At 37.1% G+C, this 57,671-nt stretch carries 40 protein-coding genes, 1 other RNA gene and 2 CRISPR repeat arrays (1 of these 43 running past the window's edge); of the genes, 31 read left to right on the forward strand and 10 right to left on the reverse strand.

Features of this window, described 5'->3' with window-relative positions:
* Positions 1-425: 425 nt before the first annotated feature.
* From QV06_RS09970 to QV06_RS10010, 9 genes are all read left to right on the forward strand, one after another.
* Positions 426-1,298 (forward strand): ABC transporter permease, encoded by an 873-nt coding sequence (locus QV06_RS09970; protein ID WP_280641934.1) that lies wholly within the window; start codon positions 426-428, stop codon positions 1,296-1,298.
* Between the two features lie 62 nt (positions 1,299-1,360).
* Positions 1,361-2,326: an iron chelate uptake ABC transporter family permease subunit gene (locus QV06_RS09975; RefSeq protein WP_065238002.1), complete on the forward strand. Its 966-nt coding sequence runs from the start codon at positions 1,361-1,363 to the stop codon at positions 2,324-2,326.
* Positions 2,317-3,078 carry an iron ABC transporter ATP-binding protein gene (locus tag QV06_RS09980; RefSeq protein ID WP_065238003.1) on the forward strand — a complete coding sequence of 254 codons (762 nt, stop codon included), beginning with the start codon at positions 2,317-2,319 and terminating at the stop codon, positions 3,076-3,078. The genes QV06_RS09975 and QV06_RS09980 overlap by 10 nt, the downstream gene beginning before the upstream one ends.
* 34 nt (positions 3,079-3,112) lie before the next feature.
* Positions 3,113-4,030: a siderophore ABC transporter substrate-binding protein gene (locus QV06_RS09985; protein WP_065238004.1), complete on the forward strand. Its 918-nt coding sequence runs from the start codon at positions 3,113-3,115 to the stop codon at positions 4,028-4,030.
* Between the two features lie 420 nt (positions 4,031-4,450).
* Positions 4,451-5,227 carry a hypothetical protein gene (locus QV06_RS09990; protein WP_065238005.1) on the forward strand — a complete coding sequence of 259 codons (777 nt, stop codon included), beginning with the start codon at positions 4,451-4,453 and terminating at the stop codon, positions 5,225-5,227.
* A 160-nt stretch (positions 5,228-5,387) separates the two neighbouring features.
* Positions 5,388-6,722, forward strand: a complete 1,335-nt coding sequence (locus tag QV06_RS09995) for a surface lipoprotein assembly modifier (RefSeq protein WP_167348606.1) — start codon at positions 5,388-5,390, stop codon at positions 6,720-6,722.
* Between the two features lie 140 nt (positions 6,723-6,862).
* On the forward strand, positions 6,863-8,788 hold the full coding sequence (locus QV06_RS10000; protein WP_065238007.1) for an ABC transporter ATP-binding protein: 1,926 nt from the start codon (positions 6,863-6,865) through the stop codon (positions 8,786-8,788).
* 123 nt (positions 8,789-8,911) lie between these two features.
* Positions 8,912-9,009: signal recognition particle sRNA small type (gene ffs, locus QV06_RS10005), an RNA gene on the forward strand.
* Positions 9,010-9,344: 335 nt separating this feature from the next.
* Positions 9,345-9,914 carry a hypothetical protein gene (locus QV06_RS10010; protein ID WP_065238008.1) on the forward strand — a complete coding sequence of 190 codons (570 nt, stop codon included), beginning with the start codon at positions 9,345-9,347 and terminating at the stop codon, positions 9,912-9,914.
* A 524-nt stretch (positions 9,915-10,438) separates the two neighbouring features.
* Here QV06_RS10010 and yedF read toward each other — a convergent pair.
* The 4 genes from yedF to QV06_RS10030 form a co-directional block, all read right to left on the reverse strand.
* Positions 10,439-10,681, reverse strand: coding sequence for a sulfurtransferase-like selenium metabolism protein YedF (gene yedF, locus QV06_RS10015; RefSeq protein ID WP_065238009.1), 243 nt, complete (start codon positions 10,679-10,681; stop codon positions 10,439-10,441).
* Positions 10,682-10,690: 9 nt separating this feature from the next.
* Positions 10,691-11,878 carry a selenium metabolism membrane protein YedE/FdhT gene (gene yedE, locus QV06_RS10020; RefSeq protein ID WP_065238010.1) on the reverse strand — a complete coding sequence of 396 codons (1,188 nt, stop codon included), beginning with the start codon at positions 11,876-11,878 and terminating at the stop codon, positions 10,691-10,693.
* 308 nt (positions 11,879-12,186) lie between these two features.
* The gene (locus QV06_RS10025) at positions 12,187-14,838 is read right to left on the reverse strand and encodes a PqiB family protein (protein ID WP_065238011.1); all 2,652 of its coding nucleotides are present in this window, start codon (positions 14,836-14,838) and stop codon (positions 12,187-12,189) included.
* Positions 14,822-16,054 (reverse strand): paraquat-inducible protein A, encoded by a 1,233-nt coding sequence (locus tag QV06_RS10030; protein ID WP_065238012.1) that lies wholly within the window; start codon positions 16,052-16,054, stop codon positions 14,822-14,824. The genes QV06_RS10025 and QV06_RS10030 overlap by 17 nt, the downstream gene beginning before the upstream one ends.
* Before the next feature lie 212 nt (positions 16,055-16,266).
* On the opposite strand from QV06_RS10030, the gene proQ reads away from it, so the two are divergent.
* The 12 genes from proQ to ruvC all read left to right on the forward strand — a co-directional run bounded on the left by proQ (position 16,267) and on the right by ruvC (position 31,171).
* A complete protein-coding gene (proQ, locus tag QV06_RS10035) occupies positions 16,267-16,923 on the forward strand; it encodes an RNA chaperone ProQ (protein ID WP_065238013.1) in 657 nt (218 codons plus the stop codon).
* A 108-nt stretch (positions 16,924-17,031) separates the two neighbouring features.
* Positions 17,032-19,035 (forward strand): carboxy terminal-processing peptidase, encoded by a 2,004-nt coding sequence (gene prc / locus QV06_RS10040; RefSeq protein WP_065238014.1) that lies wholly within the window; start codon positions 17,032-17,034, stop codon positions 19,033-19,035.
* A gap of 510 nt (positions 19,036-19,545) precedes the next feature.
* Positions 19,546-19,935: a CRISPR direct-repeat array (repeat unit 28 nt; unit sequence TTTCTAAGCTGCCTATGCGGCAGAAAAC).
* Between the two features lie 278 nt (positions 19,936-20,213).
* Complete coding sequence (locus QV06_RS10045; protein ID WP_065238015.1) at positions 20,214-21,614, forward strand: L,D-transpeptidase family protein; 1,401 nt, start codon at positions 20,214-20,216, stop codon at positions 21,612-21,614.
* A gap of 99 nt (positions 21,615-21,713) precedes the next feature.
* Positions 21,714-22,274, forward strand: coding sequence for a YcbK family protein (locus QV06_RS10050; RefSeq protein WP_065238016.1), 561 nt, complete (start codon positions 21,714-21,716; stop codon positions 22,272-22,274).
* A gap of 17 nt (positions 22,275-22,291) precedes the next feature.
* Positions 22,292-22,933 (forward strand): MBL fold metallo-hydrolase, encoded by a 642-nt coding sequence (locus QV06_RS10055; protein ID WP_065238017.1) that lies wholly within the window; start codon positions 22,292-22,294, stop codon positions 22,931-22,933.
* 102 nt (positions 22,934-23,035) lie between these two features.
* Entirely contained in the window at positions 23,036-24,970 is a 1,935-nt protein-coding gene (locus tag QV06_RS10060) for an LTA synthase family protein (protein WP_156542052.1), read from the forward strand.
* Between the two features lie 410 nt (positions 24,971-25,380).
* Positions 25,381-26,109 carry a carboxy-S-adenosyl-L-methionine synthase CmoA gene (gene cmoA / locus QV06_RS10065; protein ID WP_065238019.1) on the forward strand — a complete coding sequence of 243 codons (729 nt, stop codon included), beginning with the start codon at positions 25,381-25,383 and terminating at the stop codon, positions 26,107-26,109.
* A gap of 142 nt (positions 26,110-26,251) precedes the next feature.
* Positions 26,252-28,021, forward strand: coding sequence for an aspartate--tRNA ligase (gene aspS / locus QV06_RS10070; protein ID WP_065238020.1), 1,770 nt, complete (start codon positions 26,252-26,254; stop codon positions 28,019-28,021).
* A 13-nt stretch (positions 28,022-28,034) separates the two neighbouring features.
* Positions 28,035-28,922, forward strand: a complete 888-nt coding sequence (locus QV06_RS10075; protein ID WP_065238021.1) for an RsiV family protein — start codon at positions 28,035-28,037, stop codon at positions 28,920-28,922.
* Between the two features lie 3 nt (positions 28,923-28,925).
* On the forward strand, positions 28,926-29,378 hold the full coding sequence (gene nudB, locus QV06_RS10080; protein WP_065238022.1) for a dihydroneopterin triphosphate diphosphatase: 453 nt from the start codon (positions 28,926-28,928) through the stop codon (positions 29,376-29,378).
* A gap of 12 nt (positions 29,379-29,390) precedes the next feature.
* The gene (locus tag QV06_RS10085; RefSeq protein ID WP_065238023.1) at positions 29,391-30,131 is read left to right on the forward strand and encodes a YebC/PmpR family DNA-binding transcriptional regulator; all 741 of its coding nucleotides are present in this window, start codon (positions 29,391-29,393) and stop codon (positions 30,129-30,131) included.
* 470 nt (positions 30,132-30,601) lie between these two features.
* On the forward strand, positions 30,602-31,171 hold the full coding sequence (gene ruvC / locus QV06_RS10090) for a crossover junction endodeoxyribonuclease RuvC (protein WP_065238024.1): 570 nt from the start codon (positions 30,602-30,604) through the stop codon (positions 31,169-31,171).
* A gap of 423 nt (positions 31,172-31,594) precedes the next feature.
* On the opposite strand, the gene fabA is transcribed toward ruvC, so the two are convergent.
* Entirely contained in the window at positions 31,595-32,140 is a 546-nt protein-coding gene (fabA, locus tag QV06_RS10095; protein WP_065234534.1) for a 3-hydroxyacyl-[acyl-carrier-protein] dehydratase FabA, read from the reverse strand.
* 129 nt (positions 32,141-32,269) lie between these two features.
* Complete coding sequence (locus tag QV06_RS10100) at positions 32,270-34,045, reverse strand: AAA family ATPase (RefSeq protein WP_065238025.1); 1,776 nt, start codon at positions 34,043-34,045, stop codon at positions 32,270-32,272.
* A gap of 325 nt (positions 34,046-34,370) precedes the next feature.
* Here QV06_RS10100 and QV06_RS11590 point away from each other — a divergent pair, with 325 nt between their 5' ends.
* The 6 genes from QV06_RS11590 to cydC all read left to right on the forward strand — a co-directional run bounded on the left by QV06_RS11590 (position 34,371) and on the right by cydC (position 46,507).
* Positions 34,371-34,580, forward strand: coding sequence for an ESPR domain-containing protein (locus QV06_RS11590; RefSeq protein ID WP_082985090.1), 210 nt, complete (start codon positions 34,371-34,373; stop codon positions 34,578-34,580).
* Positions 34,498-40,896, forward strand: a complete 6,399-nt coding sequence (locus QV06_RS10105) for an autotransporter domain-containing protein (RefSeq protein WP_065238026.1) — start codon at positions 34,498-34,500, stop codon at positions 40,894-40,896. Before QV06_RS11590 ends, QV06_RS10105 begins: the two co-directional genes overlap by 83 nt.
* A 190-nt stretch (positions 40,897-41,086) precedes the next feature.
* Complete coding sequence (locus tag QV06_RS10110; RefSeq protein ID WP_065238027.1) at positions 41,087-41,935, forward strand: co-chaperone YbbN; 849 nt, start codon at positions 41,087-41,089, stop codon at positions 41,933-41,935.
* 41 nt (positions 41,936-41,976) lie between these two features.
* Positions 41,977-42,936, forward strand: a complete 960-nt coding sequence (gene trxB / locus QV06_RS10115) for a thioredoxin-disulfide reductase (RefSeq protein ID WP_065238028.1) — start codon at positions 41,977-41,979, stop codon at positions 42,934-42,936.
* A gap of 69 nt (positions 42,937-43,005) precedes the next feature.
* Positions 43,006-44,760 carry a heme ABC transporter permease/ATP-binding protein CydD gene (cydD, locus tag QV06_RS10120; protein ID WP_065238029.1) on the forward strand — a complete coding sequence of 585 codons (1,755 nt, stop codon included), beginning with the start codon at positions 43,006-43,008 and terminating at the stop codon, positions 44,758-44,760.
* Positions 44,761-44,770: 10 nt separating this feature from the next.
* The gene (cydC, locus tag QV06_RS10125; RefSeq protein ID WP_065238030.1) at positions 44,771-46,507 is read left to right on the forward strand and encodes a heme ABC transporter ATP-binding protein/permease CydC; all 1,737 of its coding nucleotides are present in this window, start codon (positions 44,771-44,773) and stop codon (positions 46,505-46,507) included.
* Positions 46,508-46,887: 380 nt separating this feature from the next.
* Here the strand turns inward: cydC and QV06_RS10130 are convergent, their stop codons facing one another.
* The gene (locus QV06_RS10130) at positions 46,888-48,888 is read right to left on the reverse strand and encodes a BCCT family transporter (protein WP_065238031.1); all 2,001 of its coding nucleotides are present in this window, start codon (positions 48,886-48,888) and stop codon (positions 46,888-46,890) included.
* A gap of 252 nt (positions 48,889-49,140) precedes the next feature.
* Entirely contained in the window at positions 49,141-49,608 is a 468-nt protein-coding gene (gene rnhA, locus QV06_RS10135; protein WP_065238032.1) for a ribonuclease HI, read from the reverse strand.
* Between the two features lie 81 nt (positions 49,609-49,689).
* Between rnhA and dnaQ the strand changes: the two genes are divergently transcribed.
* Together dnaQ and yegQ are read left to right on the forward strand one after the other, a co-directional pair.
* Positions 49,690-50,451, forward strand: coding sequence for a DNA polymerase III subunit epsilon (dnaQ, locus tag QV06_RS10140; RefSeq protein WP_065238033.1), 762 nt, complete (start codon positions 49,690-49,692; stop codon positions 50,449-50,451).
* Positions 50,452-50,573: 122 nt separating this feature from the next.
* Complete coding sequence (yegQ, locus tag QV06_RS10145) at positions 50,574-51,959, forward strand: tRNA 5-hydroxyuridine modification protein YegQ (RefSeq protein ID WP_065238034.1); 1,386 nt, start codon at positions 50,574-50,576, stop codon at positions 51,957-51,959.
* A 249-nt stretch (positions 51,960-52,208) separates the two neighbouring features.
* Here the strand turns inward: yegQ and nadS are convergent, their stop codons facing one another.
* The gene (gene nadS, locus QV06_RS10150) at positions 52,209-52,505 is read right to left on the reverse strand and encodes a NadS family protein (RefSeq protein ID WP_065238035.1); all 297 of its coding nucleotides are present in this window, start codon (positions 52,503-52,505) and stop codon (positions 52,209-52,211) included.
* Positions 52,506-52,507: 2 nt separating this feature from the next.
* Entirely contained in the window at positions 52,508-52,852 is a 345-nt protein-coding gene (locus QV06_RS10155) for a hypothetical protein (RefSeq protein ID WP_065238036.1), read from the reverse strand.
* Positions 52,853-53,173: 321 nt separating this feature from the next.
* Between QV06_RS10155 and cas1f the strand changes: the two genes are divergently transcribed.
* Both cas1f and cas3f read left to right on the forward strand, forming a co-directional pair.
* Positions 53,174-54,142: a type I-F CRISPR-associated endonuclease Cas1f gene (cas1f, locus tag QV06_RS10160; RefSeq protein ID WP_065238048.1), complete on the forward strand. Its 969-nt coding sequence runs from the start codon at positions 53,174-53,176 to the stop codon at positions 54,140-54,142.
* Complete coding sequence (gene cas3f / locus QV06_RS10165; protein WP_065238037.1) at positions 54,139-57,468, forward strand: type I-F CRISPR-associated helicase Cas3f; 3,330 nt, start codon at positions 54,139-54,141, stop codon at positions 57,466-57,468. The genes cas1f and cas3f overlap by 4 nt, the downstream gene beginning before the upstream one ends.
* 158 nt (positions 57,469-57,626) lie before the next feature.
* A CRISPR array of direct repeats spans positions 57,627-57,671; the repeat unit is 28 nt; it runs 572 nt beyond the window's last position.

Below are 57,671 nucleotides of genomic sequence, written 5' to 3' on the forward strand. Positions count from 1 at the left end.
CCGAATGCAAATAAGATTCAGGCAAAAAAAGTGATCATTTTTCGAACGGAGTGAGAAAAATCTCTGTTTTTTGCCGCCCGGAAAATCTTATTGAAATGAGGATTAGCAAGTGTGCGAGGGTGTGTTTCTTTTGCTTCGTTTTCTTTACACAAGTAAAGAAAATGAAGTCGCCCTTTAGGGCGAAACCTAAGTATGAATTAGAGTAAAAATATTTAAAAATATCAAATCGACTTTGTCATCAAACTGTTTTTTATTTGCCATCATCAATCACCCCTTATCAGTCCATTCCCTATTCTTACTGATTACCAAGCAGCCTACCCGACCTCCCCCGATTTTCTACTTGAAATTCATTTTTTATAGTGGCAATATTGACCGCCTAAAAAATAAAAACAATTCTCATTTTGTTTGTTGGGATAAAATAAATAATGATTCAGCGACGATATTTGTTGTTACTTCTAGTCGTGTTATCGCTCTTTTCCTTGCTCATTGGCGTCAGTTCGGTCACTTTAACCGGCTTATTATCGTTTGATACTGAACAATGGCAATTGTTGATGATTAGCCGAGTTCCACGTTTAATTAGTATTTTGATTGCAGGTGCTAGCCTTAGTATCTGTGGGTTAGTTATGCAGCAACTAAGCCGCAATCGTTTTGTGTCGCCTACTACTGCCGGCACAATGGATTGTGCAAGATTAGGCGTGTTATTAGCGATTTTATTTTTTCCAAATGCGTCAATGTTATTAAAATCCGCCGTGGCGATTATTGCTGCTTTTGCTGGGTCATTGCTGTTTATGACTTTACTCGCAAAACTAAAATTTACAGATACCATTTTTGTGCCATTAGTTGGCATTATGTTTGGCAATATTATTAGCTCAATTACTGCTTTTATCGCTTATCAACAAGATTTACTACAAAACCTCTCTGCGTGGTTACAAGGGGATTTTTCTCTGATTATGAGTGGGCGTTATGAAATGCTCTATATCAGTATTCCCACCTTACTATTAGCCTATATTTTTGCCCAACGCTTTTCTATTGTGGGAATGGGCGAGGAGTTTGCTACTAATCTGGGATTGAATTACAAACAAGTGTTGTATCTAGGTTTAGCAATAGTTTCGATTGTATCAGCGATTGTAATTGTAACAGTAGGTGTGATTCCATTCCTTGGCTTGATTGTACCAAATATTGTGACACTTTATTTAGGCGACAATCTACGTAAAACACTTTCGCATACCGCCATTCTTGGCGCTATCTTTGTTCTATGCTGCGATATTTTAGGTAGAGTGGTGATTTACTTCAATTAATGCAGTTATGGGCGTGTTTGGTAGTGCGATCTTCCTGTATTTGTTGTTGAAAAGGTATCGTAATGCGTAGTTTGGTGTCGGCTAAATTAAAAATGGTTTTATTGATATTACTTGTAGTGGTAGTGAGTGCTGGCTATTTGTTTTATCAGTTACCTTCTCGTTGGGAATATGCCTTAACCCATCGGAGTTTGTCATTGTTAGCGATTATCGCAACGGGGACGGCGATTGCCTTAGCTACTCTGTTGTTTCAGCCTTTAGTGAATAATCGCATTTTAACTCCAAGTGTGTTGGGATTAGATTCTTTATATCTATTTATTCAAACAGCAATTATTTTTGCTTCAGGTTCAGCCGCTTTATTGGCTATTGATTCAATAGGACTCTTTTTCTTCTCCACTGCGGTGATGATGATTTTTGCGTTATTGCTTTATCGTTTGTTATTCCAACAAGAACAGCAGAGTATGTTTTTCTTGCTCTTGGTGGGAATTGTATTTGGTACGCTTTTCCAAAGTATGACAACGTTTATGGAAGTGTTAATTGATCCTAATGAATTTCAAATTACGCAAGATATTGGTTTTGCAAGTTTTAATCGGATTAATACCAATATTTTATGGATAGCGACAGCAATTATTTTTATTACTGCGCTGGCAAGTATTCGTTATTTCCGAGTGCTTGATGTACTGGCATTAGGACGTGATCAGGCAATTAATTTAGGGGTGAATTATAAGCGAGTAACCAAACAATTATTGCTGATTATCACTATTTTGGTTTCGATTGCGACTGCGTTAGTTGGACCAATTACCTTTTTAGGCTTACTGGTGATGAATATTACGTTTGAATTTATGCCTCGTCATCAGCATAGATGGTTAATTCCGAGCGCAGTATTAATCACAATTATCACTTTGGTATTAGGACAATTTATTGTGGCGCAAATCCTTACCTTTAAAACAACATTAAGTATTTTGGTGAATTTTATTGGTGGGGTGTATTTCATTTATTTATTACTTAGGACAAATAAAGCATGGCAATAGAACTAAAGCATATTAGTAAAACTTTTGGCCAGCAGTTAGTGGTCGATGATGTTTCATTAACGATTCCACAAGGGAAAATAACCGCTTTTATCGGGCCAAATGGTGCAGGGAAAAGTACTTTATTGGCAATTGTGAGTCGTCTATTACAAGCAGATCAAGGCGAGGTGATTTTAAATGGCACGCCTTTACAACAACAAAGTAGCGAAGCTATTGCCCGCCAATTAGCGATTCTAAAGCAGAGTAACCATATTCATTTACGCTTAACTGTTGTAGAGTTAGTTGCATTTGGGCGTTTCCCTTATAGCAAAGGTCGCTTAACTAAGGCAGATCATCAAGCGATTGATCATGCAATTAATTATATGAATTTAGATGCGTTGCGCGATAAACAGATTCATCAATTAAGTGGTGGACAACGGCAACGAGCATATATTGCGATGACGCTAGCACAAGATACCGACTATATTTTATTAGATGAACCACTGAATAATTTAGATATGAAACACTCAGTACAAATTATGCAGGTATTACGTAAGTTAGTCGAAAATTTAGGTAAGACGGTGGTGATCGTGATTCATGATATTAATTTTGCCTCCTGCTATGCCGATCATATTATTGCGATGCAACAAGGTAGATTAGTAGCAGAAGGGTCGGTAGAAACCATTATGCAAACTGAAGTATTAGCCAATATTTATGATATGCATATTCCTATCCAACAGATTAATGGGCAACGTATTGCCACTTATTTTCGTTAGTTGTTATTCGTATTTAATTAAGGAGAAGTGAGAAATGAAAAAAACGATCAAATTTGCAGTAGGACTGTTAGGCTTGCTTAGCTTATTCACCAGTTTAGCGAGTCAAGCAAAAGAGATAACCGTCGCAACACCAGTTGGGGAACAACTGATCCCACAAGACGTAAAACGCATTGTGGTATTAGATTATGGTGTAGCGGATACATTACGTGAATTAGGTGCAACTGATCGCATTGTTGGGATTCCAAAATCAACTGCATTACCAGCTTATTTAGAATCATTCAAAGCGGACAGTTTTGCGAATGTAGGATCGTTACCAGAGCCTGCATTTGAAAAGATTAATGAATTAAAACCAGATTTAATTATTGCGTCAGGCCGTCAGCAAAAAATGTTAGATCGTTTTAAAGAAATTGCCCCTGTTTTTTATTATCAAAATGACTTTACTAACTTCTATCCATCATTAGTCAATAATATTGAAATTCTTGGCAAGATTGTGAATAAAGAAGCGTTGGCTAAAGAGAAAATTGCTAATTTAGAAAGCAGAGTGAATCAATTAGCAGCACTAACCAAAGGCAAAACAGCACTATTGGTATTAGTAAATGAAAATAGAATTAGTGCGTATGGCGATACTTCTCGTTATGGTTTGGTTTATCAAAAATTTGGATTCACACCAGCAGATAAAAATATCAAATCTTCTACTCACGGTATGAGTGTTAGTTTTGAGTATATATTAGAGAAAAATCCAGACTATTTATTAGTGGTTGATCGTACAGCAGCAATTACTGAGAAAAAAGATAATGCTAAAGTTGTTTTAGAAAATGATTTAATTAAGAAAACTAACGCATATCAACAAAAACATATTGTTTATTTAGATGCCGCTAATTGGTATTTGGCGTTTGGTGGACTAAAAGCATCCGAAATGATGGTTGATGAATTAGAACAAGCCGTAAAATAATTAAATTATTAAGAAATAAAATGACAGATATTTGGTAATAATGTCTGCCATTTTTTATATAAATAATTGTTGTTAGTCTAATTTAAGTTTTCTAGTCAAATTTCCCTTTCTAATTGTTGTTACATTTCAATGTAACACAAATCATAGTTTTACTTTTTATTAACAAATTCATTATTTTGTATTTATAAAAATAATTGTTAATCAATGTGTTATTTTTAATGTAATCGTTTTTTTAGTCAAATTTTATTTTTTAATATTTATTTAACTATTGAAATTAATTTCATAACAAAACAAAGTAATTTCATAATATTACGAAAAAATTAACAATATTTTATTGTGTTTTTCTGAATAATATATATAGTTAGCTCGCTTTTCTAAAGGTGAATAAATTTTATTATGATTATTAAAGGAAAGAGTTAAATGAAACTAGTGAAGTTAATAATGTTAGTTGTTGCTGTTATTCTTAATATTGTGGCTTGTTCTGGTGGTGGTTCATCATCTACATCAACTTCAGTTAATGAAGTTCAAAAAGAAATTAATGCAAATAGAATTGAAATAAATAAAACTAAAAATTATGAAAATAAAAATGAAGAAACTCAACAGGAAGCCAAAAATAATGCAATAATAGAGATGGTCAATGATGCAACAGCTGAAATTAACCGGCAAGTTTCTCAACAGAATCAAGAAAGCAAACATAGCTTAAAGATAGATGCAGTAGATCCTGATATCCGCAATTTTAGCTACGCAGATTATGGATATATTGATAAAACAATCAATAACAATAAAGTTCGAGAATATTTTTATCATGTAGATGAAGAATACAAGTTGAAAGAACTAAAGTTTAGATCATTAAGTGCTCATTATAATGGGCAAGTTCATATGACAAATGTAAAAACATGGGAACAAATTAATGGAAATTTAATTTTAAATATTCATGATAATGAAGTAACAGGAACAATTAGTCTTGAAAATGAAGAATTTACTAATTTAAATAAAGCTATTTTACAAGATAATGGATATCACGGGTCGTTAACGATGTCTGAGAATAAAACAATAGAAAACGATGACATTATAGGTACTTATGAAGGGGTATTAGCTGGTGGAGAGAGTAAAACCGATATGACCTTTGGTAAGTTTGAAGTAAATAAAGATGGTGAAAAAATAGCAAGTGGTGTTTTTTCAGGAAGTATTCAATAACTTATTTTTGCCCGCATAGCGGGCTTTTTCTTAAATATACAAAATGAACAAAAATTTATTTATAACGCTATTATTTCCTATTTATCTGTCTGCTTTATCAGTCAATGCGGAAAGGAACACTGTTTTAGAGCTACCTCGAGAGGTGGAAGAGATAACTAAAGTGGCTAAGCCAGAGGTTCCGCAGAAGTTACCTGAAACAGCGAATATCACTGTTAAAACAACAAAAATTTCGTTAGTGGAGATTGAAAAGAATCCACAATTAGCAGCACAAATATTAAATCAGGCTATTTTGCAACGAAATATTGCGGTCATTGCTAAGGTGTTGCCGATTTATCGTCATTTTCCAATTAAAGATGAAATTTTAGTTCTTTTTGCTGAAGGTACTTTAGCTGAAGCACAACAACACTATGAATTGGCTATTACGAAATTTCGTCAAATTTTAGCGATTGATCCAAGGTTAAATCCTGTTCGTATTGCGTTAGCGATTAGCTTGTTTAGAGATCAACAAAATAGTGCTGCTAAAGAACAATTTAATAAAGCAAAAGTAGAACAGAAAGTACCACAACCGATTCAATTATTGATTGAACATTATTTACAAGCGATTGAACAGCGATCGGAATGGAAGAGCAGTTTTGCAGTTAATTATTTACAAGAAGATAACGTCAATAATGCTTCTGCAACGAGAGAAATTGAACATACGGGATTCATTAAATCGGATCAAATGTTACCACAAACGGCACATGGTTTAGCTTATAGTGTTAATTTAGCACGTGATTTCAATTTATTTGCAGCACATTATCTTTCGTTTGAGAATACGCTAGTTGGTAAGTTCTATTGGGATAATCGAGATTATAATGATGTTTTAAATCGAACTTATTTAGGCTATACCCATAAAAGTGCCACACAAACATGGCGACTATTACCATTTTATGAACGTCGTTGGATTGGGGATAAACGTTATCGGTGGGCGAATGGTGTACGTGGGGAATGGAATCAATGGTTATCAGCAAATTGGCAAGTTTCTACTGCACTTGAATATGCTAAACAACGCTATTTTGCGACTCCCTCTTTGAATGGACATAGCCAATTAGCCTCTTTTACTTTATTGTGGCTACGTAATCCGCAGCAGTATTTTTATGGAGGAATGGATCTTCAGCGGGAGCATACCTCAGTAAAACAATATAGCTATACGGCTCAAACATTAAGACTTGGTTGGGGACAAGAGTGGTATCAAGGGATTTCATCTCGTTTAAACTTGTCATTAACCAGAAGAAACTACCAAGATGAAGCAGTATTAGGTAATGTACTTCCATTAGGAAAAATTCGATCTGATCGGGTATATCAAGCTCATCTTACTCTGTGGAAACGTGATTGGCATTTCTGGGGAATTACACCAAAACTTAAATTCTCTTGGAAAAAACAAGATAGTAATATTCCGTCAATGTATACTTATACAGATAAGAATATCAATTTAGTCTTTGAAAAGACCTTTTAAGTGTTTTTTATCATCTTCTGCAAAACTTAGAAAGTTTTTGTTATGGGGATAATTATCCTTTTACTTTTAATGGGAATCCCCTAAATTTTTGTTACAATATGCGCCCGAAAATAAGTGGTAAAACAAGTAATAGGTAAACTATGGCAATCTTAACCCTTTCTGGTGCATACCTCTCTTTTAGTGATCATCCATTATTAGATCATACCGATATGACAATCGAAGCTGGTGAGCGAGTTTGTTTAGTTGGACGTAATGGTGCGGGTAAATCAACACTTTTAAAAATTCTCGCAGGGCAAGCTGGGCTTGATGATGGACAATTAATTATTGAAAAAGATCGTATTATTGCCCGCTTAGAACAAGATCCACCTCGTCATATTGAAGGGACAGTATTTGATTATGTTGCAGAAGGGATTGAAGATTTAGCACAATTATTAAAAGAGTATCATCAATTATCTTTACAGCTAGCGCAAGACTATCAAGAGAAAACATTAGTGCGTTTATCTGAGATTCAGATGCAGCTTGAGCATTTAAATGGCTGGCGTTTTGAAAATCGAATTCAAGAGGTTTTAGCTCGCTTAGGTTTAAATCCAGATGTGGCGTTGGCTGAGCTTTCTGGCGGTTGGCAACGTAAAGCAGCGTTAGCTAGAGCATTAGTCAGAGAACCCGATTTACTTCTATTAGATGAGCCAACCAACCATCTAGATGTAGATACCATAACTTGGTTAGAAAATCTGTTACTTGAGTTTAAAGGTAGTATCGTTTTCATTTCGCATGACCGTGCGTTTATTCGCCGAATGGCAACGCGGATTATTGATTTAGATCGTGGCAAATTGGTTTCTTACCCAGGTAATTATGAACAATATTTGCAAGAGAAAGAGGAAAATCTACGTGTAGAAGCGTTGCAGAATGAATTATTTGATAAACGTTTAGCACAAGAAGAAGTCTGGATTCGTAAAGGAATTGAAGCAAGACGTACACGAAATGAAGGGCGAGTACGTGCGTTAAAAGCAATGCGTGAGGAACGCCGTCAACGTCGTGATGTAATGGGGAAAGCGAATATCCAAGTCGATAATGCGGTGCGTTCTGGCAAAATTGTATTTGAAATTGAAGATCTCAATTATCAAATTGGCGATAAGGTGTTATTAAAGGATTTTTCGACCACAATTTTGCGTGGTGATAAGATTGCTTTAATTGGTCCAAATGGGTGTGGAAAGACCACCTTTATTAAGTTGTTGTTAGGGGAATTACAACCTACTTCAGGGTGGGTGCATACTGGGACAAAACTTGAAGTTGCTTATTTTGATCAATATCGTTCGATGTTAGATCCAGAAAAAACAGTAATGGATAATGTTGCTGATGGTAAGCAAGATGTTGAAGTGAATGGCGTAAAACGTCATGTGCTTGGTTATTTGCAAGATTTCTTATTTCCACCGAAGCGGGCGATGACCCCTGTTAAGGCGTTATCAGGCGGTGAAAAAAATCGTCTGTTATTAGCCAAATTATTGTTAAAACCGAACAATTTATTAATTTTAGACGAACCAACCAATGATTTAGATGTAGAAACATTGGAGTTATTGGAAGAGTTACTCACAGAGTATGCGGGTACTGTGATTATTGTTAGCCACGATCGTCAGTTTATTGATAATACGGCAACAGAGTGCTTTATTTTTGAAGGAAATGGCATCTTAAATAAATATGTTGGTGGTTATCATGATGCGAAGCAGCAGCAAGCGAATGTATTAGCGCAAAAACAAACGGAAGCCAAAACAGTAAAAGTTGAAACTGAAGATAAAAAACAAGATAAAAAACAGGATTTTCGAGCCAATAAAGTACGTAAAGTAAAACTTTCGTATAAAGAACAGCAAGAATTAGCTCAAATGCCAACATTGTTAGAAACATTAGAACAACAGATTCAACAATTACAGGCAGAAATTAATAGCCCAGATTTCTTTACGCAGGCAAATGAGGTAACTAGCCAAAAATTACAGCAATTAGCAGAGCAAGAACAAGCCTTAGATGATGCATTAACACGTTGGGCTGAATTAGAAGAAATTGCTAATGGTTAAGTCGATTGCTAAGAAAATTTAGGAAAATGCTAAAAGAATAAGCAACAACGCCAGACTGGCTTGCATTTCCGCACTATTTATCAGATAATGCGAGCCGTCTTTTCGACATCTTCAATGGAGGCCTTTTCGGTTCCTCGCAACAAACTCTAGCTCAGCGGGTCAGGTTCGGAAGAAAGCAGCCCAAGTTAGAACTTTGTGTGCCGAGATTCAGCTGAAAAGGCCTCCGCCATTTTGTATAAATTATCCCTTAAAAATTTTCTAGAATGATCCTCTATTTTGAAAAGGTATTCGTAATAATGAATATGTTTTAGAGATCAAAATGATGAGAGTTTATGTTAACCGCTTGTGGACGATTATTTTATTATACTTATTAGCCAGATAAGAAATCTATTAATAATAGGATCATATTTATAGAACAACAACACTTTGCAGACAGCTCTATTTTTCTGCATTGTTCATTACAAAATTATATGTCTTAAATAAATATTCTTAATATCTTTGCTATCCATACCAATTTTTTTATAATGCTTAAATTTACTATGTAAGGGTAAGTATCATGAAAAGTCAAATCCTTGTTAATCTTAAAATCAACGCAAAATTACAACCTTTTCTCCGCCATGATATAGAAGACAATATTGAAAAATTGATCAATGAATATCAAATTCCTTGTGAAATTAACGGTGGTGGCACATATCAAAACGAAGATGGTACTATTGATTCTTGCGATATAAATTTTATTTGTTTAAAGGAAGATCTTGATCAAGTTATCCAATTCTTAAAAAGTTTACCTAATCCAAAAGGTTCTGAAATCAGCTATTATGAAAATGAAGCAGTCGAAAATAGTGAACCAATGCAAATAGCAATCGGTGATTTAGAATGCTTATGTTATCGCTTTAATGGACAGGATTTACCGAAGGAAGTTTATCAAGATAATAATATCAATGATGTTATTGATACAATGATGGAAGTTTTAACAGGTTATTTTGTTTTTTATAGCTACGAAGAATTAGAACATACCTATTTTTATTTTTACGGAAAATCTTATCAACAAATGAAAGATTTATTAAAAGATTTTGATAAGAAATTTGCTTTATGCCAACAATGTTTAATTGAGCAAATTGTTTAATTATTAGTTATATTATCAGTATTCTACCCTTTCTCTTACTTTTTCTCTGGCTAACTTCACCATTATTTTGAGCTGATTTGGTATTTCTGCCTAGATATTGGCTAGATGTGATGGCGAAGTGAAACTCTATGTTTTCTGCAATTTTCTTTATCAAAAAAAGAAAGTTTTTAAACTAATATTATATATGATTATTCAAGAGAAAGTCTGTATTCAGAAGAAGATAAATCTGAATTTATCAAAGGTATAATAGAGAAAAAATACTGATTATCTAATTTTTTAGTAGCTAAATTAGATAATAGAAGAAATTTTGTGCCACTTATTAATATAATTAGTGGATTAATAAAACTAAATATAATCTGAAAAGATAGAAAGAGAGAAAAATAATATTTTTAACAATATTATATAGATTTGAGTTAAGCAGAACTCCCTTTAATTAAATTTAGAGGAAGTGAATGAAATTTATTGAATTATTTAGAAGTGGCTTAAATACCCACAATAAAAGCATTAGGCCACTTAATTATTGACTATTTCTGAATTAAATAACGAATGGTTGGACCATCTTGCTCAATTAATAATACGTTATATCCGTGATTCTTTGCATCAACAGGAATATTATTAATTGATTGTGGGCAATCGCTGATAATTTCTAAAATTTCACCGCTATTTAATGTTGGCATTACTTCAAGCGTTGCAACCGCAGGATAAGGACAAGGTTCCCCTGTCATATCTAAGCGGTAAGTCGGAATAATTTCTTTAGGATTAAGCATAATTTTTCCTTATTTAGCTAAACGTTTTTGAAAGAATTTTTGTTCCCACCAAAGAACAGCAATTAACGATAAAATCAGTAAGGCATAATTTGCGATTAAACCACCCGCAGCGCCTAATGATTTTAATAAATTGATCTTCTCGTAATCTAAAACCAGATATGGGGCAAGATCATCCCACCAATAAGCCAGCAAGGTTGAACCGATAACATTACCAAAGCCAACCCACATAAAATGGACTTGCCCTTCCACCGCACGATACATCCAGCCAGTTTCACAGCCACCAGCCAGCACAATCCCAAAGCCAAACAGAAGTCCACCAAGAATAGCATTTGGCCCAGCCCACATAATTTTTGGAGTTAAACCAATTTGAATATAACTATACACACCAATAGTTCCAACCATTACCCCAAAGATAATAGCTTTAAGCATCGTAGTACGTCCTGTAATAAACAGATCGCGGAAAGCTGAGGTAAAGCAAATTTGTGCTCGTTCGATAAGTAATCCAAAACCTAAACCACACAGCATAGCAAAGCCAAGTTTTGGCGCCTGAAATAAGGTAAAGGTTGCCCAAGTCAAAAATGCGAAGAAAATTAACATTCCTAAACGAAAATGACGGCGGGCTTTAGCTTGATTTTGTTCAAGTGGTTTTTGGGCATTTACTTTGATAATTTTGACTGGAATTCTAAATATTGGGAGAAGTGAAAATTTCGCACCAAAATAACAGCCAATCGCAGTGGCTAAGGTGAATAACCAGGCATGAAATGAGAATTGTGGAATATCAGTAAAAAATGAAGCGAGATTACAGCCCATTGCTAATCTAGCGCCAAACCCAGCTAACATACCGCCAATGATTGCTTGTACAATCCGAATTTTATTTTGTGAACGGCGTAATTTTACATTATTCGCCCATAATGCAGCGGAAATACAGCCAGCGAACATTCCTAGGATCATAACCCCATCAACTCGGGTAAAAACGGTACCATCTAGTTTGATGATTTGATAATAGCCCCAGTTATCTACATTGACCCCAAGTACCTGTAAAATCTCACCACCCCAACGGGTAAATTCTCCAGTAACTGCCCAATAAGTGCCAGTTAAGCCAAAGTAATAAGCGGATAGAATACCAGCTGCAATTACTGCTGGGACAGGATTCCAGAATTTGATTAAAAAATCTTGTTTAAAACGTTGCCAAATCATACAAAGTCCTACAAAAAAATTGATGAAATAGAGCAAAGTTTAGAGAGGTAAATTAAGTGAGAATACGATAGAGAAGATAACGCATTGATCATCTCTTTACACACAAAACCTTGCGATATAATGAAATGGTTCAAAACCGCTGACATTCTAACAGTGGAATAAGATAAAAAGAAGTTGTAGTTCAAGTTAAATAGAGGAAAATTTGTATTGTTTAGTAGATTCGATTTTGAGGAAATCCAAATTTAGAATAGTTAATGATGAGATCTACACCTAAAACTAGGTGTAGATCAAAAGATTATTCAGTTACCTTATTCCTGTGTAGCACTGCCTTGATTCCAAGTTTGACTGTCAGCTGGTTTTTTAGTTTGGAGTAAGAAATGCTGATAAGGTTTTGCAACAGGTTGTACAACTTTGCCTGATGGCGTAGAGAATGCGATACCACCACGTAGAAGTTGTTGTGTGGTACCTGTTTCTAAATTAACACCACTCCAGCCTACATCTAACGAATAACCAGACGCAAGCCAGAATTCACTATTTTGGCGAACTAAATGGCGATATTGTTGATCAAGAATAATATCAACAAACACGCGATCAGCAGTGGTATTTAATTGAATATTGCGAATTTCACCAACTTGAATCCCCCGATATAACACAGGTGCGCCAATAGAAAGTGAGGCTGCATTTTCAGTTTCTACAACTAATGGGAAACCGTGACGATACTTATTACTGTCGGCACTTTGCGTTAATTTAAAACGTGTTTGGCTATTACCACTACCAAAACTGACATCAATATAAGGTTTAAACAAGGCATCTAGATTTTGCACGCCACCCGCAGAAATTTGCGGGGTAACTACGGAGAATTGGCTGCCTTGTTTGCTTAATTGGGAAAAGTAATTGCCCGTGATTAAAGCGTTAGCAATCACCTGTTGTTTTTTCTGATCAAGGGAAATTTTCTTAATTTCACCAATAGTAACGCCTAAATAGCGTAATGGCATACCTATGGCAAGATTACTCGCATCATTGGCAATTAATTGAATTTCTTGTCCTGCAGAAAGTGCAGTTGTTTTATCTGGGTAGAGCAGCGTTTGTTCTCCACCACTATTCACATTTTCAAAGCTAATTGCCCCTTTTAAAATACGAGATATTGGTGCTGCTTTAATATCTACACCTTGTAATGAAACATCAACTTGTACTGCACTTTCCGCCCAGAAACGACTTTGTTTAGTAAAGAGATGACGATATTGTTGATTAATAAATACACCAACATTAAAACCCTGTTTTGTTGGCGTAATAGTTAAAATTTTACCCACAGGTAAACGGCGGTAGAGGACAAGCGAATTTTCGCTAATATCAGGTAATTCAGCCGTTGTAAGGACAATCGTTGGTTTAATTTCATTAGAAGTAATGCCTGCGAGTGCATTACTACTGTTTTCATAGAGTGGATATTCGGAGAGCGGTTTACTCCGTTTATTAGATTGAAGTAAAACATTAATTCCGCCTTGTAACCATTTACGTGGCGAATCTACACTAACCTGCACACCATCACTGCTGAGATTTAAATTAAAGTTACTTGCTGCAACAAATAGGGTATCTGCATTAATTAAATGGCGGTAAGCTGACAAAATAACGACTTGAAAAGAAACATGGTTAATATCAACTTGGCGGGAAACAATTTCCCCGATTTTTAAGCCGTTATAAACAACAGGTTGCCCTTCTTCAATATTATATGTTTGTGGAGCAGTGAGGGTTAATAGCAAGATTCCCGGTTGTTGTAGTAATAATTCAGATTGTTTAATCACCTCAAAGGATAAAGCAGGTTTTCCAGAGCCTTCTACAATTTCAAAATATTTTCCTTGTAGGAATTGAGCAATATTTGTGACTTCCGCTAATGAAGGGCGATCGCGTAATACAATTTTAGATCCTGTTTTTAGATTATTTTTGATACTTGGATCAACAAGCAATTTAGCTTGTAAAGTTTTACTGCTATGTACAACAGTTTCATCGTCTTCATCATAACTAATTTCACTTAAGACCCCGACTTGGATGTCGTGAAAATAGACAGGAGTTTCATTTTCTCTTAAACCAGCCGTGTCGTGAGGTAAAGTGATATCAACATTTAGTCCACGTTTAGCAGCCTTGATTGAGGAGTAGAGGGAGAAGGTACTATCTGTTTTTGCCTCTGGGCTATCATCAGGCGAGTCAAAAGCAATGGCACCTTGTAAAATAGCTCGCACACTGTCCATATTAATAGAAATACCGCTTAAACTCGCATCAGCTTTGATCCCACTAATATTCCAGAAACGGCTATCCTGTTTCACAAATTTTGCATATTGTTTATAAATAATGATGTCAATCGCGACTTTTTTATCATCAGTAAAAGCGTAGTTATTTACTTTTCCAACAGGTACCTTACGGAAGAAAATACTTGATCCCATTTCTACTGAACCAAGATCATCAGCGACTAAATGGATCAATAAATCGCCTTCATTTAATTCCGCAATAGGACCTTCTTCTTCAGCTACAAAGGTATCAGCTTCTTCGCCTTTTCCTGGGGAAAGCGTGATGTAATTTCCTGAAACTAACGCATCTAAACCAGATACACCAGCTAAAGTCGCAGTAGGTTGAACAATCCAGAATTTTGTATCCTCTCTTAATACCGAAACGGCTTCAGGATAAATATTAGCGGTTACCTGCACAGATTTCATATCTGGGGTGAAATTTACTTTTTTCACTAAACCAATTTGTAAGCCTTGATAACGAATAGGTGTTTTTTCAGCCACTAAACCCGATCCCTCAGAGAAATAGATCGTGATTTGTTCGCCTTGTTCTTTATGTAATTGATAAAAAAGAACGATTCCAACACAAAAAGCAATAAACGGCAGTAGCCAGAATGGTGAGATCCGTTTTATGGTAGAAAGTTTTGCTGGTGTAGAAGTGGAGGCATTATTGATGTGCTTCATAATTTTTCCATAATAATCGTGTATCAAAAACTTCAGCAGAAATCATAGTTAAGAACACAGCCAATCCAAAATAAATGGCTGCAGGACCTACTGAAAAACTAATAATTTGTCCTCGAGTCACTAATGACATCATTAAGGATAAAACGAAAAGATCGAGCATTGACCAACGTCCTACAAAGTGAACGATTTCAAATAACTTCATTTGTAAGTGAATATTTTTACCATATCCAAAATGAATGCAACCTAATAAATAAAGCATAATTAAGATCTTACAGACAGGAACAAAGATGCTGGCAATAAAAACAATCGCTGCAATACTGTAGTTTCCCATCTTAATAAAAGAGATGACACCTGACATTAAGGTATCAGCAGTAGGTGCACCATTTACATAGACGATAGAGATCGGTAAAAAATTGGCGGGCAGCAACATAATTGCACCAGCGATTAATGTACTCCAAGTTCGCTGTAAAATAAGATTAGAATCAATCGCTGTATTTGCGTGACAACGTGGGCAGAAATGACCAATAGTTTGATCAGCGGGGAAGCTTAAGCCACAAGTGACACAATAGCGTAAATGTTCACTAGTAATATTCTCTGGTGGATAAAATTTATCCCAAAACTGTTTTGGGGATGTTTTAATAAATAACAGAATCGTGAGAAAAGTAACCAACACAAAAGGTACTAAATAGGTCGTAAATGAAATACTTGCATATTCTCTTACTTTAAAAGCTGCTACACCAAGTGAAATCAAATAGACATCTAGCATTACCCAAGACTTAATATAATTAAGTGAGAGTAACAACATTTTTGCGTTGATTTTAAATAGATAGCAAAGTTGTAACAAAATGATGATTACGACAAAGGCAATGGGCATCGCAATCGCACAGAATAAAACTAAAAAGGCACTATATGGATACCCTTCTGTCGCCATCTTCCAAACACCACTCCAAATTGAGGCATAGACTGGTGTACCCAATAGTTGAATATTAAGTAATGGGAAGGAAAATGCGAGTGGCATCAAAATCAAAATAGATAATGCTAAGATTGAACAACGTTTTAAACTCCAAAGATTACCTACCCGTACAGTATGGTGGCAATGCGGGCAATTTGCTTTTTGGTGCTTTTGTAATGGCGGTAGTAACATTGCATGATCACAAATATCACAACAAATAGCACGTTCTGTGGTATCAGATGAAGAAAACGCTTTAATTAACATTGAAATTTGCTTGGAATGACACTATTAGTTTAAATAAGCCAATAAAGTTGTTGAACAAGTATATAAATAAAGAGAGAATATACAAGTAAATAATCTTATCGATTTGAATTTCAAATAGGCGTCAATATTGGCTGATTTTTTAGATTAAAGTCAGATTGATACGAGTAGGTAGGTCTAATTTAGGACAGTTTTTGACAATTACGAGTAGGACTATGTCGTTAGAAACAGAAAATAAAAATGAACAGCAAGTTAATGCTGAAACAACTTCAAAAAATAAATTCCAAGAAAACAACCAAGTTATTGCATATTTAACCGAAAAATTCCCTCTCTGCTTTTCTACTCAAGGTGAAGCAAAACCGTTAAAAATCGGGATTTTCCAAGATCTTGCAGAAAGATTAAAAGATGATGAAACTGTTTCAAATAGCCAGTTACGTCGTGCATTACGTCAATATACAGCAGGTTGGCGTTATCTTCATGGGTATAAACCGGGGGCTAAACGTGTCGATTTAGACGGTAATCCTTGTGGTGAAGTTGAATTACAACATATTGCTCATGCGGAACAACGCTTACAAGAAAGCAAAGCGAAAAAATTTGGTAAAGCTGCTGAAGCGCGCGATAAACAGCCAAAAGAGCAAAGAACACGTAAGCCAAATTACAAAAAAGGCGCTGCAAAAGGTGGCGTTAGACGCAGACCTGCATTAGTACCAGTTGATTTATCTAATCTACAAGAAACTCAACAGGTTAAAATTAAAGTAGGTGAAAAGACACAAGTAGCGACTGTGATTGCGGTTAATAAAGACAGTGTACGTGTTGAATTAGCACAAGGTTTGATTTTAACAGTTACTGAAGATAGAGTATTTCAACTTTAATTAGCAGTTGTAAATAATCATCAATGAAGCAGGGAAACCTGCTTCACGTTTCTAACACAAGTTCAAATTGATTGATAAATTTATCGAAGTTAAGAGGATTGGACACGAATGAAGTTCAAGAAAATTGCACAGAGCATTATCATCGGGTATCTCTTCACCAATGTACCAGCATGGGCAGTTAAGCCAGATATCAGTGCAGATAAAATCGTTATACCCGCTGCAACAGAAGCAAACTCAACAGAAGCAAAACGGGTTACAGCGAGATTAATCCAATCACACTATAAGAAATTTACACTTGATGATGCTATGTCGGAAAAGATTTTTAATCGCTATATCGATTTTCTGGATTATAGCCATAATACTTTCCTACAATCAGATATTGATGAGTTACGTAGCAAATATGCAAAACATTTTGATGATGATCTCGTTGCTGGGGATTTATCCGCGGCATTTGATATGTATAAATTGTTACAAGAACGTCGTTATCAACGTTATACCTACGCACTTTCTTTATTAGATAAAGAGCCAAATTTAAAAGAGAAAGATCAGATTGAAATTGATCGTAGTAAAGCGCCGTTCCCAAAAACAGAAGAAGAAGCGGATAAATTGTGGAAAGAGCGTGTGAAAAACGATGTGATTTCTATGCGTTTACAAGGTAAATCTTGGGCACAAATCAAGAAAAAATTGGTAAAACGTTATAATTTAGCGATCAAACGTCTGACTCAAACAAAAGCAGATGATATTACACAACTATTTTTAAATTCATTTGCGAGAGAACTTGATCCTCACACCAGTTATCTTTCTCCACGTAATGCGAAAAGCTTCCAAGAAGATATGAATTTATCTTTAGAAGGTATCGGAGCAACATTACAATCAGAAGATGATGAAACTATTATCAAATCCCTTGTTCCAGGAGCACCAGCTGATAAAAGTAAAAAAATCAAAGCTGGCGATAAAATCGTTGGGGTTGGTCAAGGTAACAAAGGTGAGATTGAAGATGTTGTAGGCTGGCGTCTTGATGATGTTGTTGAAAAAATCAAAGGGAAAAAAGGTACAACAGTTCGTTTAGAAATCGAACCAGCAAAAGGTGGTAAAACTAAAATTATCACTTTAGTTCGTGATCGTGTACGAATTGAAGATCGTGCTGCAAAATTAAAAGTGGAAAAAGTTGATGATAAGAATATTGCTGTCATTACGATTCCAGGTTTCTATAATGGTTTAACTGCGGATGTAGTTAAATTATTAAATGAAATGAAAGAGAAAAAAGCAGATGCCTTGATCATTGATTTACGTAATAACGGTGGTGGTTCATTAACAGAAGTGGTTACATTAAGTGGTCTGTTTATTACGGATGGTCCAGTGGTACAAGTACGTGATGCGTTTAACCGTATTCGTGTCCACGAAGATTTAGATCCTCAAGAGTTATATAACGGACCGATGATTGTATTGGTTGATCGCTTCAGTGCGTCAGCTTCAGAAATCTTCTCTGCTGCAATGCAAGATTATGGTAGAGCTGTGATTGTAGGGCAAAATACCTTTGGTAAAGGGACTGTACAACAAAGTCGTCCACTAAACTTTATTTATGATACAGATCCAACTCCATTAGGCGCAATTCAATATACTATTCAGAAGTTCTATCGTATTAACGGTGGTAGTACACAATTAAAAGGTGTTGCACCAGATGTTAAAATTGCGGAACTAATTGATGAGTCTGAGTATGGAGAAAGCAAAGAAGATAATGCACTTGTATGGGATAAAATTCCAGAAGCACCCTATAAAAAGGTGAGTGATTTATCTTCAATTGTAAAAACTTTAACCGAGCGTCATAAAGAACGTGTAGCGAACGATCCTGAATTTATTGTATTGAATCAAGATATTGCGACACGTGATCAACGTAATGAACGTAAATTCTTATCATTGAATTTAGATGAGCGTAAAACAGAAAATGATAAAGATGATGCAAAACGCTTAAAAGATCTAAATGAAAGATTTAAACGTGAGGGCAAGAAGCCACTTAAAAAATTGGATGACTTACCAAAAGATTACGAAGCACCAGACTTTGTGTTAAAAGAAGTAGAGCATATGGCAGTAGATATGCTTCCTAGCAAATAAAAATTTCAGTAGAAAAGAAAAAATCGCCTCTCGTTGTAGAGGCGATTTTGTTTGATGATAAATCTAAATTTAGTCACAAATATTAATAAGTGTTTAATGGGTTCCCTCTCACACTTGCCCGAATGCAAATAAGATTTTTAGGCAAAAAAAGTGATCATTTTTCGAACGTAGTGAGAAAAATCTCTGTTTTTTGCCGCCCGAAAAATCTTATTGAAATGAGGAATAGCAAGTGTGCGAGGGCGTATTTTCTTTTGCCTCCTTTTCTTTATACGAGTAAAGAAAAGGAGGTCGCCCTTTAGGGCGAAGCCTAAATGATAATTAGAGCAAAAATATCTAAAAAATATTCAATAGACTTTATCAGTAAACTGAATTGCTTCTCGTGGTAAAAGTGATTTTGTATCTTAAGGTTAAAGTAATAGATTAAGTAAAATAGAAAAGTTAGTAATAAATTAGCTATTTGATTGTTTGATTACTTAAAACTTGGGATTATCAAGGGACAAAAGCCCCTTAACTTTAGGCTACCTATGCGGCAGAAAACACATGCGTTTTAGCATATCAGCATCACCCTTTTTTCTAAGCTGCCTACGCGGCAGAAAACATCGTGAAATACCTGCCATCACACACAGAAAAATTTCTAAGCTGCCTATGCGGCAGAAAACTAAAGAAAGGCACTTGCATATAAACTCCGTTTTTTCTAAGCTGCCTATGCGGCAGAAAACAGGATTTGGTTTAGCCTCTGCAAACCAATCAATTTCTAAGCTGCCTATGCGGCAGAAAACTAGAAGTCACAGAACATTTTTTAAAAACAGGATTTCTAAGCTGCCTATGCGGCAGAAAACAAAACTCAATAATCGCCATACATACGACATCAGTTTCTAAGCTGCCTATGCGGCAGAAAACTACAACACAAAAACGCATTACCCCAGAAATACCAAGGGATAATATACAAATCTAGTGATTTACCCCTTTTTTGTCAAGGTGGTAAAAATTATTTAAAATCAATCGGTTATTTTTAATAAAAAATAAAGGGGTAAATAAAATAATTAACTTGAAAATAATCTGGTAAGAGGTCGATATAACTTTTTATTAGAAAAGATGAAATAAAAATAATCTTATTTTATAATGTTACATAATTTTAACTATTTTAATAACTTAAAGAACTAATAGAGGAGGTTAATATGTTGCAAAAAAAACATATTATCACCACAATTTTATTATCTGCGATGATGGAAGTAAGCTTTGCAGAAGAGGTGGTAACTACACCAACAACAGAGCCTACGACCCAAACTTCTCAATTACAAGTTGATCAACAAGCCAATTTAGAAAAGTTACAACAAGCAACACAAGGAATTAAGCTCGTTTTTCCTGAAAAATTAGCTGAAATTTATGCAGCGCGTAATTTTTCTCCAATTTGGCAAGATGCTGAAGCGAAAAAATTATTTTTACGTGATTATGCGTTACTTGGATTAACTGACATTTCAAAAGATGTAAAACAACAATTAGCGCAATTGAACCAAGTTGATACAAATAGTTTAGCAGCTGATATTTTGATTACAGATAGTTGGTTGAATTATTTGAATTATGCCGAGAATGTTACTGCAAATGCACAAAATTGGTTGTATGACAGTTATCGTTATAGTGCAAAATTACCAAAAGATGAGATGATTCAATCTTGGTTATCTGCGGTTGATCAACAACAGTTACTGACATTTGTACAAAAATATAGTCAGCCAAATCAACGTTATGCTCATACAGTAGCAGCAATTTTAGCTGGTATGCAGCAACAAACATTGGATAATGCAACGTTAGCGAAATTAGCGATTAATGCGCAGCGGTTACGCTTTATTCCTGATTTCCATACAGGTATTTTTGTGAATATTCCGACTTATCACCTTCATTATTATCGCAATGGTGAAGAAGTATTAGATTCACGAGTTATTGTTGGTAAACAAGCACGTAAAACACCCGTGATGACAAGTAAATTAAGTAATATTGTGGTGAATCCGCCTTGGAATGCGCCAGTTCGCTTAATTAATGAAGATTTAATTCCAAAAGTGCGTAAAGATCCAAGTTATATCTATCGTAATGGTTATACGATTATTGATAGTAAAGGAAATACTATCGATCCATATACGATCGATTGGGATAATATGACAGCAAAACGCTTCCCATATCGTTTACGTCAAGCACCAGGTGGCGATAGTGCATTAGGTAATTTTAAATTTAATATGCCAAGTTCAGATGCGATTTATTTACACGACACGCCAAATCATCGCTTATTTAACAATAAGAATCGAGCAATTAGTTCAGGCTGTGTACGGGTGAATAAATCAGATGAGTTAGCAACGCTATTATTAACAGAGTCTGGTTGGACATTAGACAAAAAAGCACAAGTGTTGAAGAGCCGTAAAACGACTTCTGTGCCAATTCAATCAAATAATCCTGTGTATTTATACTATGTTACAGCTTGGGCTGATGCCGAAGGTAAACTACATACTGTGGCAGATATCTATGGATATGACAAAAAATTGGTACTAGATGACACAAGTAAAACACTTCTACAACAATATTTGCTTTAATCTAGAGAAAAAATCAGTATAATCCTGAAGGCTATTGTTTATGCAATAGCCTTTCTGTTTGACCTCTGATAAATCACACTTACCAATAGGAACAAGGAAATGTGTAATATTGATCATTCTCGCCGCAAATGGCTATCGTTAGGCGGTATTATGTTAGGTAGTTCATTTGTCGCTAATTCTGCGTTTGCTGTACTATCTACTGCTGCACCAAAAGTCCTACATTTCAAAAATATTAATACAGGCGAAAAATTAAGTTCCCCAATTGCTCCGGGTAAAGGCGTCGCTAGAACAGATTTACAGAAGTTAAATTATCTTATGCGTGATAGACGCACAAATTTAGTCCATAATATGGATCCTCGCTTATTTACTAAACTCTATCAAATCCAATCGCGCTTAGGATTACGTTCATGTGAAATTTCGGTAATTTGCGGTTATCGTGCGCCAGCAACAAATGCAGCAATGCATCGTCGTAGCAAAGGCGTAGCAAGTAATAGCTATCATATGCGCGGACAAGCCATTGATTTCCGTATTGCTAATGTTTCACTGGATAATGTACGTAAAGTTGCACAATCATTGAATAATGGTGGGGTTGGCTATTACCCAAGAAGCAATTTTGTGCATGTCGATACAGGTCCTAATCGTACTTGGCGTGGTAGTTGATCGACAAGACAAACATGATGAATGTACAAATAATCCCCGTTACGCCATTTCAACAAAATTGTTCTGTTGTTTGGGATGACGAAAAAAATGCCGCTATCATTGATCCGGGCGGTGATGCCGAACGAATTATTCAATTTATTAATGAAAATCAAATTACCCCAAAAGTAATTTTACTTACGCATGGTCATTTGGACCATGTTGGCGCTGCAGCGAAATTAAAACGTGAATTTAATATTGATATTCTTGGACCAGAAAAATCAGATGATTATTGGTTACAAGGATTACCACAACAAGCAGAACAATTTGGATTACCATATTGTGCGCCTTTAACGCCAGATCGTTGGTTAAATGAAGGGGAAACTATTGAAGTGGGAGAACTTTGTTTTACCATATTACATTTGCCAGGGCATACGCCGGGCCATATTGGCTTTATTAATCAAGAAGAAAAAATTGCATTTACTGGTGATGTATTATTCCGTCGTAGTATTGGACGCACAGATTTTCCCGGTGGAGATTTTTCACAACTGATCAAAAGTATCAAAGAAAAACTCTGGCCACTAGCTGATGATACGCAAATTGTTGCTGGTCATGGGTTATTAACCACAATTGCAGATGAAAAAAGACAAAATCCTTTTTTAAATGCACAAAATATCGACTAGATAAATGAACTCTTTTTATCGATAAACCTCTAATAGCTGCTCCGTTATTGGAGGTTTTATTTTTCCAAACAAAATATCAGGAAGATGAGGATTAAAATTATTATGTTGCGGGTTTTCTCTCTATATCCAGTACTCTATTTTTTCGTTCTGAATTTAATTATTTTGTCAGTGAGCCGCCTTGGTTTAGCCTTTTGGCAGAAAGAACGGGTTGATGCAGTGGATGGTTGGTTTCCACTCCTGGTACAAGGTGTACGTATGGACGTGGTTTCGCTATGTTGGCTATTTGGCCTATTTGCTTTGCTTTCAGCACTCTTTCTAGATAAAACGCAATTTGGTTCTGTATTTAGAGTGGTATTGCGGGTGGTATTAACGGCAGGATCTGTGTTTATCCTATTTATGGAATTAGCCACACCAGAATTTATTAGTACCTATGATTTCCGTCCAAATCGTCTTTTTGTTGAATATTTAGTTAATCCACGTGAAGTCTTTACTATGTTAGCTAAGGGCCATTTAGTGACGATGATTATTTCAATTATTGTGACAGTATTGGCAACATGGGGATATTGGAAGTTATCGGGGTATGTGGTACGTGATGCGAATGCGGGAAGCTGGCTATATCGTCCTGTAATTGCCGTTGTGGTTGCGGGATTAGTGTTTATGGGGGCGAGATCAACCTTTGATCATCGTGGAATTAATCCATCAATGGTTGCATTTTCGTCGGATCCACTGATTAATTCACTGGTATTGAATTCGGGCTATTCGGTGATGTTTGCAATGCGACAAATGCGCCATGAAGAAGAATCTTCAGAAATTTATGGGCGCTTAGAACCAGAAGATATGTTAGCGACGCTCAAAGGTTTGCATCCACGCCCAGAGAGTGATTATATTGCCGGCGATATTCCATTATTAAGCAAAAATGAAGCAACCTATCGTGGTAAACCTAAAAATCTCGTTATTTTATTAGAGGAGAGTTTGGGAGCACAATTTATTGGTTCGTTAGGGGGATTACCGCTATCACCAAATCTTGATCAATTAAGTAAAGAGGGTTGGTGGTTTGAAAATTTGTATGCAACAGGAACACGCTCGGTACGTGGTATAGAGGCAGTAGTTACTGGCTTTACACCTACACCAGCACGTGCCGTAGTGAAATTAACCAATAGTCAAAATAATTTCTTCACCATTGCAGAGTTATTAGCTCGCAGAGGTTATCACACTTCATTTATCTATGGTGGGGAAAAACATTTCGATAATATGGCAAACTTTTTCTATGGTAATGGATTTAAATACATTATTGATGAAAAAGATTATCCAAATCCAAGTTTTAAAGGAACTTGGGGTGTATCTGATGAGGATTTATTTGCTAGAGCGGATCAAGAGTTTCGCAAGTTACACCAAGAAGGGAAACCGTTCTTTAGTTTAGTCTTTAGTTCAAGCAATCACGATCCATTTGAATTTCCAGATAATAAAATTGAGCTATATGAACAACCAAAAGCGACCAGAAATAATGCAGCAAAATATGCTGATTTTGCGATTGGTGAGTTTTTCAAACGAGCGAAGCAATCTGATTACTGGAAAGATACTATTTTCTTAGTGATTGCTGACCATGATTCACGAGTAGCCGGGGCTTCTTTAGTGCCAATTACCCATTTCCATATTCCTGCATTAATTATTGGTGATGGAATTGCGCCTAAACAAGATAATCGTCTTGTTAGCCAAATTGATATGCCACCGACACTACTTTCATTAATTGGAATTGATGCTGAATATCCAATGTTAGGTTTTGATTTAACCAAATATAGTCCGAATCGAGCATTAATGCAGTTCGATAAATCAATGGCATTGATGAATCAACAGCATCAGGTTGTAATTTTACAACCAGATAAGCAGCCAGAAGGGTTTAACTACGATCAAGCACAGAAAGTATTACGCCCGGCAGAAGTGCCAGCTGAGATGAAAAAACAAGCGTTAACTTATGCTTTATGGGGAAGTTATTTGTATAAAAATCGGTTGTATCATTTACCGGCGGAGAATAAATAATTATTTTAATTGTAATATTATTTGGGTTTCGCCCTAAAGGGCGACCTCCTTTTCTTTGATTTGCAAAGAAAAGGAGGCAAAAGAAAGCAAACCCTCGCACACTTGCTAATCCTCATTCCAATAAGATTTTTCGGGCGGCAAAAAACAGAGATTTTTCTCACTCCGTTCGAAAAATGATCACTTTTTTTGCCTAAAAATCTTATTTGCATTCGGGCAAGTGTGAGAGGGAACCCATTAAACACTTATTAAGATTTGTGATTAAATTTAGATTTGTTAACTGTCTGATCCTTTAATGTTTTCTTATTTTGACTACTATCTTTGATTACATTGTTACTAATATAATCCCTATTAAAAAAACAAACATTTTCTATTACAATAAACACCTTTTTTCATTTCAAGTTAAACAATCCATGGCTAAAGATATGATTTTCTCCGCCCCTATCGAAAAATTGGGCGATTTTACCTTTGATGAACGTGTTGCAGAAGTGTTTCCTGATATGATTCAACGTTCTATACCGGGATACTCAAATATCATTACTGCAATCGGAATGTTAGCGGAGCGTTTTGTTCAACCACAAACGAATGTCTATGATTTAGGGTGTTCACGTGGTGCAGCGACACTTTCGATTCGTCGTAATGTGCATTGTGACGGGGTAAAAATTTACGGTATTGATAATTCTGAACCTATGGTACAACGTTGTCGCCAACATTTAGCTGCTTACCATAGTGACGTTTCGGTTGAAATTTTATGTGATGATATTCGCCAGATTGACATTAATAATGCCTCAATGGTGGTGTTAAATTTTACACTACAATTTATTCCGCCAGCAGATCGAGAAGCCCTATTAAGCAAAATTTACCAAGGGCTAACTAAAGGGGGAATTTTAGTGTTATCAGAAAAATATCGTTTTGAAGACGATGTGATTAATGATCTGCAAATTGATTTACACCATACGTTTAAACGAGCTAATGGGTACAGTGAATTAGAAGTCAGCCAAAAAAGGACGGCATTAGAAAATGTGATGAAAACAGATAGCATTGCTAGTCAAAAAGCATTGTTAGAAAAGATCGGATTTCAACACGTTGTGATGTGGTTCCAATGCTTTAATTTTGGTTCAATGTTAGCGATTAAAGCCTAATAACCAAAATTACGCTATCCAGATTGAAATTTTTCATAGATTTCTGCGGGAAATGAATGAATCCAATTCAAACTAGAAGCGATTTTCGCTATAATCGCCAAGTTAATTTTTAGCTTAATTTTAAAAACAAGGATTTATTATTATGATGCGTTCACATTATTGCGGTGCGTTAAACCGCAGTCATATTGGTCAAGAGGTTACTCTTAGTGGTTGGGTTCACCGTCGTCGTGATTTAGGCGGGTTAATTTTTATCGATATGCGTGATCGTGAAGGGATTGTCCAAGTATTTATTGATCCACAAAATAAACAAGCATTTGAAAAAGCAGCAAATTTACGTAGTGAATACTGTATCCAAATTAAAGGTCAAGTTATTGCGCGCCCAGATAACCAAATCAATAAAAATATGGCGACTGGTGAAGTAGAAGTTTCTGCAACCGATGTTTTAATTTATAACGCATCAGATGTACTTCCATTAGATTTCAACCAAAATAATACTGAAGAACAACGTTTAAAATATCGTTATTTAGATTTACGCCGTCCAGAAATGGCACAACGCTTAAAAACACGTGCAAAAATTACCAGTTATGTACGCCGTTTTATGGATAGTCATGGTTTTCTTGATATTGAAACACCAATGCTTACAAAAGCAACGCCAGAAGGTGCACGTGACTATTTAGTACCCAGCCGTGTGCATAAAGGAAAATTCTATGCTTTGCCACAATCCCCACAACTGTTTAAACAATTATTAATGATGGCGGGATTTGATCGCTATTATCAAATTGTGAAATGTTTCCGTGATGAGGATTTACGTGCGGATCGTCAGCCAGAATTCACCCAAATCGATGTGGAAACTTCATTTCTTACTGCACCAGAAGTGCGTGAAATTATGGAAGAGATGGTTCATGGATTATGGTTAGAAATTTTAGGCGTAGATTTAGGTAAGTTCCCTGTCATGACCTTTGCAGAAGCAATGCGTCGTTTTGGTTCAGATAAACCAGATTTACGTAATCCATTAGAAATGGTGGATGTGGCAGATTTATTAAAAGACGTCGATTTTAAAGTGTTTAGTGGTCCAGCAAATGATCCAAAAGGGCGTATTGCCGCAATTCGTGTACCAAATGGCGTGAGCATTACCCGTAAACAAATTGATGAATATACACAATTCGTTAGTATTTATGGTGCGAAAGGCTTAGCTTGGATGAAGATTAACGATCTTGCTGCGGGTATGGACGGAGTACAAAGTCCAATTGCAAAATTCTTATCGGAAGATGTATTAAAAGCAGTATTAGAACGTGTTCAAGCCCAAACAGGTGATATTATTTTCTTCGGTGCTGATAGCTATAAAGTGGTGACTGATGCAATGGGAGCGTTACGTTTGAAATTAGGACGTGACTGTGGCTTAACTAAACTTGATCAATGGGCGCCATTATGGGTAATTGATTTCCCAATGTTTGAGGATGATGGTGAAGGTGGTTTAGCCGCAATGCACCATCCGTTTACTTCCCCAGCACACGTATCACCAGAAGAGTTAGAAAAATCACCAGTTGATGCAGTAGCTAACGCTTATGATATGGTGATTAATGGTTATGAAGTGGGCGGTGGTTCAGTGCGTATTTTCGATCCGAAAATGCAGCAAACCGTATTCCGTATTCTTGGTATCAATGAACAAGAGCAATATGAAAAATTTGGTTTCTTGTTAGATGCCTTAAAATTTGGAACTCCACCACACGCAGGGTTAGCATTTGGTTTAGACCGTTTAACTATGTTACTCACTGGAACAGAAAATATTCGTGATGTGATTGCATTCCCTAAAACAACAGCAGCAGCTTGCTTAATGACTGAAGCGCCAAGTTTTGCTAATGCACAAGCCTTACAAGAGTTAGCTATTCAAGTGGTAAAAGGAAAAGAGTAGTAAAGAGGCAAAAATGAAACTATATAAATGGGGCGTACTTTGTTTAAGTGGGTTAGCCCTATTTGCCTGCAAAGAAGAAAAGGTCGCTGAAAAAGTAACTCCACCACAAAATGAAGCCAAAGATCAGCTACCTTTAGTCAGTGCAAAAACAGTGACTTTTTTACGAGATGAAAAATGTTTTGCAGAGGATCGTTGTTATCAACTTGATTTACAAAGTTTAGCGACGAATGTTGATTGGATTAATCAATATTTTGATGATGCGGCGCGTAAATTGCTACAAGTTAATGATCCTAATCTTTCAGAAGCAGAGAGTGCAAAAAAACAAGCTGAATGGGATAAATTACCGCTAGATCAGCTCAAAAAAGCGTATATTGATGATGTAGCGTCACTATTCAAAGATGCAGAGTATGCGCCTTTTGGATATTCGCTTGAATATCAGCCTCGCTTTATGGCACAAAACCAACAATTAGCGATGTTTAGTGATTATTTCTTCCATTATGCAGGTGGTGCACATGGTATTTATGCTACACACTTTATTAACTTTGATTTAAAAGCGAAAAAAGTATTAAGCATTGATGATGTGCTATTACCAAATCAAAGAAAAGCATTTAATAATTTATTGCAAGAAGCTTATCTGGATTATGTGGCGTCAGTAGAAAATGAACCCGATCACGATAAAGCGGAGCAATTATTGCAAGAGCGTGCCGATATGGGGTGGGCTGCAGAGCCAACAGATAACTTTACCTTTACCTATAATGGAATGTTGTTAAGTTACCCACCTTATGAACTCGGTGCTTATGTAGAAGGTGAAATCCAGCTATTAATTCCGTATGAACGTTTAATAGATGTGGTAAAACCTGAATATTTATTTAATACAACAAAAACGATTATTTCTGAGTAAATGATGAAATATAAACACCCTGAATCGGTTCTGGTCGTTGTGTATTGTATCAATACAAAACGGGTATTAATGCTGCAACGTAAAGACGATCAGGATTTTTGGCAATCTGTTTCGGGCAGTTTAGAAGTAGGCGAAACACCAGCGCAAGCGGCAAAACGGGAAGTGTTTGAGGAATTACAATTAGATATTTCTACCTTACCAAGTATGCTTAAAGATTGTCATTATGAAGTTGATTTTGAAATCTTTGCCCAATTTCGTGCACGTTATGCACCGAATGTAACGCATTGTCACGAATATTGGTTTACCTTACCGTTAGCAGAGGAGTGTGCTGTCAGTTTAACAGAACACTCTGCCTATCGTTGGGTTGAAGCAGAAACTGCAATGAAGATGACAAAATCATGGAATAACGCGCAAGCGATAGAAAAATTTGTAATACATCAACCTATTGAAAATTAAAGAGGATTTTTCATGGCTGGTCACAGTAAATGGGCTAATATTAAACACCGCAAAGCGGCGCAAGACGCACAACGTGGGAAAATTTTTACTAAATTAATTCGTGAGTTAGTTACCGCAGCGAAAATGGGCGGACCAGATGTTGGTTCAAACCCTCGCTTACGTACAGCGGTTGATAAAGCATTATCAAATAATATGACTCGTGACACAATCAATCGTGCTATTCAACGTGGTGCTGGTGGTGGCGATGATACCAATATGGAATCTATTGTTTACGAAGGTTATGGTCCAGGCGGTACAGCAATTATTGTTGAATGTTTAACGGATAACCGTAAACGTACTGTATCGGAAGTTCGCCACGCTTTTACTAAATGTGGTGGAAATTTAGGTACTGATGGTTCAGTGGCTTACTTATTTACACGTAAAGGTTTAATCTTAGTAAATCAAGCTGATGAAGATGCATTAATGGAAGCGGCTATTGAAGCAGGGGCAGATGATGTACAGCCACAAGATGATGGCAGTTTTGAGATCTATACTGCTTGGGAAGATCTTAGTTCAGTACGTGATGCATTAACTGAAGCCGGCTTTAAAATTGATGAAGCTGAAGTAAGTATGATCCCATCAACTACGGCGGAATTAGATGCGGATACAGCACCAAAACTAATGCGTTTAGTTGATATGTTAGAAGATTGCGATGATGTGCAAAACGTATATCACAATGGTGATATGAGTGATGAAGTAGCAGCATTATTGTAAGAATGATGAGTTAAAAAAGGGGGCTTAGCCCCCTTTTTACTAGTAAAGTGAAATCCTATTCATAAATCTTGATAAATGGTTCATTTGGGTTCCCTCTTACACTTGCCCGAATGAAAATCAGATTTTTAGGTAAAAAAAGTGATCATTTTTCGAACGGAGTGAGAAAAATCTCTGTTTTTTGCCGCCCAGAAAATCTGATTGGAATGAGGATTAGCAAGTGTGCGAGGGCGTGTTTCTTTTGCTTCGTTTTCTTTACACAAGTAATGACAAAAAGCGATAGCTTTTTGAACGTTGCTTGCAACGGCCCGTTAGGGTGAGCAAGCTTGCTTGCGAATAAAAGTAGGTCGCCCTTTAGGGCGAAACCTAAATTTATAATTTAGTGAAAGAATTAGTAGCCAAATATTGTGGACTAAATAGGGCCTATTCTTCCCAGAAAGATAGGCAAAACCCTAATATTTTTAACATTCAATATGATTATTCTCGGCATTGACCCCGGATCACGCCTAACCGGTTATGGCGTTATCCGCCAACAAGGCAAACAACTCACCTATCTCGGCAGTGGTGTAATTCGTACTGAAGTTGATGATCTTCCGACACGACTACAACGAATTTACGTTGGTGTAACGGAGATTATTACTCAATTCCAGCCAGATGTTTTTTCGATTGAACAAGTCTTTATGGCGAAAAATGCTGATTCCGCGCTAAAGCTAGGACAGGCAAGAGGAGCAGCAATTGTTGCCGCAACCAATCATCAATTACCGGTTTTTGAATATGCGGCAAGATTAGTGAAACAAACTGTGGTAGGAATTGGTTCCGCTGATAAAAAGCAAGTGCAGCATATGGTGACAAAAATTTTAACATTATCTGCTTCACCACAAGCTGACGCCGCAGATGCGTTAGCGATTGCCATTACTCACGCTCACTCTTATCAATATTCACTACAAGTTGCTCAAGCAGGACAATCTAAATTAGCGGGAAATGCGGCTTTGTTACGTGCAAGATATAGTCGGGGACGCTTTCGTTTGAAAGCAGAAAAATAAAAATTTGATAAACAAGCAGTACAGCTTGTTGAAAGATTAAATTGACTAACAATTCTTAATAAATGTCTAATGGGTTCCCTCTCACACTTGCCCGAATGGAAGTCAGATTTTCAGGCAAAAAAAGTGATCATTTTTCGAACGTAGTGAGAAAAATCTCTTTTTTGCCGCCCGGAAAATCTGATTGGAATGAGGATTAGCAAGTGTGCGAGGGTTTGTTTTCTTTTGCCTTCTTTTCTTTGCAAACTCAATGACAAAAAGCGATAGCTTTTTGAACGTTGCTTGCAACGGCCCGTTAGGGTGAGCAAGCTAGCTTGCGAATAAAAGAAGGTCGCCCTTTAGGGCGAAATCTAAATGCTAATTAAAGTAAATATGTTGTTAGTAATTTAACTGGTTATCCATAACAGATAACCAGTATAAACAACACTAAAACATCGTTGTATCTTGGAATAACCCCACTTTCAAATCGGTTGCGGTATAAATAATACGACCATCTACCTCAACTTCACCATCGGCTAATCCCATAATTAACTTACGATTAATCACACGTTTTAAATGAATACGATAAATAACTTTTTTTGAAGTTGGTAAAATTTGCCCTGTAAATTTCACCTCACCAACCCCTAAAGCGCGGCCTTTACCTTCACCACCAATCCAGCCTAAGAAAAAGCCAACTAATTGCCACATCGCATCTAACCCTAAGCAACCCGGCATCACAGGATCGCCAATAAAGTGGCAACCAAAGAAAGGCAAATCAGGGCGAATGTCTAATTCTGCTTCAATATAACCTTTACCATAACGCCCTTTCGTTTCATCCATTTCAACAATACGATCCATCATTAACATTGAGGGTGCAGGTAGTTGAGGGCCTTTCTCACCAAATAATTCACCGCGTCCAGAAGCTAATAAATCTTCATAGCTAAATGATTTTTGAGCGGTGAATGTTCTTTTTTGTGAACTACTGTTCGGCATACTGATCTCCTCCAAGCGAGCGTTAAAAATCCTTTCCAAAAGGAAACATAAGATGTTGGCTATTCTAGCAAGGAAAAATGCTTTTTGAAATGGCTTACACTTGTTCGCTGAATGGTCGGAGCAGTTTTTTTATTTTTTGTGCGAATTTAACCAAGGAAACCAACGATTAAGTAAAGGTTTTGCCTCAGCTTTCAGTTCAATATTTTGCATAATTAATTGGTTTAGTGGGCGATTAGCCTCGTGATATTCAGTATCAGGCATTTCTACTAAATCACGTTGCAATAAAATTTGTAACGCTTGTGTCGCATCTTCAACGATCCATAAATGGAATGTTCCTGCTTTTACTGCTTCAATAATGGCTTGATTTAAGCTTAATTGTGCACAAACCACAGTAGGAATAATCACTCCTTGCTTTCCAGTTAAACCACGTTGTTGGCAAATTGCAAAAAAGCCTTCAATCTTTTCATTTACACCACCCACAGCGTGTACCAAACCGAACTGGTCAATCGCGCCAGTAATTGCAATATTTTGCGGTAACGGCAATTCTGCTAAAGCACTGACTAATACACAAAGCATAGCTAACGAAGCACTATCACCATCAATTTCAGTGTACGACTGTTCAAAAACTAGTGATGCAGAGAAAGGTAATTGGCTGGGTAATTGCAAAATATTGCTTAAACAAGATTGTGCAATCATCATCCCTTTACTGTGAATATTGCCGGCTAATTCATTTTTACGATCAACATCGACAATTTCCCCTTCGCCAATTTGTACTAAACAACTGATTCGTGAGGGTTCACCAAAGGCATAGGGTACGCCCGGATACTCAATTACCGACAAGCCGTTAATTTGTCCAATCTCTTCACCATCAGTAGCGATATAGATCTGTTCAGCCAAGACGCTTTGATAACTACGTTGCTGCAATAAATCTCGCTGATAACATTGTTGACGATAACAATCTTCGATCATCGCTGCGGTAATTAACTTAGATTTGGGTTGGGTAATCATTGCACCTTGTAAAATGCGTAAAATCTGTGAAGGCGAATTACTAATTAATTGGCGATCTTCACTATCACGCACAAGCCACTGATACAAGCGATTAATGCCAGATAAATCAATATCACGTTGCAGTTCGGACTTTGCTAAATGTTGAATATAACCTGCCCATTGTGCTTGTTGCTGTTCAGAGGCAACCTCACAATAAGCGGCTAATTCTGCATAATCAGCTAATTGGTATAAGTCAGGTTGGATTGCTTCTAATTCGGCAATATTTTCTCGACTGCCAACTAAGATAAGTTTTAATTTCAATGGCATACTTGGAATAACACATGGCTGGCGTTGCAGAATATTATCTAAATGCCAATGAAATTGTTGTTGTTGCAATAAGCTTAATAAACGTAACCAAACGTCAAATTGTGCTAACAGTTGTGCGATAGAAACGATTAAGATCCCACCATTTAATTGATGAACTAATCCCGGTATAAGATGCAGTTTATCGCTATTAGTTAGCTGTAATACTTGCCCAAATAGATGTTGAGGATCAAGATAATCAGCACTTTTTACCCAATCACGTTGAATAAAATTATCCTGTACAGACGTAGCTGTCCGCATTTCCATGATAGGAAATTCATTATTATGCTGCTGGAATTGATAATGTACCCCATTAATTGCCAACGGTTGATCTGCAAAATAATGCTGTAATAAATAACGTTCTAAACGCTGTAAATCACTAAATTGTTCTTCACCTTTTAATACTAATAAATGCCTATCTTGTGCTAACCAATGTTTAATCGCTGCGGTAGCACGTGGCTGTAAATCCCAAAAATCAATAGTGTGATTAATTTGTTCAGCTTGAATCGCGAAGGTGGGTGCAAGTGACTGCCAATCTAATTTTAATAAATCCATAGTTATTCTCTTTTCTTTTTTAACCTGCGAATTATACACAAAACTACTGTAAAGGGTGGATTTCTATTCTGTTAATTAGGAAGTAAGAAAAATAGATAATAGAGCCTATAGTAGAGATATAAAAAGTATCATTTACCTATATTGAGGTATACTTGTAATTTGTTGATTTATATAGAAAATAGTAGGGGGGGGGATTTTACATTTAACAAAAAATCTGCTAAAATTGCTTGATTTTTACGCAGGGTATAGACCTAATTTTGATAGTTTGTTATTGCAAATTAAATTTGGTCTTAGAAATTTTTTTAATATTGAAGGAACTATCATTATGAATAAAATCTACAAAGTGATTTGGAACAGCACATTAGGCATTTGGCAGTGTGTTTCCGAATTAACTAGTGCGAAGGGTAAAAGCAAATCTAGCACCTCCTCAGTTGCTACTCCTCGCTCTGTAAATGCTAGGGGGGGGGGTAAAAACAGTCCTTTCTATTTTTGCACTGCTGGCAATGGGAACGATTTCTTATCAAGCTGTTGCTGAAACGGTTACGATTTCAGGAGCAGATGGGATTTCAGGTACAGTGCCGCAGAGAAAGGCATCCACTGACCCTGTAGGCTCTATTTCTACAGCTGGTAAGGTAACGAATGATACAGTGTCTAGTAGACAATCTGCTACGATCAAAGGTGATACGATTACGATTGATGGTAATCAGGGTGCGACTAATACGGGTATCGTTAAGTTTATCTATGAAATGGGATGGGGGACAGATAGTAATAACTCCCCAATCAACCATAATGTTGATCCTAACGCATCTTATTTTAGGTATTTAAAATTGGATAACTCCCACTTGTTGATTAGTAATCCGACAAGCTCTCCTGAAGGTAAGTTTAGATTTGATGGTTTATGGGCAGGTGCAGAAGCTGGTAAGTATGCTAGTGAGAGTACGATCACTTTGAATAATGCTGAAGTCTTATTAAATAACTCCAGTAGTTCAGGTGGTTTAGCTGTAGGTCCTAATAGTTCTGTCGATATTAACAACAGTACATTTACTAGTATTTTTGTTCGAAATATTGGTACGGTTAATGTGACTAATTCTACTTTAGCTGTTACTCAAGATGTGACGACATTCGAGGGATTTGTTAGAGAGGGTGAGCTTAAAGGAGAGAATGTTAATACAGCTCAATTAGGCACATTTAACTTTGATAACGGGGTATTGGAGTCTAAGTATAGAGCGGCTAGACCTAATGATCCTGGAATGTTTAAAGGTAATTTAGTGCTTAAGAATGATACCGAGATTAAAGTAGGTACTAATTCAGACGGCACTATTAAAAAGACCTTTATTCAAGGTGGTGGCGTGATTCAGGATTTTAATGGTTCTAAATCAGCCGTGAATAAAACTGGTGCGGGTACCTTGGTTTATACCGAAAGTAACACCTATACTGGCAATACCAATGTTAAAGAAGGAACTTTACAGCTTGGTAATGAAGGTGGTGCAGTAGCAGGAACTGAGGGTACTACAGGGGATATTGCTCGTGATACAGATATTGTTTTAAGCAAAGACGCAACCTTACAGATTAAACGTTCAAATACATATGAATTAAATAATAAAATTCTAGCAGAAAATAAAGCGGCTGATACGGGTAACCTCGTGCAAGCAGGTAGCGGTACCACCATTATTAGCAATAAAGACAATACTTTCAGCGGTAATACGCTGATTCGTGGTGGCGTGCTGCAATTTGAAAATATTGAATCAATGGGGAAAGGCACGACCGCGATTTCGACTGGTGAAGGTGAAGATAAAGGTAAGTTAAAAATCAACTTTACCGAAGATGCAACAATTGAACGCAATATCGATGGTACTGGTGAGATCGAAAAAACCAATACCGCTAAAGTAACCTACACTGGCTCTGGTACCTACACGGGTAAAACCACCGTATCGGGCGGTGAATTAGAGATTGCTTCAGGCGGTAGCATTATCGGTACCAGTGAAGTGATTATTGATGATGGTAAGACTTATACGGAAGGTCAACCTGTTGCAACCTTAACAGTTGGCGGTACGCTTGAAACGGCTCACACAGATAATGATTACGGTGATGTCACAATTGATAACGGTACGCTTAATGTAAAAAATGGCGGTACGGTAAATGTGGGTAACATTAAATCAAGAGATCCTAATACACCCGAAGCAGATACTGATAAATCTACGATTAATATTGAAAATGGCGGTAGCCTCACAACCAATCTGATAAACGGTGATAAACTCTTTGAAAACTTCAAAACCGATCCAGGTCATGAAGGCATTCAAATTGACGGTACGCTAACAGCTCAAGTTGCGGATAAAGATGCCACGATTTCTCAAGAAGACGGTGCGGTATTCACAGGTACAGGTAGCTTTGTGAAAGATGGTAACGGTACCTTGAAACTGGCTTCAGGCAACACCATTGGTACAACTTGGGTGAAAGACGGTACCTTAGATTTAGACCCAGATAAAACCCTAAAGAGCACTACGGTTAAAGTGGGTGATAATAAGGTAGCAGACGCAACCGACAAAGAAGCCGCTAAAACTGCGACATTTAATGTAACAGGAACCGTAGAAGGTGCCACTGATGTCAGCGTAGATTCTGATGGTTACTTGAAAATTGGTGATGATACGCATACTGGATCTATTAGTACGACTAATTTGACGGTAGAGGGTGGCTCAGTAGATCTTGCAAAAGGTACTGCAACGGTATCCGCAACGACTTCAGTTAAAGATGGTACATTGAATGTTGCTAAGGGTACTCAGCTGACTACGGTAGACCTTAAAGCGGGTGATAATAAAGACGAGGAAGGTACAAATAATAAGACAAATGCCTTTGTGAATATTGATGGTACAGTAACGGCTACTGGAGATATTACGGTCAAACCCGATGCAAAAGTAACCGTAGGTACGGATGCAGAGGGCGATACCCCAGCAACTGCAGGGACGTTAGCCGGTAAGAACTTAATCGTAGAGGGCGGTTCAGTCGATGTAGTTGAGGGTAAAACCAACATTACTGAGGATACTGATGTTAAAGACGGTTTATTAAACGTTGATAAAGGGGCTACTCTAACGACAAAAAATCTGAAAGCGGGTGATAATGAAGACGAGCAAGGTACGAACAATAAGACGAATGCCTTTGTGAATGTGAATGGTACCGTAACGGCTACTGAAGATATTACAGTTAAACCTGATGCGAAAGTAATCGTAGGTACGGATCCACAGGGCAGTACCCCTGGAACTGTAGGGACATTAGCTGGTAAGAACTTAACTGTAGAGGGTGGTGAAGTTGCTGTCGTTGAGGGTAACGCCAAGATTACTGAGAATACTGATGTTCAAGACGGTACATTAGACGTTCATAATGGTGCCACTTTAACGACAAAAAATCTGAAAGCGGGTGATAATAGTGATGATCAGAAGACTGGCGAGTCAATTAATGCTCATGTCAATATCGATGGTGACGCAACGGTTAGTGGTGAAATGACCGTAAAACCTGATGCGGCCGTGAATGTCGGGACCAATGATATCCCTTCTGATGGTGATGCACCTACTAAAATTGGTGACACAGGTAGTTTAAAAGTTAACACCTTTACAATGGATGGCGGTACGCTGGATGTTAATAAAGGTAAGCTTGATGCAGGTACAGCAACAGTTAATGGTGGTACATTGACTGTAGATGGTCCAGGTACGGTTAATGTAGGTACGGTTAATCCAGAAAATGGTAATTTAACCACACCAAAAGTACTAACACTGAATGGTGGTACATTAGATGTCGCGGGTCACGTGAATGCTGAGAACATTGTTTCTAATCAACCGACTGATAATGATACAGATGCAATTATTAAAGTACAAGGTGGTGGTGAGCTAAGCCTTAAACCGACAGGGGATAAGCCACTGTTTGACGGCTTTAAGCAAGGTGATTCAGATACTATTGAGGTCGGTGGTACGTTAAAAGTGGATGTGGCAGATGGTGTGAATGTAGCACAAAACCTTGATGCACCGATTAATCCACTCACTACTGCTGATAATGCTACCCCTGTAAAAGGTACATTAGAGAAAAATGGTAATGGTAGCTTGTTGTTAAGTGCGCCAGAAAATACGTTAGGTAAAACCGTTGTACACGATGGTACATTAGGGATTAAACCTAATTCAGTATTGAACAGTGATACGGTAGATGTTGGCGATTCACAAGAGACTTCAGACACCGCTAAATTAAATATTGAAGGTGGTTTAAAAGCAACTGATGTAAATGTGAAGCCTGATGGTCACTTAAATATCGGTACGAATGCTGATCCTGATGCGGATACACCAGATGTTAAAGGTACATTAGAAACCACTAACCTAACTATTGATAGTGGTTCAGTGGATCTGAATGTGGGTAAAGCAGATATTGGTACCACCAATATCAATGACGGTACATTTACTACAGATAAAGGCACGACTTTAGACAGTGACAATATCAATATCGGTAATAACCCTGATGGTAACAATAAAGATGGTGGCTCTAATACAGCTAAATTACAGGCTAACGGTGATGTTATAGCGGAAAATGTAGCCGTTAAATCTGATGGTGCATTAGATATTGGCTCTAATGATAATCCTAAGGATAAGGGTAAATTGACCGCTACTAATGTTACCTTAGATGGGGGGCGTATCGATCTGAATAATGGTGAAACAGACATTGATACCACTCAAATCAATAAAGGTAAGGTTACTGTTGATAAGGGAACGACTTTCGATAGTGATAATATTAATGTCGGTAATAACACTAATAACAATGGTGATCCAGCATCAGAAGCAGGTATCCAGATTGATGGTACGGTAACAACGAAAAATATTACCGTGAATCCTGATGGTACATTAGATGTCGGTACAAACGATAAAGCACAAACAGGTACGTTGAAGACTGATCATTTAGTGCTTGAGGGCGGTCCTGCCAATATTAATAGTGGTACAGTAGAAACCCCTAATGATATTGTGGTGAATGGTACGACTTTAACCATTGATAAGGGCACAACCGTAACGACACCGAATGTGATTACAACCGATCCGATTGGTGAGGATACGAAGCCATCTGCTGTCAATATTGCTGGTACGTTAAATGTGTCTCCCGCTGATGGCGCGAAGTTGTTTGATGGATTCCAAACCAATCCGGCTAAAAAGGGTAAAGATGGTTTAACAGTCGATCGAACAGGTACGTTGAATATTACTACGCCAGCAAATGGTGTGGTAACCCAAGATCCTGATACTCCGATTGCAGGTTCAGGTACGATCAATAAGAAAGGTCCGGGTGAGCTAGATATCCTTGCAGATAACCCATTTGAGGGTACCGTTAATATAGATGAAGGTACGCTACGATTGACAGATAATGGTAAATTAGGTCAGGCGACTGTCAATGTTAATAATGATGGAACACTTGCTGTAGATGCGCCAAATACCGAGTTGGGTAGCTTAACAATGAATCCTAAGAGCCGATTTGTGGTTAAGGCGACTCCAGATGGCGTGAGCGAGTTACGTGTTAATGGTGATTTACACTTAGATGGTCAATTCTTTACAGATGTTAAAGAGTTTAAAGATAGTCCTGACTTGGATAAGATTGATTTATCTAGAGCAGTGGTATCAAATACTGGTGGGTTAACTGGTAAATTCACTTCTTATGATGATAATAGTAATCTGTTTGACTTTATTCCAGATTCACAAACTAATCCAAATGAGATAAGATTTATCGTTAAACCATCTAAAGATGACTTAGGTATAATTGCTGATCGTTTAGGGTATGAGCGAGCGAAGAGTATTGCTTCTGCATTAGATAGTATCTTTGCTAAAGATCCAACAGGACCACTAGCACGTTTATTCTATGCTCTTTTTGATGATCAACAATCAATAGATGCAGTAGTAGAGTCATTACCTGCCTTAGCGGGAGCAAGCAGCCAAGTTGTTGCTGATACAAGCAGACATTTAGCAAATCTTGCGAAAATTTATGACCGTTGTGAAGATAACGTTCAACAAGGTGATAAACATATTTGGGCGAAAACTTTCGGTAGTTGGGGTACCCAAGATCAATACCAAGGTGCAGCAGGATATCGTAGCGAAAGTTATGGTTTTGCTGCTGGCGTTGAGAAATGTCATCAACAAACTCGCTTAGGAGCGATGATCGGCTATGCTTATAGCCATGCTTATAACCGTGAATCAGTGTCTAATCAAACATTACGAGCAGATACAATTCAAGCAGGTATTTATGGTAATACATCAATTAGCTCTATTGCTGATTTAGACTTTAGAGCGGGTATTGGTTACAGTGATGTAGGTACTAAACGTAATATTAAGTTTGCGAAGCATACTGCACAAGGTAACTATGGTAATAAGATTGGGTATGCTGGTGTGGGTGTGAACTTTAATGCGTTCTCATCTGAACAAGCTGTGATCAAACCATTTATCCGTTTAGATTACCAAGTGGTGCGTAATAACCATTACAGTGAACGTGGTGCAGGTGTGTTAAATCTTAATGTTGATGCGGGCACTAACCAATCATTAGTTAGCCAAGTTGGTGTTGATATGAAAGCGCGTCTTGCTGATAAGCTCTCTGTTAATACTCGTGTTGGTGTAGGTTATGATTTAGTTGGTGAGATAGCCTCTACACGCGCAGCGTTTGCGGGTGCGCCGGATGTTAAGTTTACAACTCAAGGAGCACAACATGGTCGTGTCAGCGGTGAATTGGGAATTGAGATGAATTACCACATTACCCCTGCAGCAACGTTATCAGTAGGTTATGATGCGTCAGCACGTAAAGGCTATATTGAACATACACCAAACATTATGTTTAAGATGGCATTTTAATTAGGTTATTAACCTTATTTTTAAAATAACAATACGCCGCTTTTATAGCGGCGTATTTGTTTTGTGAATAAATAAACTCTGGTATCAAATTGAATTCACTATTTTTAAAATGACATATTTTTTACTTACTGCAAAGCAACCGTAGTTTTGTTAAAATTGCCCAAGTTTTGCAGAAGAATAAGGATGGTATATGCAACAAATTATTGAGGTAAATACACAAAATTTGGCTGAAGTATTAGATATGGGAAAAACGCAGCCATTAGTTTTTGTGTTTTATGCTGCAACTGATAATGCTTCAAATGGTTTTGTGAGTACATTAGAACGTTTAACAACCCAATACCCAAATCAATTTATTTTAGCGAAAGTGAATTGTGAAACTGAACAGATGATCGCGGCACAATTCCGTATCCAAGCATTACCGACCACTTATCTATTCAAAGATGGCGCACCGATAGATGGCTTCCACGGTGTATTGCCTGAACCAGAATTACAACAACGTTTAGCGGTAATTTTACCGAAAGAAGATGAAATTAAGTTTAATCAAGCGTTAGATTATTTGGCAGTGGATAATTACGAACAGGCGTTACCATTGTTAAAGGAAGCATGGGAAGTTTCAGATAAGAAAAATAGTGATGTTGCCTTGCTTTACGCTGAAACCTATATCGCAATGAAAAAAATAGAACCCGCACAAGAAATTCTGAAACAAATTCCACTGCAAGATCGTGATAGCCGTTGGCAAGGGTTACAAGCTCAAATCGAACTATTGATTCAGGCAGCGGATACACCAGAGATTCAACAATTACAGCAAGATTATCAACGTCAACCAACACCAGAAATTGCGATTAAATTAGCCGTACAATTACATCAAGCGAATCGTAATGAAGAAGCGTTAGAGCTATTATTAGCTATTTTGCGTAAGGATCTTGGTGCAGAAGAGGGAGAAGTAAAACGTCAATATTTAGCTATTTTGGCAGCAATGGGGAATAGCGATCCTTTAACCAATAAGTATCGCCGTCTGGTATATTCCCTCTTGTATTAAGTGTCGCAACAAAGATCAATTATTAAGTTAGGATTCAATATATGACAACAAAACACAGTAAATTATTAATTTTAGGATCAGGTCCAGCAGGTTATACCGCGGCAATTTATGCCGCACGTGCGAATTTAAAACCCGTTTTAGTAACTGGTTTACAGCAAGGTGGACAATTAACAACTACCAATGAAATTGAGAATTGGCCAGGCGATGCAGGCGAAACAACTGGGCCTGAATTAATGCAACGGATGTTAGAACACGCAGAAAAATTTGAAGCAGAGATTATCTTTGATCATATTAATAAAGTTGATCTATCACAACGTCCATTTACCCTTTATGGGGATAGCCAAACTTTTACCTGTGATGCGTTAATTATTGCCACTGGCGCGTCAGCAAAATATTTAGGTTTACCTTCAGAAGAGGCTTATAAAGGTCGTGGTGTATCTGCTTGTGCAACCTGTGATGGCTTTTTTTATCGTAATAAACCTGTTGCCGTAATTGGCGGCGGAAATACAGCGGTTGAAGAAGCATTATATCTGGCTAATATTGCCTCTACTGTGCATCTTATCCATCGTCGTGATAGCTTCCGCAGTGAAAAAATTCTTTTAGATCGTTTAATGAAAAAGGTCGAAGAAGGTAAGATTGTGCTACATACCAATCGTACTTTAGCTGAAGTCTGTGGTGATAATATGGGCGTTACCCATCTACAATTACAAGATACACAGTCTGATGCACAAGAAAAGGTTGAAGTAGAAGGTGTATTTATTGCAATTGGACATGCACCAAATACCGATATTTTTGCAGGTCAATTAGAGCTAAATAATGGTTATATTGTGGTGAAATCTGGCTTACAAGGGAATGCAACTGCGACTTCAGTAGCGGGCGTATTTGCTGCTGGAGATGTTATGGATCAACATTATCGCCAAGCAATTACCTCAGCAGGTACTGGGTGTATGGCGGCATTAGATGCGGAACGTTACCTTGATGCATTAGACGCACAAAAATAACACCTTTTTTTGAATTCATTCCCCTCACTATTGAGGGGATTTTATTGTATTTTTACAGTATGGCAGAATATGGAAAAAGCACGCCAGAAACAGCTTCAAACTTGGCTTAAACAGCAAAGTAAAATTATCAAGAAACCGCTTAAATTAAATCTTCTGTTTGCAACTTGTTCAACACTATTATTGGTTGTGCAAACATGGTTATTAGCCTCATTATTAAATGATCTGATTATTGAACAGGTGCCACGTGAACAATTAATTCCTCTTTTTATTACGTTGCCAATAATTTTTGCCGTAAGAGCCGGATTGTTGTATGCCCGAGAAAAGATCGGCTTTTATAGTGGTCGCGTGTTGCGTCAGCATTTACGCCAGCAAATTATGCAAAAATTGCAGCAAGTTGGGCCAGCAACATTGGCTTATCGCCCTGTGGGCAGTTGGGCAACATTAGCCTTAGAGCAAGTAGAAAATTTGCATAATTTTTATGCTCGTTATTTACCTCAACAATATTTATCAGGGGTAGCACCGCTGATTTTATTAATTGCGATCTTTCCAATTAACTGGGCAGCAGGGCTAATCTTATTAATTACTGCGCCTTTAATTCCATTATTTATGGCGTTAGTAGGAATAAAAGCTGCCGAAGCAAATCAACGTAATATTACGACCTTAGCTCGTTTGAGTGGGCAGTTTTTAGATCGTTTAAGAGGGTTGGAAAACCTACGCATTTTTAATCGTACTAAACAACAAACAGAACAAATAGAGGAACGGAGTGAAGATTTTCGTGAAACTACGATGGATGTGCTGAAAATTGCCTTCCTTTCTTCTTCTGTATTAGAGTTTTTTACCTCAATTTCAATCGCCTTAACTGCGGTTTATTTTGGTTTTAGCTATTTGGGACAAATTAATTTTGGTGGATATAGTACAGGTGTCACCCTGTTTTCAGGTTTTTTCTGTTTAATTTTAGCACCAGAGTTTTATCAACCACTGCGTGACTTAGGTACTTATTATCATGATAAAGCCGCCGCAGTGGGGGCAGCCGACACGATAGAAGCATTTTTGCAACAAGATTTCTTAATTGCACAGCAAGGTGAGATGAGATTAGACGCGGACGAAATTAGCTTGCAAGCAGAACAGTTGGTTGTGCTTTCACCAACAGGCACAGCATTAACTCAACCGCTGACGTTTCAAATTAAGGCAGGGGAAAATGTTGCTTTAGTTGGGCAAAGTGGCGCAGGCAAAACCTCACTAATGAATGTGTTATTAGGTTTTTTACCTTATCAAGGCAGTTTATTAGTGAATGGGGTAGAGTTACGTTCACTTAATTTAACTGCTTGGCGTAATAAACTTGCTTGGGTTGGGCAAAATCCATTTTTATTACAAGGTACTATTCGAGAAAATCTCCGTTTGGCTAATCGTGAAGCAACAGATCAACAGCTTATCGTCGCATTGCAACAAGCGTATGTTGCAGAACTTGCACCATTGTTAGATAAAGAGTTACAAGACGGTGGCTTAGGGGTGTCGGTAGGGCAAGCACAACGTTTGGCAGTGGCGCGGGCTTTATTAAAAACAGGATCACCATTATTGCTATTAGATGAACCTACCGCCAGTTTAGATGCCCGTTCAGAAAATCAAGTTTTAGCCAGTTTGCAGCAGCTTAGTCAAGGCAAAACAACCTTGATGATTACTCACCGTATCGAAGATTTAAAGCAATCTGATCGAATTTTAGTGATGCAATCAGGTAAGATTGTGCAGCAAGGTAGATTCAGTGAATTACAGGATCAAGGCTATTTTGCTGAACTATTGGCACAACGTGAAACCGCAGTTAGTTAAGGATAATTTAATGCGTTCATTATTTCCGTTTTTTGCAATGTTTAAACATACGCCATTACGTTTGGCATTAGGGATCATTTTAATGCTAACTGGTTTAGCTGCAAGTATTGGGCTATTAACTTTATCAGGTTGGTTTTTAGCAGCAGCAGCGATTGCAGGCGTGTCAATTTTATTTAACTTTTTCTATCCATCATCAGGGGTAAGGGGATTAGCTATTGGTCGAACTGTCGCACGTTATTTTGAAAAAGTAGTGACCCATGATGTCACCTTTGAGATTTTGGCAAAGTTACGTGTTACGGTGTTTACAAAGATTATTCCATTAAGCCCTGCGGTATTAAGCCGTTATCGCAATAGCGAATTGTTAAATCGTTTAGTGGCGGATGTGGATACCTTAGATACATTGTATTTACGTCTATTTGCCCCATTTGTCAGTGCCGTTGGGATGATTATTTTTATTGGGATTGGCTTAAGTTTTCTTAACTTGCAGATTGCTTTGTTTGTGGCTGGCAGTTTATTGGTGTTATTACTGGTGATCCCGACTGTTTTTTATCGGTTAGGACAACGCTTTGGTGCGGCATTAACCGCAAGTCGTGCGAAATACCGTATTCAATTTATCGAATATATCCAAGCTCAAGCAGAGCTACTATTATTTAATGCAGGCGAAGCATTGCAACAACGGTTACAACAAACCGAACAGCAATGGTTGCAAAATCAACAACGAGAAGCCCAATTAGCGGGGTTATCGAGCGCCATATTATTGTTTGCCAATGGGGTGATTGTGGTGATTACCTTGTGGTTAGCCGCTGCAACGCCAATGGGGTCTGGGGATTTTAAATTGGCATTAATTGCGTTAGTGACCTTTTCGGCATTAGCCTCATTTGAAATTTTAATGCCAATCGGAGCAGCATTTCTGCATTTAGGGCAGGTCATTGCTTCCGCTGAACGCGTAACCGATATTATTTCACAACAGCCATTAGTGACATTTAATGGCACATTGAAAACGGTAGCAGCGAATACTCAACCTTTGCTTTCCCTCAAACATCTACATTTTAATTACCCTGACAGAGCAGAAGCAGCTTTAACTGATGTGAGTTTTGCTGTTACTGCAGGGCAAAAAATTGCTATTTTAGGTAAAACAGGCAGTGGGAAATCCACCTTATTACAGTTATTGATTCGTAACTATATGCCAACGCAAGGGGAAATTTTACTCGCAGGGCAGCCTATTGATCAGTATTGCGAAGAAAGCTTACGACAACAGATCATTTTATTAACGCAGCGAGTGCATATTTTCAGCGATACATTACGTGAGAATTTGTGTTTAGCAAATCCACAAGCGACGGATCAACAGCTTGCTGATTTACTACACCAAGTAGGATTAGGTTATTTGCTTTCCCAAGAACAAGGTTTAGATACGTGGTTAGGTGATGGTGGTCGCACTTTATCTGGTGGTGAACAACGGCGCTTAGGTATTGCGCGAGTGTTATTATCGTCTGCTCCGATTATTTTATTAGATGAACCAACCGAAGGGTTAGATCGTGAAACAGAACGCCAGGTATTAGCGCTATTATTAGCACATTGCCAACAGAAAACATTAATTATGGTCACGCATCGCTTAACAGGATTAGATCAGTTTGATCAGGTGATTGTGATGGATAATGCACAAGTGGTTGAGCAAGGTGATTTTACGCAATTATCACAAACAGCGGATTCATTGCTATTTAAATTGGTTAATCGTATTTCTTATTAATCATCGTGTGGATAGTGAGTTGTTATTAGCTATTTACATTACTTAGGCTGATAAGATAAAGATTTTTATTTATCTTATATTATGTGGGGCTTTTAATAGGAGGCGGTATGTCTGATTTTATTTGGTCTTATATGGTTATTCCTTTAGCGGTGATTTCCTAGTAACAATAGTTATTGCTTTCTTATCAAAAAATAAAGCACATGATGTTTACGAGTGTTCACTATACTTCGGATACATACTGTTTGCCATCGGTATTTTTGTGATCGTATTTTATTGGGGTTCAGGAATTCTAGAATTTATCGCAGGTTTTTTCTAAAAAAGTTATTTTTGCATTGAATAAGCCCCACTCAAATAGTGATTTGGTGGGGCTTTAGTCTGTTTTATGACAAATCGTTAAGTAATAAGCTATGTGTGTCATCTAAGGCAAGATTCATATAACGTTCATATTGTTTCAAAATATCAACGATTAATTCATCTTTACTCATATATTGCACATCATAACCTTCACGCCCGTCATTAAAGAAAGTAATAGGTTCATAGATTGTATGTTGCTCAATATGTGGTAAACGATCATCTTCAATTAACAGGTTAGACAGTGAACGTTTTTCACCTGAAACACCATATAAGAAATTATGGATATTGTCGTTTTTAATCACTAATGCAACACGTAATGGCGCATATTTTTTAATTTGCACGCTTAAACCATACCCTTTAAGTTCTGCTTCTAATTCGCTAAATGCAGGCAGTACAATCTTATCAAAGAATGCTTTAATATCCGCACGTTGTGGTTGAGTCATAATTTTACTTAACCGTTCACGCCATTGTTTACCTGTCCAAACCGAACTACCGTGAGCAAATTTTTTCGAGAAATATTGGCTATCTACCATTAACCCACGCCATAGACCAAAACAGAGGAACAACATAATTAAAGTAAACGGTAAGGCAATGATTAAGGTCATTGTCTGTAAGGCAGCTAATCCGCCAGAGCGTAATAAGGCGATGGCTAAAGCCGCTAATAAGATCGCCCAGAATGCACTTTGCCATGCTGGTGAATTCTCTTTACCTTGTGAGGCAATATTATTGATAACGTAGATACCAGAATCAGCAGAGGTAATAAAGAATAACGCAATAATTAACATTGCCAGTAAAGAGGCAATTGTTGAGCCAGGTAAATGATCAAAAAAAGCAAATAGTAAAGCTTCAGTATTACTGCTTAATGCAGATAATGAACCTTGTGTTTGTTGATCAATCCAGATCGCAGAATCACCGAAGATCGTCATCCATAAGGCATTAAAGAGCGATGGCACAAATAACACACCAAGAATAAACTCACGGATCGAACGACCTTTAGAAATTTTCGCAATAAATAAACCAACGAATGGTGCCCATGAAACCCACCAAGCCCAGTAAAGTACAGTCCAACCATTAAACCAATCTTGTTTATCTGGTTGATTAGCAAAGGTACGGAAACTTAATTCGATAAAATTACTGAGATAATTCCCAATATTTTCAGAGAAATTACTAAATAAATAGATGGTTGGGCCAGCAACTAAGACAAAAATCATCAAGAAGATAGCCATACCTAAATTGATTTCACTTAAACGGCGAACCCCTTTTGCTACCCCAGTAATGGCAGAAATAGCAGCTAACGTCATCACGATAACAATGATGATTGAAAGGGTGGTGATACTACGATCACTCATCCAGCCAATGGCGTGTAATCCTGCATCTAACTGCATGGCACCATAACCTAAGGTGGTGGTTACCCCGAAAACTGTACTGCAAAGTGCCACAATATCAATAACATGACCCCAGAAACCAGATACACGATGTTTTAAAATCGGGTAAAAACCAGATCGGATGGTAAGTGGCAATTTATAACGGAAACTGAAATAAGCAAGAGTTAGTCCGATGACAGCATAGATTGCCCAAGCATGGATACCCCAATGGAAAAAGGAGAGAAGTAAGGCATTTTCAACTTTTTCCGTTTGAGTAGCGTTTTCTGCAAGCGGTGCAACATAATGTGAAATCGGCTCTGCAACACCAAAATACATCAAACCAATTCCCATACCTGCGGCAAATAACATTGCCATCCATGACATAAACGGGTATTCAGGTTCTTCATTTTCAGTTCCTAATTTAATGTCCCCTAAACTACTCGCACAAAGTAATAGTAAGAAGATAATAAAAATAGAAACAGCAATCACATAAAACCAACTGAAATTGGTGAAAATGTTGCTTTTAATGCTATCTAACAAAGTTTCTGTGGTTTGTGGGGCGAAAATACCTAATCCCGTTACACCAAGAATAAATAATAGACTTGGCACAAAAATAGGTGCCTTAAACGTACTCGTCGTTTTGCAATAACGTAGCAAATTCAAAATGATATCTCCTATAAATTTATTTTTTATGATGAACGAAACATAGTGTCATCATTGATGGTGAAAAGCATTAGGACAACGCCTTACACGAGAGGAAGATAGGACAAAGAATGAACTATCTAAATGCGAAAGGGAAAGTAGTATTCCCGATAAAGTGTCAAAAAACTGCAAAATAGTAACAGATTATATTTTAAAGTACAAATTTGCAGTTTTTAATACTGTATTAATCGCTAACTTAGCATTTTTATCTAGTTACTTTTCAGGTTGATAACCAATGTCTGGTTGTGAAGGGTGAGATGCGGCTTCTCTGGCTAAGGTATCACATAGCTCATTTTCTGGGTGTCCTGCATGGCCTTTTACCCAATGCCAAGTGATATGATGTCGCTGAATAGCTTGATCTAAAGCTATCCAAAGATCTTGATTTTTGACTGCTTTTTTCTGGCTAGTCCGCCATTGATTACGTTTCCATAGCATAATCCATTCAGTAATGCCTTTACGCAGATATTGGCTATCGCTGTATAGTGTTACTTCACAAGGTTCTTTTAAGGTATTTAATGCGGTAATCGCGGCTAATAGTTCCATTCGATTATTGGTGGTTAAATGATAACCAGCAGAGAGTTGTTTTTGGTGTTGTTTATAGCGTAATACGATGCCAATACCACCCGCTCCCGGATTACCCAGACAAGAACCATCAGTAAAGATCTCAACTTTTTTTCGCATGACAGGATTTGTATTCAAGATTTGTATTGTTAAAATGGCGTTTAATTATAGAGAGTTAATTCACAAAAGAAAAACAAAGATATGCAAATTGATCAAAATAGAATTGTGGTACTGGATACAGAAACCACAGGGATGAGCGGTGGCAGTGAACCACAAATAGGGCATCGTATTATTGAAATTGGTGCAGTAGAGCTGATGAATAGACGGCATACAGGGCGTAATTTCCATGTCTATTTACAACCAGATCGTGAAGTTGATGCTGCAGCGATTGAAGTGCATGGAATTACTAATGAATTTTTAGCAGATAAACCACGTTTTGCTGATGTATTTGAGGAATTTGTCGAGTTTATTAAAGGTTCTGAATTAGTAATTCATAATGCTCCCTTCGATGTGGCGTTTATCAATCAAGAGTTCTCTTTCCTAAAACAGACGTTACAAACTGATGATATTTGCCAAGTGACAGACTCGTTAAAATTGGCTCGTCAGCTTTATCCAGGGAAGAAAAATTCGTTAGATACACTTTGTGGACGCTTAGGAATTGATAATAGTAAGCGGACTTTGCACGGAGCTTTGCTGGATGCGGAAATTTTAGCGGATGTGTATTTAGCGATGACTGGTGGACAAGGCAGTTTAATGCTAGATGCAGAAACGTTACCAATGATGACCGGAAGTGCGGCACAAGGTGAAGAACAAGGTGAGATTAAACGGCATAATTTGGCTATCTTAAAACCTACAGAAGAGGAGTTAGCCGCCCATCAAAAATATATTGAGTTGATCAATAAAAAAAGTGGCAATCAATGCTTGTGGGAAAAGTTACTCGCAGAAACATCATCAACCCAATAGTAACCTTGATTAGCCACTTGCATTCTTAGCAGTGGCTGATTAAAATTCATCCCCCAATATTTATACCTTAAATTTATGCCTTAAGTGGCATAACCTGACCTGTGATCAGACAAGAGAAAAATATGACAACTGAAATTCAGACAAAACCTGAGCTGCTTTCGCCTGCTGGCTCACTAAAAAATATGCGTTATGCTTTTGCTTATGGTGCAGACGCAGTATATGCAGGCCAACCTCGTTATAGTTTACGTGTGCGTAATAATGAATTTAATCACGCTAATTTGAAAATTGGGATTGATGAAGCACACGCATTAGGCAAAAAATTCTATGTTGTGGTCAATATTGCACCGCACAATTCTAAATTAAAAACCTTCATTAAAGATCTCACGCCAGTAGTAGAAATGGGGCCAGATGCGTTAATTATGTCTGATCCTGGTTTAATTATGTTGGTACGTGAACATTTCCCAGAAATGCCGATCCATCTTTCTGTACAAGCCAATGCGGTGAACTGGGCGAGTGTTAAGTTCTGGCATCAAATGGGTTTAACCCGAGTCATCTTATCGCGTGAATTATCACTAGAAGAGATTGCTGAAATTCGCCGTCAAGTACCAGATATTGAAATTGAAGTATTTGTACATGGTGCATTATGTATGGCGTATTCAGGTCGCTGCTTATTGTCAGGTTATATTAATAAACGTGATCCAAACCAAGGAACGTGTACCAATGCTTGTCGCTGGGAATATCAAGTGAAAGAGGGGCAAGAAGACGAATTAGGTAATATTGTTGATCCGAATGACATCATTCCAATTAAAAATGTTGCACCAACGTTGGGTGAAGGAACAACAACAGATAAAGTCTTTTTATTAACCGAGAGCCAACGCCCAGATGAACAGATGCAAGCATTTGAAGATGAACATGGTACTTATATCATGAATTCAAAGGATTTGCGTGCAGTACAACACGTAGAAACATTAGCCAATATGGGTGTTCATTCACTGAAAATCGAAGGCAGAACGAAATCTTTCTATTACTGTGCTAGAACTGCACAAGTTTATCGTAAGGCGATTGATGATGCTGCAGCTGGTAAGCCATTTGATGAGAGTTTATTAACCACATTGGAATCTCTGGCACATCGCGGTTATACCGAAGGTTTTTTGCGCCGTCATACACATGATGAGTACCAAAATTATGATTACGGTTATTCCATTTCAGTACGTCAGCAATTTGTCGGTGAATTTACGGGTATACGTAAAAATGGGATGGCAGAAATTGCAGTAAAAAATAAATTCTTATTGGGTGATGAAGTCGAAATGATGACACCAAATGGTAACATTATTTTTACAATTAACCAGATGTTTAATCGCAAAGGGGAAGCTGTTGAAGCGGCTTTAGGTGATGGACACTTTGTATTTGTGCCTGTTCCTGAGGACGTACAGTTAGATTATGCCTTATTAATGCGTAATTTAGTTGATGCTGATACCAGAAATCCGCATGGCGAGAAAAAAAGTTAGGGTAGGATAAATTAACTAAAATCCTCAAATGAGAAAATAAGGTTAAAAACGTTAAAAAAATATTAAAAATGTTATTGCATTATGAAATTTTGATCATTATAATGCAACCCGTACCCTAAAATATGACTCCAAATGTTTGCCCCTTTATTTATCCCGAATAAAGGGGATTTTTTTATTTATAGCATTTCTATTTTTAAATCATATAGATGTAAAAAAAGGAAAGTTTGGAACTTTCCTTTCATTTATAAATTAAATCGCTTTTAAGGTTTCTAAAATTTTTGGTTGGTTTTCAATGATATAGAGTAATTTTAGTGCGGGACCATTGGGTACCCTGCGGGAAGTTTCCCAAGATTGCACTAATGCAGTACTTACTCCTAATAGCTCTGCAAATTCATTTTGCTTTAAATGTGTGTTAGCACGAATTTTTTTTACATCAGGAATACGAAATTTGGTTACAGTATTAGGAGCCGGTTGTAATTCGCCATTTTCAATGGCGACCATTTGTTCAGCACTTTTAATTAGGCGATCAAATAAATTTTTATCCATTTTCAATCTCCTTTTAGTTTATCGACTATTGATTTTAAAATTGCTTTTTCTGCAGCATTCATATTATCTTTTTCACTCTTAGGGTACATCATTAATAAGTATAATTTTCCCTTAGCTGTGAGCGAATAATAAATAATTCTTATGCCACCACTTTTACCTTTATTGTTACCTGACAATTTCCATCTGATTTTTTGGCATCCACCTGTATGTTGAATAAAATCGCCTAAATGGAAATTCTCTAGCATATAGGTTTGAAATACTTGATATTCATCATCAGAAAGTAAGGCCTTTCTATCTTCCTCAAAAATAGGGGTTTCAATAAACGTTATAAATTTATCAGTATTCATCTTGACTCCTAACGAATCTAGTTTAATTTGTACCCTGTACAAGGTCAAGTAAAAAAGAAAAACTGTTTTATTCTTGATTTGCTGATAAGCTACAACTTCTTGGTTGTTATTTGTGTTGTAATGTTTTACGGACAGAATTAAGTCTTTTTAACTCACTATTTAATTGTCAGATATGATATCCGTAGCTATTTGTATTTTTTATTTATCCCGAATAAAGGGGATTTTTTATCATCTGATAGCTATTTATTTCTTAATAAACAAAACGATAGCTTTGCTTCTTGTTATAATGAATTGAATTCTACTTTTAGTGAGTTAACCGTTATGAACAAGAGATCAGACTATATCCCTTCCTCCAATCTACAAACTATTCTCCATTCTAAACGAGCAAATTTATATTATCTGGAACATTGCCGAGTATTAGTGAATGGTGGGCGAGTTGAGTATGTTACAGATCAAGGTAAAGAATCGTTATACTGGAACATTCCTATTGCAAATACGACTTGTATTTTACTGGGAACAGGTACTTCGATTACACAAGCAGCAGTGCGAGAATTGGCAAAAGCAGGGGTAATGATTGGATTTTGCAGCGGTGGCGGTACCCCTTTGTTTGCTGGCACAGAAGCAGAGATTGGTTGTGAGTTTTTTAGCCCACAAAGTGAATATCGACCGGTACAGTATTTACAGCAATGGTGTTCTTTTTGGTTTGATGATGAAAAACGTTTAACGGTAGCAAAAAGTTTACAGCATATACGATTACAAACGATTTTGCAGTGCTGGCCAAAATTAGATTGGCAGATTAATCGGACTTTATTGGAAAAAGTCGTACAAGCTGCAGAAGTAGAATTTCAACAAGCGACAACGAGTCAGGCTTTATTAACCGCAGAAGGACGATTTACTCAGCGTCTTTATACATTAGCTAATCAATATACGATTAAAGATCCCCGTTTTAAACGTAGTGAACGTGGTGAAGCGTTTGATTCAGCAAATCAATTTCTGGATCATGGTAATTATTTAGCTTATGGGTTAGGCGCAACAGCTTGTTGGGTACTAGGTTTGCCACATGGGTTAGCTGTGTTACATGGTAAAACTCGACGAGGTGGACTGGTATTCGATGCAGCGGATATGATTAAAGACGCATTAATTTTGCCACAGGCTTTTATTTCTTCTCTACAAGGCGATGAGGAAAATGATTTTCGCCATAACTGCATTGAAAATCTACTGCAATTTGAAGCATTAGATATCATTATTGAGGGATTGAAACAGCTTGCTCAACAAGGAGCAGAGCTATGAATATTTTGTTAGTGAGCCAGTGTCAAAAAAATGCATTAAAAGAAACTTGCCGGATTTTAGATCAATTTGCAGAACGTTGCGGGGATCGTGTTTGGCAAACCGCGATTACGCAAGCAGGATTGCAAACGTTAAAACAATTATTACGACAAACAGCAAGAAAGAATACAGCAGTAGCCTGCTATTGGACACATGGAAAAAATCAAACTTCGTTGTTATGGATTGTTGGTGATCAAAGTCAATTTAATCAAAAAGGTCGAATTCCAACCAATAGAACACAACGTGATATTTTGCGGAAAGATGATGAAGTTGCTTGGATTAATGCGTATAACATTCAAATTATTGCTGCATTAGCAGCGCTTCTGCACGATTTGGGAAAATCAAGTATTGGTTTTCAGACAAAATTAATGCCAGCAGCACGCACTTTTGCAGATTGTTATCGACATGAATGGGTGTCTGTAAGAATTTTTGAAGCAATGATTGCAGGGTGTACGACAGATGTCGAATGGTTAACGCGTTTAGCAAATTGGGCTGAGTATCAACAGCAATACCCTGATTGGTTAAAATTACTAAAAAAAGAGGGGAAACAGCCTAATCAAGATGGTTTTGAATCCTTACCACCATTAGCTAAAGCATTAATTTGGTTGATTTCTTCGCACCATAGAACACCTTATTTAGCAGAATTTGCAGAGAATAATCAGAGTAAGAAAAAAACGTGGCATCAAGAAGTACCAGATACGCTAACTCGTTTTTATCGACGTTTATCAGCGAGTAATGGGTGGGTATTTAATCCGCATAGTGAACATCCTCATCCAGAAAAGTTTTGGCAATTTTCACATTTAGTTTCTGATAGCACAGCTTGGCAAAAAGCGATGAGCCGTTGGGCAAATAAGGCGTTAAAACATCAAGGATTACTTAATTTACTCAGTCATCATGCAGAGATTGCGGACGATTTTCTACTGCTGCTTTCTCGATTATCATTAATTACCGCTGATCATCATTATTCTTCATTACCATCCGATCCACATTTAGGTGAGAAAGATTTTCCTTTATTAGCGAATACAGATTCACAAGGAAAAGCAAAACAGCGGTTAGATGAGCATTTATTGGGTGTTTGTCAAAGTGCGGTACGTTTTGCACGGATTCTGCCGAAGTTACCTGCATTATTACCTTTTTTAAAACATAAGGGCTTTAATAAACGTAGTGATATTGCTCGTTTCCAATGGCAAAATAGAGCTTTTGAATTAGCCAAACAATTACAACCACTTACTGAAAAACAGGGATTTTTCGGTGTAAATATGGCAAGTACGGGGTGTGGTAAAACACTCGGTAATACAAGGATTATGTATGGATTAGCGAATCCGCAGCAAGGCGCTAGATTCACGATTGCATTGGGATTAAGAGTATTAACATTACAAACCGGTAAGGCATTAAAAAGTAAATTAAAATTGGATGATGACGAACTGGCTGTGTTAGTTGGCGGTAATGCTATTAGTAAATTATTTGAGTTACAAGAAAAAACAGGAAGTGAGTCAGCAGAAGATTGGTTAGATACACTGCAAATTGATGGTGGTGTGGTAGGGGAACATGCCATTGATTCGATTGCTGAATTTAATACATTATTAGCAAACCAGAAAGCCAAACAATTATTACAAACACCTTTGGTAACTTGTACCGTTGATTATCTGATGAATGCGAGTGAGTGTTTGCGTGGTGGTAAGCATATTGTGCCAATTCTACGGTTATTAACAGGAGATTTAATCTTAGATGAACCTGATGATTTCGATCAAAATGATTTACCTGCATTAAGTCGTTTAGTGCATTTAGCAGGATTGTTTGGCAGTAAAGTGTTGCTATCATCAGCTACGCTGACGCCAGATTTAATTAGTGGTTTGTATGAAGCTTATCAGACAGGACGAAAAATCTGGAATCATAATAATAATTATCCCTCAACTGGTGTTTGTTGTGCTTGGTTTGATGAGTTTAATCAACAGGCGTTTACTTGTGGTGATTTATCCACATATCAGCAAAAACATACTGAATTTATTCAATTACGTGTTGCGAAATTAAAACAGCAACCTATACGACGTATTGCCAATGTGATGGATTTACCTAATGTTGCTGGAGGCGAAAACCAATTACTTAATTGGCCAGTATTTGCAAATTATCTAATCAACAAAGCAATAGATTTTCATCACCAATTTTATACACAAGATAGCGTATCAAATAAGACGGTTAGTTTAGGTTTGATTCGTTTTGCGAATATTAAGCCGATAATTCCAACTATTTTGGCGATGTTACAACAGCAATGCGCTGCGGATACGGAAATTCATATTTGTTGTTACCACTCTAGACAGTTGCTACTTTTACGAAATCGTTTAGAACAATGTTTAGATAGATTACTTACTCGTTATGATCCACAAGCCATTTTCCAGCAACCAGAAATTCAAACTGCTTTACGGAATAGCGATAAACAACATCATATTTTTATTGTCGTAGGAAGTCCTGTCACAGAAGTTGGGCGGGATCATGATTATGATTGGGCAATTATTGATCCTTCATCTATGCGTTCCATTATTCAATTAGCCGGGAGAGTGTGGCGACATCGGCCGGATAAAGTAGCAGAAATACCAAATATTGCATTATTACCAAGTAATTGGCGAGGATTGACGGGTAAACCATATCGAGAGGGACTATTTACACGACCAGGATTTGAAAGTAAAGAGAATGGATTGGTTTCACATCAAACGGCACAAATTATTACACAAGATCAACTTGCAGTAATTGATGCTATACCAAGAATTACTTATCAGGCAGAAGAAATTGCACCTAAGAAAAACAAATATGACACATTAGCGATACTAGAACATAATGTGATGTTTAAGATGTTTCATAGCCAAGCGTTTAATTATGTAAATGGATATTGGCGTACAGAGAATGCAAAATTAACAGCACATTATAGCTTAACTACGCCATTTCGAGCTTCTCAACCGATGGAGGAGTTTGTCTGTTTACCTGATGAGTTAAGTGAGTGGCATTATGCTTTTGCCTATTATGAGAAAGCATCTCAAGATCCTTATTCTTGTGCGAAAGAATATCATCGTTTTGATTATCGCCCACTTGAATTGACAAATTCACAAATTAAGCCATGGCTTAATTTTTCACTAGCAATAGTATTGGATGAATTAGCGGAAGAGTTAAAAAATAAAGAACTTGAACAAGTTGCAGTTTCATATGCAACGGTTTCTTTAACTAAAGATTCACAAACAGAAGCAATTTGGCAATTTAATGAATTTTTAGGATTTTGGCAGAAAGAAAATGAGCAATAGATTTTTTATATCGGTTAGATATAGAAAAATCATAGTTGACAATTTTAAATAGGGTTTAAAACAGATTTAAAGCTTTTTTAAATAAGAATAGATAGATACAAATAATTTTAGGTTTAAGCTGCCTTACGGTAGCAAAGCCCATTTTCTTTCGCCTTTAATCGCTAAGCTGCCTATGCGGCAGTGAAGTTCCAACGTAATTAAAT

It is taken from the genome of Gallibacterium genomosp. 3 (assembly GCF_001678475.1).
Lineage (GTDB): Bacteria > Pseudomonadota > Gammaproteobacteria > Enterobacterales > Pasteurellaceae > Gallibacterium > Gallibacterium faecale.

What these genes read in the sequence shown, in the direction of transcription:
- QV06_RS09970 (WP_280641934.1), top strand. Translation starts at nt 426, where the DNA reads ATGATTCAGCGACGATATTTGTTGTTACTTCTAGTCGTGTTATCGCTC.
- QV06_RS09975 (WP_065238002.1), top strand. Translation starts at nt 1,361, where the DNA reads ATGCGTAGTTTGGTGTCGGCTAAATTAAAAATGGTTTTATTGATATTA.
- QV06_RS09980 (WP_065238003.1), top strand. Translation starts at nt 2,317, where the DNA reads ATGGCAATAGAACTAAAGCATATTAGTAAAACTTTTGGCCAGCAGTTA.
- QV06_RS09985 (WP_065238004.1), top strand. Translation starts at nt 3,113, where the DNA reads ATGAAAAAAACGATCAAATTTGCAGTAGGACTGTTAGGCTTGCTTAGC.
- QV06_RS09990 (WP_065238005.1), top strand. Translation starts at nt 4,451, where the DNA reads ATGAAACTAGTGAAGTTAATAATGTTAGTTGTTGCTGTTATTCTTAAT.
- QV06_RS10000 (WP_065238007.1), top strand. Translation starts at nt 6,863, where the DNA reads ATGGCAATCTTAACCCTTTCTGGTGCATACCTCTCTTTTAGTGATCAT.
- QV06_RS10010 (WP_065238008.1), top strand. Translation starts at nt 9,345, where the DNA reads ATGAAAAGTCAAATCCTTGTTAATCTTAAAATCAACGCAAAATTACAA.
- yedF (WP_065238009.1), bottom strand. Translation starts at nt 10,681, where the DNA reads ATGCTTAATCCTAAAGAAATTATTCCGACTTACCGCTTAGATATGACA.
- yedE (WP_065238010.1), bottom strand. Translation starts at nt 11,878, where the DNA reads ATGATTTGGCAACGTTTTAAACAAGATTTTTTAATCAAATTCTGGAAT.
- QV06_RS10025 (WP_065238011.1), bottom strand. Translation starts at nt 14,838, where the DNA reads ATGAAGCACATCAATAATGCCTCCACTTCTACACCAGCAAAACTTTCT.
- QV06_RS10030 (WP_065238012.1), bottom strand. Translation starts at nt 16,054, where the DNA reads ATGTTAATTAAAGCGTTTTCTTCATCTGATACCACAGAACGTGCTATT.
- proQ (WP_065238013.1), top strand. Translation starts at nt 16,267, where the DNA reads ATGTCGTTAGAAACAGAAAATAAAAATGAACAGCAAGTTAATGCTGAA.
- prc (WP_065238014.1), top strand. Translation starts at nt 17,032, where the DNA reads ATGAAGTTCAAGAAAATTGCACAGAGCATTATCATCGGGTATCTCTTC.
- QV06_RS10045 (WP_065238015.1), top strand. Translation starts at nt 20,214, where the DNA reads ATGTTGCAAAAAAAACATATTATCACCACAATTTTATTATCTGCGATG.
- QV06_RS10050 (WP_065238016.1), top strand. Translation starts at nt 21,714, where the DNA reads ATGTGTAATATTGATCATTCTCGCCGCAAATGGCTATCGTTAGGCGGT.
- QV06_RS10055 (WP_065238017.1), top strand. Translation starts at nt 22,292, where the DNA reads ATGAATGTACAAATAATCCCCGTTACGCCATTTCAACAAAATTGTTCT.
- QV06_RS10060 (WP_156542052.1), top strand. Translation starts at nt 23,036, where the DNA reads ATGTTGCGGGTTTTCTCTCTATATCCAGTACTCTATTTTTTCGTTCTG.
- cmoA (WP_065238019.1), top strand. Translation starts at nt 25,381, where the DNA reads ATGGCTAAAGATATGATTTTCTCCGCCCCTATCGAAAAATTGGGCGAT.
- aspS (WP_065238020.1), top strand. Translation starts at nt 26,252, where the DNA reads ATGATGCGTTCACATTATTGCGGTGCGTTAAACCGCAGTCATATTGGT.
- QV06_RS10075 (WP_065238021.1), top strand. Translation starts at nt 28,035, where the DNA reads ATGAAACTATATAAATGGGGCGTACTTTGTTTAAGTGGGTTAGCCCTA.
- nudB (WP_065238022.1), top strand. Translation starts at nt 28,926, where the DNA reads ATGAAATATAAACACCCTGAATCGGTTCTGGTCGTTGTGTATTGTATC.
- QV06_RS10085 (WP_065238023.1), top strand. Translation starts at nt 29,391, where the DNA reads ATGGCTGGTCACAGTAAATGGGCTAATATTAAACACCGCAAAGCGGCG.
- ruvC (WP_065238024.1), top strand. Translation starts at nt 30,602, where the DNA reads ATGATTATTCTCGGCATTGACCCCGGATCACGCCTAACCGGTTATGGC.
- fabA (WP_065234534.1), bottom strand. Translation starts at nt 32,140, where the DNA reads ATGCCGAACAGTAGTTCACAAAAAAGAACATTCACCGCTCAAAAATCA.
- QV06_RS10100 (WP_065238025.1), bottom strand. Translation starts at nt 34,045, where the DNA reads ATGGATTTATTAAAATTAGATTGGCAGTCACTTGCACCCACCTTCGCG.
- QV06_RS11590 (WP_082985090.1), top strand. Translation starts at nt 34,371, where the DNA reads ATGAATAAAATCTACAAAGTGATTTGGAACAGCACATTAGGCATTTGG.
- QV06_RS10105 (WP_065238026.1), top strand. Translation starts at nt 34,498, where the DNA reads ATGCTAGGGGGGGGGGTAAAAACAGTCCTTTCTATTTTTGCACTGCTG.
- QV06_RS10110 (WP_065238027.1), top strand. Translation starts at nt 41,087, where the DNA reads ATGCAACAAATTATTGAGGTAAATACACAAAATTTGGCTGAAGTATTA.
- trxB (WP_065238028.1), top strand. Translation starts at nt 41,977, where the DNA reads ATGACAACAAAACACAGTAAATTATTAATTTTAGGATCAGGTCCAGCA.
- cydD (WP_065238029.1), top strand. Translation starts at nt 43,006, where the DNA reads ATGGAAAAAGCACGCCAGAAACAGCTTCAAACTTGGCTTAAACAGCAA.
- cydC (WP_065238030.1), top strand. Translation starts at nt 44,771, where the DNA reads ATGCGTTCATTATTTCCGTTTTTTGCAATGTTTAAACATACGCCATTA.
- rnhA (WP_065238032.1), bottom strand. Translation starts at nt 49,608, where the DNA reads ATGCGAAAAAAAGTTGAGATCTTTACTGATGGTTCTTGTCTGGGTAAT.
- dnaQ (WP_065238033.1), top strand. Translation starts at nt 49,690, where the DNA reads ATGCAAATTGATCAAAATAGAATTGTGGTACTGGATACAGAAACCACA.
- yegQ (WP_065238034.1), top strand. Translation starts at nt 50,574, where the DNA reads ATGACAACTGAAATTCAGACAAAACCTGAGCTGCTTTCGCCTGCTGGC.
- nadS (WP_065238035.1), bottom strand. Translation starts at nt 52,505, where the DNA reads ATGGATAAAAATTTATTTGATCGCCTAATTAAAAGTGCTGAACAAATG.
- QV06_RS10155 (WP_065238036.1), bottom strand. Translation starts at nt 52,852, where the DNA reads ATGAATACTGATAAATTTATAACGTTTATTGAAACCCCTATTTTTGAG.
- cas1f (WP_065238048.1), top strand. Translation starts at nt 53,174, where the DNA reads ATGAACAAGAGATCAGACTATATCCCTTCCTCCAATCTACAAACTATT.
- cas3f (WP_065238037.1), top strand. Translation starts at nt 54,139, where the DNA reads ATGAATATTTTGTTAGTGAGCCAGTGTCAAAAAAATGCATTAAAAGAA.